General features: G+C 61.2%; 66 protein-coding genes and 1 tRNA gene (2 of these 67 cut by a window edge). 33 read left to right on the top strand and 34 right to left on the bottom strand.

Annotated features, from left to right (window positions below; all coding sequences use genetic code 11):
• A protein-coding gene (gene hrcA / locus LVY65_RS01720; RefSeq protein ID WP_235066284.1) for a heat-inducible transcriptional repressor HrcA crosses the window boundary here: on the bottom strand, positions 1-431 show its 5' end (the start). It extends 601 nt beyond the left edge of the window; only the first 431 of its 1,032 coding nucleotides appear in the window; the start codon lies at positions 429-431; the stop codon falls past the left edge of the window.
• A gap of 84 nt (positions 432-515) precedes the next feature.
• On the opposite strand from hrcA, the gene rph reads away from it, so the two are divergent.
• Positions 516-1,232 carry a ribonuclease PH gene (gene rph / locus LVY65_RS01715; RefSeq protein WP_235066283.1) on the top strand — a complete coding sequence of 239 codons (717 nt, stop codon included), beginning with the start codon at positions 516-518 and terminating at the stop codon, positions 1,230-1,232.
• Positions 1,229-1,837 carry an RdgB/HAM1 family non-canonical purine NTP pyrophosphatase gene (gene rdgB, locus LVY65_RS01710; RefSeq protein WP_235066282.1) on the top strand — a complete coding sequence of 203 codons (609 nt, stop codon included), beginning with the start codon at positions 1,229-1,231 and terminating at the stop codon, positions 1,835-1,837. Before rph ends, rdgB begins: the two co-directional genes overlap by 4 nt.
• Here rdgB and LVY65_RS01705 read toward each other — a convergent pair.
• Entirely contained in the window at positions 1,817-2,368 is a 552-nt protein-coding gene (locus tag LVY65_RS01705) for a CAP domain-containing protein (protein ID WP_235066281.1), read from the bottom strand. The two genes, rdgB and LVY65_RS01705, sit on opposite strands and share 21 nt — an antisense overlap.
• 55 nt (positions 2,369-2,423) lie before the next feature.
• Positions 2,424-2,978: a CAP domain-containing protein gene (locus tag LVY65_RS01700; protein ID WP_235066280.1), complete on the bottom strand. Its 555-nt coding sequence runs from the start codon at positions 2,976-2,978 to the stop codon at positions 2,424-2,426.
• Here LVY65_RS01700 and hemW point away from each other — a divergent pair.
• Positions 2,977-4,152 carry a radical SAM family heme chaperone HemW gene (gene hemW / locus LVY65_RS01695; RefSeq protein ID WP_235066279.1) on the top strand — a complete coding sequence of 392 codons (1,176 nt, stop codon included), beginning with the start codon at positions 2,977-2,979 and terminating at the stop codon, positions 4,150-4,152. The genes LVY65_RS01700 and hemW overlap by 2 nt on opposite strands.
• Here hemW and LVY65_RS01690 read toward each other — a convergent pair.
• Complete coding sequence (locus LVY65_RS01690; protein WP_235066278.1) at positions 4,149-5,291, bottom strand: penicillin-binding protein activator; 1,143 nt, start codon at positions 5,289-5,291, stop codon at positions 4,149-4,151. The genes hemW and LVY65_RS01690 overlap by 4 nt on opposite strands.
• Before the next feature lie 13 nt (positions 5,292-5,304).
• On the opposite strand from LVY65_RS01690, the gene rsmI reads away from it, so the two are divergent.
• Genes rsmI through LVY65_RS01665 form a run of 5 tightly spaced genes read left to right on the top strand, consistent with a single transcriptional unit; the run spans position 5,305 to position 8,473 of the window.
• Positions 5,305-6,138, top strand: coding sequence for a 16S rRNA (cytidine(1402)-2'-O)-methyltransferase (gene rsmI, locus LVY65_RS01685; protein WP_235066277.1), 834 nt, complete (start codon positions 5,305-5,307; stop codon positions 6,136-6,138).
• Positions 6,139-6,143: 5 nt separating this feature from the next.
• A complete protein-coding gene (locus LVY65_RS01680) occupies positions 6,144-6,509 on the top strand; it encodes a hypothetical protein (protein ID WP_235066276.1) in 366 nt (121 codons plus the stop codon).
• Entirely contained in the window at positions 6,506-6,856 is a 351-nt protein-coding gene (locus tag LVY65_RS01675; RefSeq protein ID WP_235067145.1) for a YraN family protein, read from the top strand. Before LVY65_RS01680 ends, LVY65_RS01675 begins: the two co-directional genes overlap by 4 nt.
• 31 nt (positions 6,857-6,887) lie before the next feature.
• Positions 6,888-7,838 (top strand): glutathione synthase, encoded by a 951-nt coding sequence (gene gshB, locus LVY65_RS01670; protein ID WP_235066275.1) that lies wholly within the window; start codon positions 6,888-6,890, stop codon positions 7,836-7,838.
• Positions 7,835-8,473, top strand: coding sequence for a DedA family protein (locus LVY65_RS01665; protein ID WP_235066274.1), 639 nt, complete (start codon positions 7,835-7,837; stop codon positions 8,471-8,473). Before gshB ends, LVY65_RS01665 begins: the two co-directional genes overlap by 4 nt.
• A gap of 205 nt (positions 8,474-8,678) precedes the next feature.
• On the opposite strand, the gene LVY65_RS01660 is transcribed toward LVY65_RS01665, so the two are convergent.
• From LVY65_RS01660 to fsa, 3 genes are all read right to left on the bottom strand, one after another.
• Positions 8,679-9,611 carry a tyrosine recombinase XerC gene (locus tag LVY65_RS01660; protein WP_235066273.1) on the bottom strand — a complete coding sequence of 311 codons (933 nt, stop codon included), beginning with the start codon at positions 9,609-9,611 and terminating at the stop codon, positions 8,679-8,681.
• Positions 9,593-10,156 (bottom strand): DUF484 family protein, encoded by a 564-nt coding sequence (locus LVY65_RS01655; RefSeq protein ID WP_235066272.1) that lies wholly within the window; start codon positions 10,154-10,156, stop codon positions 9,593-9,595. Before LVY65_RS01655 ends, LVY65_RS01660 begins: the two co-directional genes overlap by 19 nt.
• A 97-nt stretch (positions 10,157-10,253) precedes the next feature.
• A complete protein-coding gene (gene fsa, locus LVY65_RS01650) occupies positions 10,254-10,904 on the bottom strand; it encodes a fructose-6-phosphate aldolase (RefSeq protein ID WP_235066271.1) in 651 nt (216 codons plus the stop codon).
• 93 nt (positions 10,905-10,997) lie between these two features.
• Between fsa and LVY65_RS01645 the strand changes: the two genes are divergently transcribed.
• Complete coding sequence (locus LVY65_RS01645; RefSeq protein ID WP_235066270.1) at positions 10,998-11,774, top strand: enoyl-CoA hydratase-related protein; 777 nt, start codon at positions 10,998-11,000, stop codon at positions 11,772-11,774.
• Here the strand turns inward: LVY65_RS01645 and LVY65_RS01640 are convergent, their stop codons facing one another.
• The 3 genes from LVY65_RS01640 to LVY65_RS01630 are packed head-to-tail and all read right to left on the bottom strand — an operon-like array spanning position 11,775 to position 14,019.
• A complete protein-coding gene (locus LVY65_RS01640; protein ID WP_235066269.1) occupies positions 11,775-12,176 on the bottom strand; it encodes a TadE/TadG family type IV pilus assembly protein in 402 nt (133 codons plus the stop codon).
• Entirely contained in the window at positions 12,173-12,661 is a 489-nt protein-coding gene (locus LVY65_RS01635; RefSeq protein WP_235066268.1) for a TadE/TadG family type IV pilus assembly protein, read from the bottom strand. The genes LVY65_RS01640 and LVY65_RS01635 overlap by 4 nt, the downstream gene beginning before the upstream one ends.
• A complete protein-coding gene (locus tag LVY65_RS01630) occupies positions 12,658-14,019 on the bottom strand; it encodes a Tad domain-containing protein (protein ID WP_235066267.1) in 1,362 nt (453 codons plus the stop codon). Before LVY65_RS01630 ends, LVY65_RS01635 begins: the two co-directional genes overlap by 4 nt.
• 167 nt (positions 14,020-14,186) lie before the next feature.
• Here LVY65_RS01630 and LVY65_RS01625 point away from each other — a divergent pair, with 167 nt between their 5' ends.
• Together LVY65_RS01625 and LVY65_RS01620 are read left to right on the top strand one after the other, a co-directional pair.
• Positions 14,187-15,401, top strand: coding sequence for a toxic anion resistance protein (locus LVY65_RS01625; RefSeq protein ID WP_235066266.1), 1,215 nt, complete (start codon positions 14,187-14,189; stop codon positions 15,399-15,401).
• Positions 15,398-16,120 carry a hypothetical protein gene (locus LVY65_RS01620; protein WP_235066265.1) on the top strand — a complete coding sequence of 241 codons (723 nt, stop codon included), beginning with the start codon at positions 15,398-15,400 and terminating at the stop codon, positions 16,118-16,120. Before LVY65_RS01625 ends, LVY65_RS01620 begins: the two co-directional genes overlap by 4 nt.
• Here LVY65_RS01620 and LVY65_RS01615 read toward each other — a convergent pair.
• Genes LVY65_RS01615 through pgi form a run of 4 tightly spaced genes read right to left on the bottom strand, consistent with a single transcriptional unit; the run spans position 16,117 to position 21,765 of the window.
• The gene (locus LVY65_RS01615; protein WP_235066264.1) at positions 16,117-17,325 is read right to left on the bottom strand and encodes a CaiB/BaiF CoA transferase family protein; all 1,209 of its coding nucleotides are present in this window, start codon (positions 17,323-17,325) and stop codon (positions 16,117-16,119) included. The genes LVY65_RS01620 and LVY65_RS01615 overlap by 4 nt on opposite strands.
• Positions 17,322-18,917, bottom strand: coding sequence for a phytoene desaturase family protein (locus LVY65_RS01610; protein WP_235066263.1), 1,596 nt, complete (start codon positions 18,915-18,917; stop codon positions 17,322-17,324). The genes LVY65_RS01615 and LVY65_RS01610 overlap by 4 nt, the downstream gene beginning before the upstream one ends.
• Positions 18,917-20,257, bottom strand: a complete 1,341-nt coding sequence (gorA, locus tag LVY65_RS01605; protein ID WP_235066262.1) for a glutathione-disulfide reductase — start codon at positions 20,255-20,257, stop codon at positions 18,917-18,919. Before gorA ends, LVY65_RS01610 begins: the two co-directional genes overlap by 1 nt.
• Positions 20,254-21,765 (bottom strand): glucose-6-phosphate isomerase, encoded by a 1,512-nt coding sequence (gene pgi / locus LVY65_RS01600; protein ID WP_235066261.1) that lies wholly within the window; start codon positions 21,763-21,765, stop codon positions 20,254-20,256. Before pgi ends, gorA begins: the two co-directional genes overlap by 4 nt.
• 81 nt (positions 21,766-21,846) lie before the next feature.
• On the opposite strand from pgi, the gene lepB reads away from it, so the two are divergent.
• The 4 genes from lepB (at position 21,847) to LVY65_RS01580 (ending at position 25,339) form a co-directional block, all read left to right on the top strand.
• Positions 21,847-22,695 carry a signal peptidase I gene (lepB, locus tag LVY65_RS01595; RefSeq protein ID WP_235066260.1) on the top strand — a complete coding sequence of 283 codons (849 nt, stop codon included), beginning with the start codon at positions 21,847-21,849 and terminating at the stop codon, positions 22,693-22,695.
• On the top strand, positions 22,692-23,354 hold the full coding sequence (rnc, locus tag LVY65_RS01590) for a ribonuclease III (protein ID WP_235066259.1): 663 nt from the start codon (positions 22,692-22,694) through the stop codon (positions 23,352-23,354). The genes lepB and rnc overlap by 4 nt, the downstream gene beginning before the upstream one ends.
• Positions 23,351-24,244: a GTPase Era gene (gene era, locus LVY65_RS01585; protein WP_235066258.1), complete on the top strand. Its 894-nt coding sequence runs from the start codon at positions 23,351-23,353 to the stop codon at positions 24,242-24,244. The genes rnc and era overlap by 4 nt, the downstream gene beginning before the upstream one ends.
• A 75-nt stretch (positions 24,245-24,319) precedes the next feature.
• Complete coding sequence (locus LVY65_RS01580; RefSeq protein WP_235066257.1) at positions 24,320-25,339, top strand: alpha/beta hydrolase; 1,020 nt, start codon at positions 24,320-24,322, stop codon at positions 25,337-25,339.
• A 37-nt stretch (positions 25,340-25,376) separates the two neighbouring features.
• On the opposite strand, the gene LVY65_RS01575 is transcribed toward LVY65_RS01580, so the two are convergent.
• Complete coding sequence (locus LVY65_RS01575) at positions 25,377-26,087, bottom strand: NAD-dependent deacylase (protein WP_235066256.1); 711 nt, start codon at positions 26,085-26,087, stop codon at positions 25,377-25,379.
• A gap of 47 nt (positions 26,088-26,134) precedes the next feature.
• Here LVY65_RS01575 and LVY65_RS01570 point away from each other — a divergent pair, with 47 nt between their 5' ends.
• The 5 genes from LVY65_RS01570 (at position 26,135) to nth (ending at position 29,225) form a co-directional block, all read left to right on the top strand.
• Positions 26,135-26,527 carry an acyl-CoA thioesterase gene (locus tag LVY65_RS01570; RefSeq protein WP_328282466.1) on the top strand — a complete coding sequence of 131 codons (393 nt, stop codon included), beginning with the start codon at positions 26,135-26,137 and terminating at the stop codon, positions 26,525-26,527.
• 167 nt (positions 26,528-26,694) lie between these two features.
• On the top strand, positions 26,695-27,132 hold the full coding sequence (locus LVY65_RS01565) for a hypothetical protein (RefSeq protein WP_235066255.1): 438 nt from the start codon (positions 26,695-26,697) through the stop codon (positions 27,130-27,132).
• A gap of 56 nt (positions 27,133-27,188) precedes the next feature.
• Positions 27,189-27,686 (top strand): YybH family protein, encoded by a 498-nt coding sequence (locus LVY65_RS01560; protein ID WP_235066254.1) that lies wholly within the window; start codon positions 27,189-27,191, stop codon positions 27,684-27,686.
• 157 nt (positions 27,687-27,843) lie between these two features.
• Complete coding sequence (dapB, locus tag LVY65_RS01555) at positions 27,844-28,557, top strand: 4-hydroxy-tetrahydrodipicolinate reductase (RefSeq protein WP_408021971.1); 714 nt, start codon at positions 27,844-27,846, stop codon at positions 28,555-28,557.
• Positions 28,554-29,225, top strand: coding sequence for an endonuclease III (nth, locus tag LVY65_RS01550; RefSeq protein ID WP_235066252.1), 672 nt, complete (start codon positions 28,554-28,556; stop codon positions 29,223-29,225). The genes dapB and nth overlap by 4 nt, the downstream gene beginning before the upstream one ends.
• Here the strand turns inward: nth and alr are convergent.
• Genes alr through LVY65_RS01530 form a run of 4 tightly spaced genes read right to left on the bottom strand, consistent with a single transcriptional unit; the run spans position 29,194 to position 31,344 of the window.
• Complete coding sequence (gene alr, locus LVY65_RS01545; RefSeq protein ID WP_235066251.1) at positions 29,194-30,225, bottom strand: alanine racemase; 1,032 nt, start codon at positions 30,223-30,225, stop codon at positions 29,194-29,196. The genes nth and alr overlap by 32 nt on opposite strands.
• A gap of 45 nt (positions 30,226-30,270) precedes the next feature.
• Positions 30,271-30,612: a tRNA-binding protein gene (locus tag LVY65_RS01540; RefSeq protein ID WP_235066250.1), complete on the bottom strand. Its 342-nt coding sequence runs from the start codon at positions 30,610-30,612 to the stop codon at positions 30,271-30,273.
• Positions 30,612-30,989, bottom strand: coding sequence for a GFA family protein (locus LVY65_RS01535; RefSeq protein WP_235066249.1), 378 nt, complete (start codon positions 30,987-30,989; stop codon positions 30,612-30,614). Before LVY65_RS01535 ends, LVY65_RS01540 begins: the two co-directional genes overlap by 1 nt.
• 43 nt (positions 30,990-31,032) lie before the next feature.
• Positions 31,033-31,344: a UrcA family protein gene (locus LVY65_RS01530; RefSeq protein WP_235066248.1), complete on the bottom strand. Its 312-nt coding sequence runs from the start codon at positions 31,342-31,344 to the stop codon at positions 31,033-31,035.
• Positions 31,345-31,489: 145 nt separating this feature from the next.
• Here LVY65_RS01530 and LVY65_RS01525 point away from each other — a divergent pair, with 145 nt between their 5' ends.
• On the top strand, positions 31,490-32,398 hold the full coding sequence (locus LVY65_RS01525; RefSeq protein WP_235066247.1) for a LysR family transcriptional regulator: 909 nt from the start codon (positions 31,490-31,492) through the stop codon (positions 32,396-32,398).
• Here LVY65_RS01525 and LVY65_RS01520 read toward each other — a convergent pair.
• The 8 genes from LVY65_RS01520 to LVY65_RS01485 form a co-directional block, all read right to left on the bottom strand.
• Positions 32,395-33,120, bottom strand: coding sequence for an aspartate/glutamate racemase family protein (locus LVY65_RS01520; RefSeq protein WP_235066246.1), 726 nt, complete (start codon positions 33,118-33,120; stop codon positions 32,395-32,397). The two genes, LVY65_RS01525 and LVY65_RS01520, sit on opposite strands and share 4 nt — an antisense overlap.
• Positions 33,117-34,940 carry a glutamine--fructose-6-phosphate transaminase (isomerizing) gene (gene glmS / locus LVY65_RS01515; RefSeq protein WP_235066245.1) on the bottom strand — a complete coding sequence of 608 codons (1,824 nt, stop codon included), beginning with the start codon at positions 34,938-34,940 and terminating at the stop codon, positions 33,117-33,119. Before glmS ends, LVY65_RS01520 begins: the two co-directional genes overlap by 4 nt.
• Position 34,941: 1 nt before the next feature.
• Positions 34,942-36,297 carry a bifunctional UDP-N-acetylglucosamine diphosphorylase/glucosamine-1-phosphate N-acetyltransferase GlmU gene (gene glmU / locus LVY65_RS01510; protein WP_235066244.1) on the bottom strand — a complete coding sequence of 452 codons (1,356 nt, stop codon included), beginning with the start codon at positions 36,295-36,297 and terminating at the stop codon, positions 34,942-34,944.
• Between the two features lie 89 nt (positions 36,298-36,386).
• Positions 36,387-36,902 carry a hypothetical protein gene (locus tag LVY65_RS01505; RefSeq protein ID WP_235066243.1) on the bottom strand — a complete coding sequence of 172 codons (516 nt, stop codon included), beginning with the start codon at positions 36,900-36,902 and terminating at the stop codon, positions 36,387-36,389.
• A 305-nt stretch (positions 36,903-37,207) separates the two neighbouring features.
• Positions 37,208-37,630 carry a hypothetical protein gene (locus LVY65_RS01500; protein WP_235066242.1) on the bottom strand — a complete coding sequence of 141 codons (423 nt, stop codon included), beginning with the start codon at positions 37,628-37,630 and terminating at the stop codon, positions 37,208-37,210.
• Positions 37,627-38,157 (bottom strand): polyhydroxyalkanoate synthesis repressor PhaR, encoded by a 531-nt coding sequence (phaR, locus tag LVY65_RS01495; protein WP_408021956.1) that lies wholly within the window; start codon positions 38,155-38,157, stop codon positions 37,627-37,629. The genes LVY65_RS01500 and phaR overlap by 4 nt, the downstream gene beginning before the upstream one ends.
• A 103-nt stretch (positions 38,158-38,260) precedes the next feature.
• Positions 38,261-39,463 carry a hypothetical protein gene (locus LVY65_RS01490; RefSeq protein ID WP_235066240.1) on the bottom strand — a complete coding sequence of 401 codons (1,203 nt, stop codon included), beginning with the start codon at positions 39,461-39,463 and terminating at the stop codon, positions 38,261-38,263.
• The gene (locus LVY65_RS01485; protein WP_235066239.1) at positions 39,438-40,856 is read right to left on the bottom strand and encodes an MBOAT family O-acyltransferase; all 1,419 of its coding nucleotides are present in this window, start codon (positions 40,854-40,856) and stop codon (positions 39,438-39,440) included. Before LVY65_RS01485 ends, LVY65_RS01490 begins: the two co-directional genes overlap by 26 nt.
• A 196-nt stretch (positions 40,857-41,052) precedes the next feature.
• Here LVY65_RS01485 and LVY65_RS01480 point away from each other — a divergent pair.
• Positions 41,053-41,129 (top strand) — tRNA-Arg (locus LVY65_RS01480).
• Between the two features lie 85 nt (positions 41,130-41,214).
• On the opposite strand, the gene LVY65_RS01475 is transcribed toward LVY65_RS01480, so the two are convergent.
• Complete coding sequence (locus tag LVY65_RS01475; RefSeq protein WP_235066238.1) at positions 41,215-42,117, bottom strand: LysR family transcriptional regulator; 903 nt, start codon at positions 42,115-42,117, stop codon at positions 41,215-41,217.
• Between the two features lie 131 nt (positions 42,118-42,248).
• On the opposite strand from LVY65_RS01475, the gene LVY65_RS01470 reads away from it, so the two are divergent.
• From LVY65_RS01470 to LVY65_RS01430, 9 genes are all read left to right on the top strand, one after another.
• A complete protein-coding gene (locus LVY65_RS01470; protein WP_235066237.1) occupies positions 42,249-42,794 on the top strand; it encodes a carboxymuconolactone decarboxylase family protein in 546 nt (181 codons plus the stop codon).
• A gap of 54 nt (positions 42,795-42,848) precedes the next feature.
• Entirely contained in the window at positions 42,849-43,466 is a 618-nt protein-coding gene (locus tag LVY65_RS01465) for a pyridoxamine 5'-phosphate oxidase family protein (RefSeq protein WP_235067143.1), read from the top strand.
• Between the two features lie 221 nt (positions 43,467-43,687).
• Positions 43,688-44,593: a cytochrome b/b6 domain-containing protein gene (locus LVY65_RS01460; RefSeq protein ID WP_235066236.1), complete on the top strand. Its 906-nt coding sequence runs from the start codon at positions 43,688-43,690 to the stop codon at positions 44,591-44,593.
• Complete coding sequence (locus LVY65_RS01455) at positions 44,574-45,341, top strand: molybdopterin-dependent oxidoreductase (RefSeq protein WP_235066235.1); 768 nt, start codon at positions 44,574-44,576, stop codon at positions 45,339-45,341. The genes LVY65_RS01460 and LVY65_RS01455 overlap by 20 nt, the downstream gene beginning before the upstream one ends.
• A gap of 278 nt (positions 45,342-45,619) precedes the next feature.
• Positions 45,620-45,862, top strand: coding sequence for a MoaD/ThiS family protein (locus LVY65_RS01450; protein WP_235066234.1), 243 nt, complete (start codon positions 45,620-45,622; stop codon positions 45,860-45,862).
• A 1-nt stretch (position 45,863) separates the two neighbouring features.
• Positions 45,864-46,325, top strand: coding sequence for a molybdenum cofactor biosynthesis protein MoaE (locus LVY65_RS01445; RefSeq protein ID WP_235066233.1), 462 nt, complete (start codon positions 45,864-45,866; stop codon positions 46,323-46,325).
• Entirely contained in the window at positions 46,326-46,862 is a 537-nt protein-coding gene (gene moaB / locus LVY65_RS01440) for a molybdenum cofactor biosynthesis protein B (RefSeq protein ID WP_235066232.1), read from the top strand.
• On the top strand, positions 46,859-47,335 hold the full coding sequence (moaC, locus tag LVY65_RS01435) for a cyclic pyranopterin monophosphate synthase MoaC (RefSeq protein ID WP_235066231.1): 477 nt from the start codon (positions 46,859-46,861) through the stop codon (positions 47,333-47,335). The genes moaB and moaC overlap by 4 nt, the downstream gene beginning before the upstream one ends.
• Positions 47,332-48,519, top strand: coding sequence for a molybdopterin molybdotransferase MoeA (locus tag LVY65_RS01430; protein ID WP_235066230.1), 1,188 nt, complete (start codon positions 47,332-47,334; stop codon positions 48,517-48,519). The genes moaC and LVY65_RS01430 overlap by 4 nt, the downstream gene beginning before the upstream one ends.
• On the opposite strand, the gene mobA is transcribed toward LVY65_RS01430, so the two are convergent.
• Both mobA and LVY65_RS01420 read right to left on the bottom strand, forming a co-directional pair.
• A complete protein-coding gene (gene mobA / locus LVY65_RS01425) occupies positions 48,516-49,109 on the bottom strand; it encodes a molybdenum cofactor guanylyltransferase (RefSeq protein ID WP_235066229.1) in 594 nt (197 codons plus the stop codon). The two genes, LVY65_RS01430 and mobA, sit on opposite strands and share 4 nt — an antisense overlap.
• Positions 49,106-49,846 carry a sulfite exporter TauE/SafE family protein gene (locus LVY65_RS01420; protein WP_235066228.1) on the bottom strand — a complete coding sequence of 247 codons (741 nt, stop codon included), beginning with the start codon at positions 49,844-49,846 and terminating at the stop codon, positions 49,106-49,108. Before LVY65_RS01420 ends, mobA begins: the two co-directional genes overlap by 4 nt.
• 126 nt (positions 49,847-49,972) lie before the next feature.
• On the opposite strand from LVY65_RS01420, the gene LVY65_RS01415 reads away from it, so the two are divergent.
• Positions 49,973-51,217 (top strand): alginate export family protein, encoded by a 1,245-nt coding sequence (locus tag LVY65_RS01415; protein WP_235066227.1) that lies wholly within the window; start codon positions 49,973-49,975, stop codon positions 51,215-51,217.
• Positions 51,218-51,220: 3 nt separating this feature from the next.
• Here the strand turns inward: LVY65_RS01415 and LVY65_RS01410 are convergent, their stop codons facing one another.
• Positions 51,221-51,823: a helix-turn-helix domain-containing protein gene (locus LVY65_RS01410; protein WP_235066226.1), complete on the bottom strand. Its 603-nt coding sequence runs from the start codon at positions 51,821-51,823 to the stop codon at positions 51,221-51,223.
• A 240-nt stretch (positions 51,824-52,063) separates the two neighbouring features.
• On the opposite strand from LVY65_RS01410, the gene LVY65_RS01405 reads away from it, so the two are divergent.
• Entirely contained in the window at positions 52,064-52,567 is a 504-nt protein-coding gene (locus LVY65_RS01405; protein WP_235066225.1) for a hypothetical protein, read from the top strand.
• On the opposite strand, the gene LVY65_RS01400 is transcribed toward LVY65_RS01405, so the two are convergent.
• The 3 genes in view from LVY65_RS01400 to LVY65_RS01390 are tightly spaced (each overlapping or abutting the next) and all read right to left on the bottom strand, a layout consistent with a single transcriptional unit that may run on beyond the window.
• Positions 52,552-52,761, bottom strand: coding sequence for a hypothetical protein (locus LVY65_RS01400; RefSeq protein ID WP_235066224.1), 210 nt, complete (start codon positions 52,759-52,761; stop codon positions 52,552-52,554). The genes LVY65_RS01405 and LVY65_RS01400 overlap by 16 nt on opposite strands.
• Complete coding sequence (locus LVY65_RS01395) at positions 52,745-53,089, bottom strand: hypothetical protein (RefSeq protein ID WP_235066223.1); 345 nt, start codon at positions 53,087-53,089, stop codon at positions 52,745-52,747. The genes LVY65_RS01400 and LVY65_RS01395 overlap by 17 nt, the downstream gene beginning before the upstream one ends.
• Positions 53,089-53,433 carry the 3' portion of a peptidylprolyl isomerase gene (locus LVY65_RS01390; protein WP_235066222.1) on the bottom strand. Its footprint extends 567 nt past the window's final position, so only the last 345 of its 912 coding nucleotides appear in the window; the start codon falls outside the window, past its right edge; it ends in the stop codon at positions 53,089-53,091. The genes LVY65_RS01395 and LVY65_RS01390 overlap by 1 nt, the downstream gene beginning before the upstream one ends.

Genomic DNA, 53,433 nt, shown 5'->3' with positions numbered 1-53,433 from the left:
CCAAGCGGCAAAAAGCTCAATTGCTTAAGACGAAGCTCGGTTTTTGGAGCCAACACCACACCGGCACAGGCTGACAGACCCGACAGCGTTGCGGTCGCGGCGGCCAGTGCTTCCTCGACGGGGCGATCTTTGAGTTGAGCCTCAATCACCGCGCGCTCGCGTGCCAACGGTAGTGCGCTGTGCATGATCCCGTCCACGAACAGGCGCAGTCCTGTTTCGGTGGGAATTCGACCGGCAGATGTATGAGGATGAGTAAGGAGGCCACGCTCCTCCAGTTCTTGCATCACACCTCGGATGGACGCGGGAGAGAGGCTGACGGAGCCTGTAAGCGCCTTCGATCCGACCGGCTGGCCGCGGTCGAGATATGCCTCGACCACCAGCCGGAAAATGTCGCGCATGCGGTTGGTCAGGTCGCCGATCGGCTCGCTCATGCCGCCGCATGTAGGGCGAAGCCATTTGAAAGCCAACGATGGCCGGTCTAGGGCGGCATCCAACAGGGTAATCAGGAGACTTACATGCGCCCCAGTGGCCGCGCCCCCGACCAGATGCGCGCTTTGCAATTCGAGCCCGGCTTCACTCGACACGCCGAAGGGAGTTGCCTGGTCAGTTTCGGCGACACCCGGGTACTTGTCACCGCATCGGTCGAAGAGAAAGTACCGCCATTCCTTCGCGGCAAGGGCCAGGGTTGGGTCACCGCCGAATATGGCATGCTACCCCGCGCCACCCATACTCGCGGCAATCGCGAGGCGGCCAAGGGCAAACAATCGGGACGGACGCAGGAAATCCAGCGGCTGATCGGCCGTTCGCTTCGCGCGGTTGTCGATCTGCGCAAGCTCGGCGAGCGACAAATCGTTGTCGATTGCGATGTCATCCAGGCTGACGGCGGAACGCGAACTGCCGCAATCTCGGGCGCATGGGTCGCGCTGCGAATCGCTGTCGACAAGTTGCTTGCCGGCGGGCAGCTGTCCGAGGATCCCATCCGCACCCAGGTCGCGGCTGTCAGCTGTGGCTTCCACGACGGACAGGCGGTACTCGACCTCGATTATGACGAAGACAGCCAGGCAGGTTCGGACGGCAATTTCGTGCTGACCGGCGACAGTGCGATCGTTGAGGCTCAACTGACCGCCGAAGGCGAGACGTTCGACGAGGAAGGGCTGCTGCGCCTATTGCGCCTTGCCCGGATGGGCTGCACCGAGATTTTCCGGGAACAATTAAAGGCGGTGGGCAAATGAAGGCGATCGGATCCAAGCTCGTCATCGCGACCCACAATGCCGGCAAGCTCAAGGAAATCCAGGAGCTGCTGGCGCCTCATGGAATAGAATGCGTTGGTGCGGCCGAGTTGGGCCTGCCTGAACCGGACGAAATTGGAAACACGTTCATTGACAATGCCGAATTGAAGGCGCGCGAAGCGGCCGATCTAAGCGGACTACCGGCGTTGGCCGACGACAGCGGCCTGTCAGTCGACGCGCTGCACGGGCTACCCGGAATATTTTCCGCCCGCTGGGCCGAGGATGATGAAGGCAATCGCGACTTTAACCGGGCGATGGAGCGCGTCTGGCGTGAAGTCGAGGCGGCTGGTGACGAAGCTGGTCACGACGCCCATTTCGTTTGTGCTTTGGCGGTCGCCTGGCCGGACAACGGACAAGCTGAAAGCTTCGAAGGCCGCGTCTATGGGACGCTCGCCTGGCCGCCGCGCGGAAACAAGGGTTTCGGCTATGACCCGATGTTCGTGCCTGTCGGACAGGAGCGGACGTTCGGCGAATATGACCCTGAAGAAAAACATGCCGTCAGCCACCGGGCCGAGGCGTTCAAGCGATTAGTCGCGGCGCTCGGCTAACTGGTAGCCGTCCTTGTTGCCCGTCGGCGCGTAGCGGCAGACGAAATAATCGGTGGTGGCGCTGGATGCGAGCGCGCAGCCGACTTCGGTGGTCGTCGGCCAGACGATCTGAGTATAATGTGCAACTTTTGACCAATCGCCAGTTCGGCTGACGTTCGGAAAAACGCCGGGCCGAAAATGCTTGGCCTCGTCGACCATTACGCCGACCATCATGTCATACGAAAACACGCCTCTCTGACCCCGCCAAAGATTCTCACCGGCTTTCTTGCGGCGGCCCGGGGTCTGGTCGTGGCCGTAAATTCCGGTTTGCGCCATATGTTGGGCATGAAGCATTGCCTCGGAGGCCAGTTGCTCGCTCCAGGTTAGTGCCGGGACGCCAAACCGGCCGCGCGCCTGGTTATGGGCGCTCAGCACAGATTTGCGCAGCAGCGGCTCTCCCCGGTCGGCCGGCGCAGGCCAGTTGGGGCTCGGCAGCGTGGCCGCAGCCACTGGAGATGCCAGCAGCAGGACAAAGAAGAGCGCGCGCTTCATGGCGGGATTTTGACCCGCACCTGGTTAACAAGCTGCTGATTTGCCTTGGTTAAGGCTAGCGCAGCACTGTTCCGACCACATTGCCCGCAGGCAGGTAACGGCACACCAGATAGTCGTTGGCGCGATTGGATGCGGTGGCGCAGCCGACGCGCCGGGAAGCCGGCCAGATGATCTGGGTGTAATGGGCGACCTGAGACCAATCACCCGTCCGGCTGACGGCGGGAAAGCGTCCAGGCCGATAATAGCGCCGCTCGTCGACCAATAGTCCGATCATGTCGGAATAGCTGTAAGCGTCGCGTGTTCCCATGAACAGATTCTCGCCCTGCGGCGGGCGTCGGCCGCGTTGCGGATCATGTTCGAAGCGGCCAGTACGGGCGAGTTGCTGCGCATATACAGCCGCATCTCGAGCCAATCCGTCATCCCAGAACAGCGGCGCCACACCATATTGTCGCCTGGCTTCATTGTGCGCGGCGACCATCGTCGAGCGGAGGAGTTGGCTGCCTCGTGCAGCTGGTCGCTTGTCAGTCCAAGGAACGGTCGCGGTTTGCGGATTTGCAGTTGCCGCGACTGGCAACAGTAGGACAAGACCCGTAAGAAGTGCGCGCACCATGTCGACATTAGCTATCCGACCCGAGGTGAACGCTGCTCGAACGGGCGAAGCGATCGCGCTCTACGTTCACTGGCCGTTCTGTGTCAGCAAATGCCCCTATTGCGACTTCAACAGCCATGTTCGCGCGTCAGTCGACCAGGAAGAATGGCGCGACGCATTGCTGGCGGATCTCGCTCATGAAGCGGCGCTTCTGCCGGGCCGTCGGCTAACTTCCATCTTCTTCGGCGGCGGCACGCCATCGCTGATGGAACCCGCAACGGCCGAGGCGATCATTGCAGCGGCGCGCGATCATTGGCTGGTGGCTGACGATGTCGAGATCACACTCGAAGCCAATCCAAACAACGCCGAGGCGGCGCGCTTCGCTGACTTGGCGAGCGCCGGCGTCAACCGCATCAGTCTTGGTCTGCAGAGCTTCGACGACGCGTCGCTTGCATTCCTGGGTCGCGCCCATTCAGCGGATGAGGGAATGCGGGCGCTGGAAGCCGCTCAATTGGCGGTGGATCGTGTCAGCTTCGATCTGATCTATGCCTTGCCGGACGAAACCGAAGAATCGTGGCAGGTGGCATTAGCCAAAGCGCTCGGCCTCGGCACCGAACATGTCTCGCTCTACCAACTGACAATCGAGCCCGGCACTCGTTTCGCCACCATGGTTGCCAAGCACGATTTTGAGCCACTCGGCCCTGAGGCGTCCGCGGCACTGTTCGAGATGACGCAGGATCGCACTACAATGGCCGGCCTGCCCGCCTATGAAATATCCAATCACGCCCGTCCGGGCGCGGAAAGCCGCCACAACCTCGCCTACTGGCGCTACCACGAATATGCCGGTGTCGGCCCGGGCGCGCATGGGCGACGCCTCGGCATGCGCACCGTTCGCCACAGGAAACCTGAAAATTTCCTCTCGGCGGTAGCCCGGAACGGCCATGGCCTGATTGAAGAAGAACGGCTCACGGGAGACGAAGCCGCGAATGAGGCGCTGGTAATGGGCCTGCGGCTTGCCGAAGGAATCGAGCCCGCCGCACTGGCCGAGCGGTTGGGAGTCGAACGGCTCGTCAACGAGGATAGGGTCGGCCGGATGATCGGCCTCGGCTTCCTCGATCGTGATGAGACCATACTTAGGACAACCGCGTCCGGTCGCCTGCTCCTCGATTCCATCCTGGCCGAAATTGCCGCCTAAAAAGCGGTCGCTGCCGGGGAAATGACGATGGCTCCCGCTGGCGTCACCTGCCGAACTTCAAGCAGCCGCTCTGCGATCCCGTCACGAGAAAAGCGGAAATTGCCATCCACCCCGGCAAAGCCGTCCTTGTCGATCAGGCTCTTTGCAGGAAACAGCCTGCCGATCGGCCAATTGCGCGCACTCCTGACCGCCAGCAAGACAGAGTCATAACCAAGGCTAGCAAGGCGGTAAGGGGTTTTCCCGTATCGGGCACGATAACGTGTTACGAGCTTGTCGAACTGAGCGTCGGGCGCCGCCGCGAACCAGCCCCCGCGAAGTGATGCATTCGCTCCAATCGTACGGTCTGTAGCCCATAATTCCGTCCCAAGCCGGTAGGGACCAGCCTTCACCGCCGGAGCGCCGAGTGCGGCCATGCGGCTCGAATCCCCAAGCAACACGGCGTCAAAGTCGCCCTTGGCATTCAACCGCCGTGCGGCGGCTACGATGGAAGCCTTGCTACGGTCATAGGATTCGATCGCCGCTACTCGTCCGCCAGATTTGCGTACGGCGCCCAACAGCGCTTGTGCTGCCCGCTGGCCATACAGGCCAGTGGGAACCAGCGCGGCAAAGCTGCTAGTGCCCCTTGTGCGTGAATAGCTGACGATGCGGCTGATCGATTGGTCGGGGGTGAACCCCAATATGTAGACGCCATTTCCCGCAACGCCTTCATCGTTGGAAAAGGCGATCACCGGGACGTTGGCGGCCCTCGCGATGGGAGCGGCAGCACGAACATCCTCAGCCAAAAGCGGGCCCAGGATCAGCCGGCCACCTTCAGCAATTGCGCGCTGTGTCGCCGCGGCCGCTCCACCGGGACCGGCACTGTTGTAAACGGTGATGCGCAGCGACTTTTCGCCCGTGTCGAGCAGCGCGAGGTTGGCAGCATTGGCTATCGACGTCCCAACCGGACCATCGGGACCCGTAAGCGGAACGATCACCGCAACCTTGTTGACCACCGCTCCAGGGATGGGCGGCGGCTCGACCGGGCCCGTCTCGATTGGCTCGCGAGGTCCGGTTTGGCAGCCGGCCAGCAACAGCGTCGCGCCTGCAATCCCAAGCAGAAATGTGCGGCGCGCTTGCCGAGGAATGATGTTCAATGCCATGCCGCCCTTCCAAATGGACCAGTCGCTTCCCCCCGGACTCTATATCGTAGCAACGCCAATCGGCAATCTAGGTGACATAACGTCGCGTGCAGCCGAGACGTTGTGCCAAGTCGATTATATTCTGGCCGAGGACAAGCGAGTCAGCGCAAAGCTGCTTGCCCATGTGGGGGCAAAAGCGCCGATGACCGCCTATCACGACCATAGCGACGACAAATTACGCGAACGCATCCTGGGCGACCTTGGATCGAAGGCCGTGGCACTTATCAGTGATGCCGGAACGCCGCTGATTTCCGATCCCGGGTACAAGCTGGTCCGTGCGGCGCGACAAGCCGGGCATGCGGTGCACACGCTTCCCGGGCCATGTGCCGCCATCGCGGCGCTGACCCTTGCCGGTCTTCCGACCGACCGTTTTCTCTTCCTCGGTTTCCTTCCCGCCAAGGCCAAGGCGCGTGCCGACGTTATCGCCGAAATAGCATCGGTAAGGGCAACATTGGTCTTGTTCGAGAGCGGGCCGCGCCTCGGCGATACGTTGGGCGTGCTGGCCGCGACGTTGGGCGATCGCGAGGTTGCAGTCGTCCGCGAACTCACCAAGCTTCACGAAGAATGCGTGAATGGTACCTTGGCCGAGCTTGCCGTTCGATATGCCGATGTGACCCCGAAGGGCGAAATCGTGATTGTCGTTGCGCCGCCTCTGAAGTCGGAAGGGGCGTCGAGCGCCGAGATCGACGCTGCGCTCGACGAGGCGCTGACCCGTTTATCGCCTTCCCGCGCGGCAGCGGAGGTCGCCGAGCTGCTCGGACTGCCCCGCAAGCAGGTCTACGCCCTCGCCCTGGAGAAGGCCGGCTGAGGCCATTGGCCGCGGCGTTCCTGATTTTGCTCGCCGCTTGTGATGATGGGGACCATTACGCGTTGGAAGGCGAGTGGGACTGGGTGGATGAGCGCTCCAAATATCCGCAATCATGCAGATCTGCGGTTACCCTCAGATACTATTCGAATGGAAAATATTATTTGCTTGGCGAGGTCGAAACTTGGCGCCTGGAAGGGAACGTTTTAACAGCAGTGGCAACTGATTTCGTTCAGTTCGACGATAATTCCGAGCACGGTCAAGTCGGCGATACAATCGTGTCCACTCTGCGATGGATCGATGGAAATGCATTCGTGGCGCGCCATGCCGACGGCAAGGAAATCGAATACCGCCGCTGCCCCGAATGGAATTGAAGCGCCGGCTCGCTGAGGCACACGGGCGCAGGGCGGAGACGATTGCCGCCTGGTGGCTTCGGTTGCACGGCTGGCGGATTCTCGCTCGTAGAGCCCGCGTGCCTGGCGGCGAGGTGGACCTCGTCGCCCGCCGCGGCCGGGTGCTTGCCTTCATCGAAGTCAAACAGCGCCGCACTGCGGAGGCGGCCGCATGGTCGCTCGACGAATATCGCCTGCGCCGTGTCGCGGTCGCCGCCCAGAGCCTCACACCGCGCTTTGCTCGCGAGGGTAACGACGTCCGGATCGACGCACTATTCATCGTCCCTTGGCGCCTTCCCCGCCATCTTCCCAACGTCTGGCACGAGTGACAAGCGCCGTGCCATCGCTTAGGCGGCGGTCATGAGCCTGACCGTTGCCGTGCAAATGGACCCGCTGGAGAAGATCGGCATAGCCGGCGACTCCACCTTCGCGCTGATGCTGAAAGCGCAGGAGCGCGGCCACCGCCTGTTCCACTATCTGGCCGAGGATCTCGGTTACGAAGACGGGCAAGTCCGGGCCAAGGCGCGGCGGGTGTCGGTGCAACGGGTCGAAGGCGATCATTTCGCAGCCGGCGAACCGCAAAATCTCGACCTGGCAACCGAAATCGATGTCGTCCTGATGCGCCAGGATCCGCCGTTCGACATTGGCTATATTACTGCCACTTACCTGCTCGAGCGGATTGCGGAAGAAACGCTGGTCGTGAACGACCCTCGCGCGGTCCGCGACGCGCCCGAAAAATTGTTTGTGCTGGATTTCGCGCACTTCATGCCACCGACTTTGATCACGCGATCGCTGGCGGAGCTGAAGGCGTTTCACGCCAAACATGGCGAGGTCGTCTTGAAGCCGCTCCACGGCAACGCCGGCGCGGCGGTTTTCCGCATTGGCCGCGATGGCGCCAACCTTGCAGCCTTGGCCGAGTTGTTCGGTCATGTATGGCGCGAGCCCTATATTGCCCAAGCCTTTCTTCCTGCCGTGACCGAAGGCGACAAGCGCATCGTGCTTGTCGATGGCAAAATAGCGGGCGCAATCAACCGCAAGCCGGGCGCTGGCGAAATCCGTTCCAACCTCGCGGCCGGCGGTACCGCTCTCGCAACCGAACTCACCGAGCGTGAACTGGAGATTTGCGAGGCGATCGGGCCCGAGCTTAAAAGCCGGGGATTGCTGTTCGTCGGCATCGATGTGATCGGCGGCATGCTCACCGAGATCAACGTCACCTCGCCGACCGGGATCGTGGCAATCGATCGGTTCAACGGCACCGACACCCCGGCGCTCATCTGGGATGCGATCGAAACGAAGGTCGCCGCCAAATGAGTGACTGGATTGTGCGCCTGATCGAACAGTCAGGCTATCTTGGTGTCGGATTCCTGATGTTCCTGGAGACGGTTTTCCCGCCCATTCCGTCCGAAGTGATCATGTCGGTCGCCGGCGTTGCCGCCGGCCAGGGCAAGCTCGACTATGGGCTGGTGGTCGCATCCGGCACCGCTGGTGCGATGCTTGGCAACACTTTCTGGTATCTCGCCGCGAGGGCACTTGGAATCCAGCGCCTGGAGCCATTCATTCGCCGCTGGGGCCGCTGGATCACGATGAGCTGGGCCGAGGTGAAGCGCGCGGAGGTGTGGTTCGAGCTTCACGGCACATTCTTTGTCTTCCTCGGCCGATTGCTGCCGACGGTCCGGAGCCTGGTTTCGATACCGGCAGGCTTGCTCAAAATGAGCTTCCGCCGGTTCCTACTCGCATCAACATTGGGAACCGCAATCTGGACCGCCGTCCTCGCCGGAGCAGGCTATAAGCTTGGAGAGAATTTCACCGACATCGACAAGATTTTGGGCCCGGCGGCCAATGCGATCCTGGTCGTCCTGATCGCGGGGTATATTTATCGCGTTTGGACCCATCGTCACATGCCAGTGGGCGAAGATGCGCCCAAAGTGGACATGACTAGTCTCTGATTTCAACAAGATCTGCAGTTAGCGGATTGATCCGAAACGGTTATTTAGCTCCGTGTTAACCGGCTGCAGGCGACGGACGCCTGGTCGATCGCCGCGGTGCGCTTTCCCCACGCGGCGCATCACCGGCGATCGGATGTTTGAAGCGATCTGGTCATCGCATGCTTCATTCACCCGCCTCCGCCCTCTAGGTGGAGGCGGACATGGATCAGGCGCGGGGGTGGGCGTGGCGATAAACGTCGAGCAAGCGCGCCGCATCGACCTCCGTATAAATCTGCGTCGAAGACAGGCTGGCGTGACCAAGCAGTTCCTGCAGAGAGCGGAGGTCGGCGCCGCGCGCCAGAAGATGCGTTGCGAAGCTATGACGCAGGGCATGGGGCGTCAGGCTGTCCGGCAGGCCCAGCCGCGTCCTCGCGCCCCGCACCGCCCTTCGAACCAGGTCCGGATTTAGCGGCCCGCCCTTCGCGCCGACGAATAGTCGCCCTTCTCCGGCCAGCGGATAGGGACAAAGTGCGACATAGGCATTGATCGCTTCCCTGACGGCCGGAACCAGCGGCACGATCCGCGTCTTGCCCCGCTTGCCGGTGACCCGCATCGCCTGGCCCATGGGCAGTACGCGGGCAGTAAGTCCCATCGCTTCGGCGACCCGCAGGCCCGATCCGTAAAGCAGCAACAATATCGCGAGATCGCGGGCCCCGATCCAATCATTGGGCGCCGCGGCCCCGGCCTCTTCAGCCAACGCAATTGCGTCGGACGGGCTTGCCGGTCGTGGCAGTGTGCGCGGTCGCTTGGTAGCTCGCGTGCGAGGCAGTTGCGCGGGATTGCCCTCCTCCTCCGCGGCGAAAGTCAGGAACGCCCTCACTGCCGACATTTCCCGCGCAGCGGACGACGCGCCGAGCCCGGCACCACGCCGATCGGCAAGGAACGCCCGCAAATCGGTTGCGTGAAGGTTGAGCAAGGTGAATCGGCCAATCTCCTCGCCAAGATGGCGGCCGAGGAAGTCGATCAGTCGATGGGCGGTCGCGACATAGGCACGAACCGTGTGAGGAGAACGACGACGGCCGTGGGCAAGGTGACCCGACCAACGCGCCGCCAAAGCCCGCGCAGGATGTTCTCCATCCTCTAACTGTCGATCAGACACCGGCGGATCATAGCGGCAAGGCTCGATCCAAGGAATCCCAACAATTGTGCACCGTGACGGTTATCGAGACCGGCTGCGTCCTTCTGGCCAAGTAACAGCAGGCCGTAGGGCACGGGTGCCTCTGTGGAGAGCAAGATCAGTGCTTCCGACCGGATCTGGCCAACGGCCTGCCCGAACAATGGATGGCCGCAAGGGACGGTGCGCATCGTTACGGGGTCGAGTTGCTCAATCGTCCGATCCACGATTCGCTTGTCGACCGTGCCGACATGCATTGCATCCACCCTGAATCCCCGGTCGTCCGCAACAAGCGCCAGGGCAACGTGGTCCACTCCCAGCAAGCGCGGCCAGACCCTTGTCACAACGTCAAACAGCCCGTCGATAGTATCAGCCTCGATCGCCGCCAGAACCGCTGCATGGATTGCAGCGGTTGCGCCCGAATGGCCGCGTGCGAAGGCAATCAGATCCTCATTGGCGCTTTCCACCGCGCCGAGGCGATCACGCAGCCTGGCGACCGCTCGCTCTTCGAAAGAAATGACCGTGGCCATGCCGCGAAGATTACCGCGGCAGGGGTTAACAATCCTCCCAACACAGGCGGAAATCAGCCGCGAACGTCGCTTGCGGCCGTCCCCCCGACGCCCACGCTCAGATCTTCTGGCCGGTCGCTTCCCAGTCCTTGAGGAAGGCGGCGATGCCATTGTCGGTTAAAGGGTGCTTGAACATCTGCTTGATGACCGCCGCCGGCGCGGTCATCACATCGGCGCCCAGCTTCGCCGCATCATGGATGTGGATCGGGTTGCGCACGCTGGCGACCAGAATCTGGGTGGCAAAGTCATAATTGTCGTAGATCATCCGAATGTCGGCGATCAGCTCGATTCCCGGATGGCCGATATCGTCGAGCCGTCCAACAAACGGCGAAATGAAGGTCGCGCCGGCCTTAGCCGCCAGCAATGCCTGGTTGGCCGAAAAACACAGCGTCACATTGACCATGGTCCCGTCGCCGGTCAGCTTCTTGCAGGTCTTGAGGCCGTCGATCGTCAGCGGAACCTTGATCGCGATATTGTCAGCCAGTTTCCTGAGCGTTTCCGCCTCGCGCATCATCCCGTCATGATCGAGCGCGACCACCTCGGCCGAAACGGGGCCAGGGCAGATTGAAGCGATTTCCTTCACCACCTCGATGAAGTCGCGGCCCGATTTCTTGACCAAAGAAGGGTTTGTGGTGACGCCGTCGAGGAGCCCGGTGTCATTCAGCTCCTTGATTTCGGCGGTGTCGGCTGTGTCGACGAAGAATTTCATGGGTGCTGGTCCCTACGGCTTGGGGGAAATTTGCTTACCTCTAGCGGCTGCGCTCAAACAGGTCACCCGATTCGCATTAAAAAGGAAAGTCCGATGGGCGCCCATGTGCTGGTCGAACGAAAAGCCGAAGGCGTATTGTCGCTGATACTGGCGCGGCCGGAGCGCCGAAACGCGATCACGGTGGCCATGTATGCGGCGCTTGCCGATGCCATCGAAAGTGCGGAGGGCGACAGATCTATCCGCCTCATCACGATCGAGGGCCAGGGCGACGACTTCACCGCCGGCAATGATCTGGGCGATTTCCTGCAGGCGATGCCCGATCCGGAATCGGACCAGGACATACCGGTTTGGCGGCTACTCCGTGCCTTGGCGAAGAATCAGGTGCCGATCGTCGCCGCCGTACACGGCAACGCGGTTGGTATCGGCACGACGATGCTGTTCCACTGCGATTTCGTGTTGGCCGAAGACGGCTGCCGCTTTGTAATGCCGTTTGTGGACCTGGGGCTTGTGCCCGAGGCCGCAAGCTCGTTGATCATGCCCAGGCTGGCGGGCCGTCGCCGGGCTGCACGCTATATATTGCTCGGAGAGCCGTTTGGACCGTCCGAGGCGCAGGAAATGGGGCTGGCCAGCCATGTGGTCCCGCAAGGACAGTTGAAGCCGGCGCTGGCCGGGCTGGTAGCCGCCCTGATGGCTAAGCCGCCAGAGGCGCTGCGCCAAACCCAGGCACTCCTACGTCGCGAAGCAACGTCCGAAATCCTGGAGCGAATGGAATTGGAGAACGGTCATTTCGCCGAGCGGCTTCAGTCGGATGAAGTCAAACAGGCGATCGCCGCCTTTTTCGCGGCGCGGGCGAAGGCACCCGCCGCCTGATCAGCTGGCGATCCACACCCGCTTGGAACGAGTGACACTGATTGTCGGACCCGGCAGGAACAGAAGGTCGGTCGGCTGCGTGTAGGTGACCTTAAGGTCCAGATAAGTCGCTCCATCGGACGTTCCCGTCGTCGGCGTAGGGATTGCGAACGTTCCTGGGCCGATGCCGAACACTGCGTCCGTGATCTTCTGCTGGATTACCGTGTCGGAGGGCTTGGGATACAAGGTCGCCGTCCGCGCTCCTTCGCCCAGGCCATGCTGGATTCCCGACATGGCGCGGAAGACCAGCCCAAGCTGGACTAGCATCCACATCATCATGATTAGCGCCGGCAGCGCGAACGCCGTCTCGATAACCGCCGCCCCGCGATCGTTGCGGCGAAGCCTGGCAAGTAATCGCATCATTCGGTCCTCATCCCTGCAGTTGCCTGGAGGTGATATTTCCCATTGTTCGAGATCCCGGCGAAATGGATCGGGAACATCGGCTCATAGTCGTCCCAAATGGTCACTTGGATCCAGCGCGACTCGTCTTCGCCGACAGAGCAATCGTCCGCATTGGTGAGCACGCCGTTGCACTCCAAGCGGTGCGTCACCGTGACGTTGTCAGTCGTCATCGGGCTGGTTTTGCAGGTGCCGTCGTCGTTGGTGCCGTTATACTGGCACACTGCCTCGCTCGCGATCGTTTGCTCGACCGTGAGAACGCCGGTTGTCTGCATGATCTTTTCGATCGACCGCTGGGCGGCCTGCTCCAGCATCAATTTGCGGCCAAAGGCATTGGACATGTCGACCACCCCGATGGTCAGCAGCGCAAGCATCGGCGCGATGAATGCGAATTCGATGACCGCAGTACCGCGCTCGTCGCGGCGCAGAGATTGGAAGCGCCTAATCATGCGACCAGCCTCACCTTGAGCGGCGCGTTGATCGCCTGAATGCCGCTTCCCGGGCAATTCTTCGTGAAATTGTTGAGGCCCGAGTTGCCCGACCAATAGATTCGCTTGGCGACGAACTGGGTGCAGGTCGCGGTTCCCGTTCCGTTACCGTTGTAGGTGATCTGCTGGCTCGGGAAATAAATGACCCCTGTGATCTTGTTGGTCGAATCGCCGTTGATCTTGTTCGGGCTGTTAGAGCTGATCTGGCCCGTGGGCGCATTGTCTACTGCGCGGCGATCCTGGTAGATCGACATGCCCGCCCATTTGCCAGTGGTAGGTGCGGTCGCATTGATATGGCCCGTGGAATTCATGTCGATCGTGCCGATCGTCGCGTTCGCTGAGCTGCTCTTGTTGGTAAGGATCAGCGTCGCATTGGTCAGGTTCAACTTGCCCTGGATGTTCACGCTGCCGCCGTCGATGATGTAGGTGCCATCTTTTAACGTCGCAGTCCGGTTCGACTGGATGCTGAGCGACCCGTAGCAGGCGCCGCCGGTAGCAGTGTAGCCGTCGTTGCCGTTGTTGACGGTGAGACCCGGCGGATTGGCTGAACACTTATCGAAGTCACCGTCTGCGGCCGATGGATCTAGGCTCGCATAGGGATCTGCCAGCTGCGGCGAATAAGGCTGATAGCTGTCGACCGTCCAGTTGTTCGACTGCTGGATGCCGCCCGAAGCCGCAATGGTCGTCGCGGTGACGCTGGCACTGCCCTGGCCGGCAGCCGCATTGGTTGCGGTCGAGTTGGTCATCATTCCGCAGTCCATGGTGATGGATGCGTTGCCGGTGGCCTGAATCCCCGTCTTGCTGTTCTTCTGCAAGCTCAGCACGCAAAAGTCGCCGGATGTCGAAACACCTGCAGCTTGTGCGGTGGCGGTGATAACTGGCGCCTCGGTCAGGAACATCGAGCTAAATGACAGCGCTTTCTGGACGCCCAGCTGCACCCTGACCTGGTTTCGATTATTGCCGCTATTGGCCGGAAAGCTGATGGCCGGATAACCTGGCTGCAGCGCCATGCCGGTATGCTGGTTGAGAGAAAGGTCGTGATTGACTGCAACCACGGTATTGGTCGAGGCGCCGTCGTGCGCAAAGCGGTCGTAAACGCCGGCAATAGCAGCAGAGTCCGCAGCGCGCTGCAGCTCGCGTTTCCACAAGGCCCACTGGATCGTGTCCGTCGCAAGGCCGGCCGAGCCGACTAGCAAGGGCAGTGCCGCAGCGGCGAGGATCACCATATTTCCCCGGTCGTTGTTCCACAGCTTTTTGAATGCTTTGAGCATCTTCTTCTTCCCCGTCGGATTGACGCCTTTGGGCCGCTTTACGCTCATCAAGGTAAGCGAAGCGTTCCGACGCGTGGTTGACGAAACACTAACTACGTTTGCGGCTGAGAGCTTGAAGCGTCGCGTCTTACCCCTATAATACAGTCAATGCCTCTTGCGCCGGCCGGGCGGGCCGTCCACCCTCCAGCGCTACAGGGAAAGAAGGACGATTAGACATGGCCAGCGACCCGTCGACCGAGACCGCGACCGCCACCAAGATCAAGCTGGAGCCCCCCGAGGCGCTGCAGCCGATCGCTGTTCAGGAGGCTTCCGGCCTGGTTCCGCTGAAAAGCGAGGAGACCAGTGAGCTCGACCAGAAGGTCGCCAAATTCGTCGACGAGTTGGCCGCTTTGGACTCGAACAGCCCCGAGTTCGGCAAGAAGGTCGACGCGCTGACCGCGATGGGCCGCAAGGAGATCGCCGAGGCAGCCGGTGCGTCCAACCGCTTCCTCGATCGACCGGTGAAGGCGATCGACAGCGACACCGGCATCGGCGCCGACCTGACGGAGCTTCGCCGAACGGTCGAGGATCTGGACCCGAAGGAAAACAGCAAATCGCTTACGACGCGCAAGTTCCTGGGGATCATTCCCTTCGGCCGGCGGATCAACAATTATTTCGACAAATATCGCAGCTCGCAGACTCACATCTCGGCCATCCTGTCTCGCCTCGCCAACGGCAAGGACGAGCTGCTGATGGACAACGCCGCGATCGATACGGAGCGTGCCGGCCTCTGGAAGACGATGCATCGGCTCGAACAGATGATCCACATCAGCAAGAGCCTCGACAAGCAGCTCGAAGACAAGGCCAACGATCTCGACGCGACCGAGCCGGCCAAAGCCAAGGCGATCCGCGAGACGGCCTTATTCTATACGCGGCAGCGCACCACCGACCTGCTGACCCAGATGGCGGTCACGGTGCAGGGATATCTGGCGCTCGACCTCGTCAAGAAGAACAATGTCGAACTGGTGAAAGGCGTGGACCGTGCCTCAACGACCACCGTCTCGGCGCTCCGGACGGCGGTGACGGTCGCGCAGGCGATGTCGAACCAGAAACTGGTGCTCGAGCAGATCGGCGCGCTCAACACCACGACCGCTTCGATGATCGACACGACCGGCGAATTGCTTCGCACGCAGACAGGCGCGATCCATGAACAGGCCGCTTCGTCGACCATTCCGCTGGAGACGCTGCAGCGCGCCTTCCAGAACATCTATGACACGATGGACCAGATCGACCAGTTCAAGCTGACTGCATTGGCGAACATGAAACAAACGGTCGACACGCTCGGTAACGAGGTGGAGAAATCGAAGGGCTATATCGCCCGGGCCGAGGGCGTGGCCCAGGCCAAGCTTGAAAGTTCCGCCTCGCCGTTCACTCCGATCGAGCAGAAATGACCTCCGAGAAGACGGAACTCGCAATTGCTCGCGCTGACCGCGTCATGCGGTCGCTTAATGAACGTGATGGTGCCGTCCGGGATGCCGCGCGGCGCGAGCGGCAACGGCTGAATGCCGGGCTTGGGCGAACCCTGGCGCGGGTAGGAATCGCAGTTGGTACAATCAGCCTAGCAACGATCGTCATCGGGCTAATCATTCCGATCGGCATGTTCGGATTCCTGGCAGCCGTGGGTCTCGCGATTGGCGTCGCCGCTCTGTTGCTGGTGTCCGGGGGCAAGGATATTGCCGCTCCCAACGTCACATCCGACCTCCATAATGGCGAGATGGTGCAGCGTTTCGATTCCTACCTGTTTCGCACCCGCCGAGCCCTACCCGCCCCAGCTCAAGCCGAAATCGACCTTCTGTCGGCCCAGTTGCCACCACTCCGCCAGACTCTCGAACGAATTGCCGACCTTGATCCCAATGCCCAGGATGCGCGGCGCCTGATGTCGGTGCATTTGCCCAACCTGATCGACCGCTATCTCCATGTACCATCCGCGTATCGGGAGCAGCGCGATGGGGAAGGCGTCAGCGTGGACGAGCGGCTGGTAGAGGCGCTCGTCGCCGGCCGACAGGCACTGACGGAAATTTCGGAAAAGCTTGCCCGAGCAGACATGGCCGCGTTCGAAACGCAGGGCCGCTTCATCCAGTCGCGCTATCAGGAAAAGACGCTCGACTAGCCGACGATCCCCGCTTCTCGCAGGTGCCTCAGCTCCGCGGCGTCGACCCATTCGCTCAGCAAATCACGATGTTCACCAAGGGCTGGCGGTGGCAGAGGAGCATCGCTGCGCTCTCCGTCGAGGCGGATGGGGCTTCCGACCATCGGCACTTCGCCAAGTGCGCCACCACCAACCGAAAGCTGTGCGCCGCGATGGACCGCCTGGGGATCGGCAAGCGCCTGGCTGATCGTGTTGATTGGGCCCGCCGGAATTCCCGCTTCCTCAAGTTGTTCCAGCCATTCTGCTGCTGGTTTTGAGGCAATGATCTCGGCGATCATCGGGACAAGTGTTTCGCGCGCCGCGACCCGGGCGGCGTTGGTCGCATAGGCTGGATCCGACGCCCATTCGGCATGACCGACGATCGCAGCAAGCTTGGCAAACTGGCGATCATTGCCGACGGCGATGATGATCGGCTGGTCCGCGGCCTGGAACGGCTGGTAAGGGACGATGTTGGGATGGCCGGCACCCAGGCGCCGCGGGTCCTTGCCGCTTACGAGCGCGTTCGATGCCTGATTGGCAAGCATCGCCAACTGCGTATCGAACAGCGCCAGGTCGACCGTGGCGCCTTCGCCGGTCTGCTCCCTACGATAGAGCGCGGCCAGGATTGCACTTGCGGTGTACATGCCGGTGAACAAGTCGGCCACCGCAACCCCGACCTTCATGGGTCCGCCGCCCGGCTCCCCATCGGGTACACCGGTCAGGCTCATCAGCCCACCCATTCCCTGGATGATATAGTCGTACCCGGCGCGTGAAGCGTAGGGGCCGTCCTGCCCGAAGCCAGTGATCGAGGCGTAAATCAGTCGCGGATGGGCGGCCCGCAGACTTTCGGCATCCAAACCAAACTTCTTGAGGCCGCCAACCTTGAAGTTTTCGACCAGAACATCGGCGTCGGCTGCCATCCGGCGCACCAGTGCCGCACCCTCCTCGGTTGCGAAATCGATGGCAACCGACCGCTTGCCCCGATTGGCAGCGAAGAAATAGGCGGCGACCTTTTCGTCGCCATGCTCATGCCAAGGCGGCCCCCAATGACGAGTGTCGTCGCCTGCACCTGGCTTTTCGACCTTGATCACGTCGGCGCCGAGGTCTGCCAGCAACTGTGTCGCCCACGGCCCAGCCAAAACTCGGCTCAGGTCGAGGACCCTTACCCCCGCAAGCGGTCGGTTCACGCCGACCGCCGCTTGAGGAACCGCGGCCTTACGTCGGCTAGGATCGCCTGGGCGGCATTATGCCCCGGGGCGCCGGTGACCCCGCCGCCCGGATGCGCGCCCGATCCGCACAGGTATAGGCCCGGAAGCGGCATGCGGTAATCCGCAGCGCCGATCATCGGCCGAGCGCTGAACAGTTGATCAAGGCCCATCTTGCCGTGGAAGATATCGCCACCGATCAGGCCGAAGCGCCGCTCCAGGTCGAGCGGCGAGTGAATCTGCCGGGCAATAACGGACTTGGCGAAACCCGGGGCGTGGGAGTCAACCGTGGCGATGATCGTATCGGCGGCCTTCTCTCGCTCATCATCCCACGAGCGACCGCCGGACAGTTTGTAGCGGAAATGCTGGCAGAAAAGGCTCGCGACATGCTTGCCCTTGGGGGCGAGGCCTGGGTCAAGCGTCGACGGGATGAGCATCTCGATCACCGGCTGCGACGACCAGCCATTAAGCGCCGCTTCGGCATGGGCACGGTGCATATAGTCCATGCTTGGCGCCATGATGATGCCGGCGGTCAGGTGATCGCCTCGCCCCGGCTTGACGGTGAAGTTGGGCAGCTTGTCGAGCGCCACATTCATTCGGAATGTCGCGCTTTCGCAGCCCCAATGATTGAAATGCTCTTCGACCGGGCGGCTGACCGCCCCCTTGGGAACCAGCCGGTCGAACAATAGCTTGGGATTGACCCCGGCAACGATCGTCGGAGCGCGCCAGCTCTTGCCGCCCGACACCAGCCCTGAAGCGCGGCCTTTTTCGACGATGATCTCGCTGACCGGGGCGTTGAGGACGATATCGACCCCCGCCTCCCGACAGGCCTTCGCCATTGCCTGCGTGATCGCGCCCATTCCGCCGATGGCATGGCCCCATGCGCCCGGCACGCCCGCAGCCTCGCCGAACAGATGATGGAGCAGAACATAGGCCGTCCCCGGGGTGTAGGGAGACGCGAAATTGCCAACGATGCCGTCAAACGCGAACAGCGACTTGGTCAGATCCCCCTCGAAGAACCGGTCGAGGATGTCTCCCGCGCTCTTGGTCGCAAATTCGTGGACGGTGCGAATTTCATCGGTCGAAAGGCCGATAAGGTCGCGACCGAGGCTTGCGAGTTGGGGCAGGCCACGGATTCCAGCGCCGGCGCCCGGCGGCGTCTTAAGGATCCATTTGCGGATCAACGGGACGACCGTCTCCAGTTCTTCATTGTAGCGGTCATAGGCTGCGCCGTCGGCCGCCACATGCCGAGCGATTTCGGAGCGGGTCAGGCCGCCCCGGCCCGAAAGAAGATAGCTGCCATTGGGTCCGGGCAGGAAGTTGTCGGTCTTCCGCAGAACTACCTGCAGCCCATGCCGCTCCAGATCCATGTCCTTGATGACCTTGGGCTGCAGCAGGGATACCGTGTAGCTCGCCGCGCTGTTCTTGAATCCCGGGTGGAATTCGTCGGTTACGGCTGCTCCGCCAACTTTGTCGGCGGATTCGAGGATTGCGACCTTAAGGCCTTTCCTGGCGAGATAATGGGCGCAAGTCAGGCCGTTATGCCCCGCCCCGATGATCAAAATGTCATGCATCAGCGCATCAATACCAATTCTTCTGACATAGTTGGGTGAAGGGCGACGGTCGCATCGAAGTCGGCCTTCTTGAGGCCTGCCTTCACCGCCACGGCCGCCGCCTGGAGGATTTCGGGCGCGTCGGGCCCGATCATGTGAATTCCGACTACCTGGTCGGTCGCGCCGTCAACCACCAGTTTGTAGAGCGATCGTTCGTTGCGACCGGCAAGGACGTTCTTCATCGCGCGAAAATCGCTTGTGAAGGTCCGAACCTGCCCCAATCTATTGCGGGCCTGGCCCTCGGTCAGCCCGACGCTTGCGATCGGCGGATGGGAGAAAACCGCATGCGGCACGCAATCATAATCCACCGTCCAGGGTTCATCGCCAAACTCCCGATCGGCGAAGGAGTGGCCTTCACGGATCGCAACCGGGGTTAGTTGGATGCGGTCGGTGACATCGCCGACTGCGAAAATTGAAGGAATGTTGGTGCGGCTATTCTCGTCGACCTTGATCTGCCCTTTGTCGCCAAGCGCCACACCAACCTGTTCAAGGCCTAATCCTTCGACATTGGGAACTCGACCGGTGGCGAACAATAGTTGGTCGGCCTCCATGTCGTCGCAACCGTCCATCGAAAGGTGAAGCATTCCGTTGTCGCGTTTCTCTACCTTGGTGAAACTGGAATTGAAGCGAAACTCGATGCCTTTGGTCATGGAAATCTGAAGCAACCGATCGCGCAACTGCTCGTCATAGCCGCGCAGGATTACATCGCTTCGGTTTACCAGCGTTACGTGGCAGCCGAACTGATGGAAAATACCGGCGAATTCATTGGCGATATACCCGCCGCCAGCGATCACGATTCGCTTGGGAAGCTCTTCTAGGTGAAACACCTCGTTCGAACTGATCGCATGTTCGATACCCTCCATGTCAGGCATGAAGGGCCGAGCACCGGTGGCGATCAGTATCTTGCCCGCACTTATCGTTCGGCCACTGGCAAGCTTGACCTCATTAGGGCCCGTCAGTGTCGCTCGCTCGTGGAAAATCTCCACTTCATGGTTGCTTAAAGTCTGCGTGTAGAGGCCTTCAAGGCGTCCGACTTCCGCCAGCACATTGTCGCGCAGCACCGGCCAGTTGAACGCACATTTGGGCACGTCCCAGCCGTACATGGCCGCATCGTTCAAATCCTCGGCGAAATGGGCGCCGTAAACCAGCAGCTTTTTGGGCACGCATCCGCGGATGACGCAGGTCCCGCCGACCTTATGTTCCTCTGCCACTGCAACTTTGGCGCCATGGGCAGCCGCGATCCGCGCGGCGCGCACACCGCCCGATCCCGCACCAATCACGAATAAATCATAGTCGCTCAAAGCCCCGCCCTTTCGATGAGGTTGCGCGTCGACGGATCGAGCTTCTCTCGCCCTTTCGGGTCGTCGAGCGCGCGGGCCATTTCTTTCCCCAACTCGACTCCGAACTGGTCGAATGGGTTGATCCCCAGCAATACCGCATTGGCGAAGGTTCGATGCTCGTAAAAAGCAATCAATGCACCTAGCGACCGCGGGTCCAGGCGCTGAAGCAGGACCGTCGTCGAAGCCCTGTCACCTGGATAGGCGCGTGCCAAATCCTGCTGCTCGCGCCCCGCCATCAACGCCGCGCCCTGCGCGAAGCAATTGGCCAGCAGAAGCTGGTGATGGCGTGGATCGAGACTGTCCTCGTTTTCGATCACCGCGACGAATTCGACGGGAATCGCAGTGGTGCCTTGGTGGAGCAACTGGAAAACCGCATGCTGCGCATCCGTCCCGACCCCACCCCAGGTAACCGGAGCCGATGGCCGGCGGAGCGGCTTTCCCTCACCCGTCACTGACTTGCCATTTGATTCCATCTCCAGCTGCTGGAGATAATCGGGCAAAAGTCGCAGCCGCTCATCATAGGCGAATACGCCGCGGCTCTGGGAGCGGCGGTTTTGCGTATAGAATAGGTCGGCGAAGGCGGCGAGCAGCGCGACATTGGCCGCGCCATCGGTCAGCTTCACGTGGCGGTCCATTTCCGCAGCACCCTCGAGCAACTCCTCGAACGCGCCCCAGCCGAGAGCCAGCGCGATCGACAGACCGACTGAAGACCACAGCGAATAGCGTCCGCCGACGCCTTCGCCGAACGGAAGCACCCTCGTTTCGTCGATACCGTAAGCGACCGCTTTGTCCGGCGCGGCCGTGACCGCGATGACCTGCCCATGGGGATCGGCCACGCCCGCCTCACGCAGCCACTCCAGCGCTGCGTCGAGATTTGAGAGAGTCTCAGTAGTGGTGAATGTCTTGCTCACCGCGACAACCAGCGTCGAGGCGGGATCAAGCCCCCAGGTTGCCTCGTCGAAAGCCTCGCCGTCGATATTGGCGAGCACCCGAACCTCGAACCGGTCGGCGTCACGGCCAAGCGCATCGATCACCAGGTCGGGTCCCAGTGCGGAACCGCCAATCCCGATGTGCAGGATCGAATCGATCTCGCCAAACGCCCCGCCCTCAATCGCATCGACCAGGCTCCGCATCCGCGCATGGCGCTCGGCGGCAAGACGATTGTCCTCCGGCTTGCCCTGTCCTCGCTCGGCAACATGAGTAGCAGGGCGATTCTCGCTAAAGTTTACAATGTCTCCCGCGAACAGGCAGTCGCGGGCGCCATGATAGTCGGCCATGTAGGCCAGCCCCGCGAATGAGCCGAGCAGATCATCGTCCAAATGAGTCTTCGACCAGTCGAAATGAATCGCGGCGACGTCCCGGCTGAACCGGTTCACCCGCCCCCCGTCACCTTCGAACAACTCCGTCAGCCGCTTGGGCCGATAGGTTTCGATCGCCTTCCAGGCGGCCTTGCAGTCCAGAATCGCCATTGCGGAACCTCATAGTCGGGCAGCCGCCATTTGCCATCCCCGCTTGACCTTGGCCGCCCTTGCCTCAAAAGCGGCCCGACCATGGTCTTTCCCTTCTCCCGTCGCCCCCATTATGCCGACCCTTCTTCCGAAGCCGCGAAGGAAACGCCGGGCGGTTTCATCAAATCGTTGGCGATCCTCGCGATTCTCGCCTGGCTGCTGAGAAGCCTGATCGTCGCTCCGTTCAGCATACCGTCCGGATCGATGCTGCCGACGATGATGATCGGCGACTATCTGTTCGTGTCGAAATGGCCGTACGGCTACTCCAGCGCGAGCTTTCCGTTCGAATTCCCATCATTCAAGGGGCGAGTATTCGGCTCCACACCCGAGCGCGGCGATATTGTCGTCTTCGAAGGGCCTGAAGGCGCCGATGTGGTCAAACGGGTCATTGGCCTGCCAGGCGACACCGTCGCGGTTTCGGGCGGCCAACTTGCCCTCAATGGCAAACTCGTACAGCGGGTGCGAATCGAAGATTATTTGATGCCGGTTTCTCCCAACAGCCCGTGCCGCGTCGTGCCGCCGGCAGTCGCGATGACGCGGCCCATGGAGGATGGAAGCCAGGGTTGTGTCTACCCGGCATACCGCGAAACTCTGCCGGGCGGGCGGAGCTATGTGGTGCTCGATCAAACCGATGCCGGCCCGGCCGATAATTTCGAACCGGTGACAGTGCCGCAGGGCGCATTGTTCGTAATGGGAGACAATCGCGATGACAGTCTCGACAGCCGCTACCGTGTCGAAGCAGGCGGCATGGGCTTCGTGCCGATCGACCGCGTCGTAGGCCGGGCGGAACGGGCCTTCTGGTCAACCGACGGCGGCGCGTCCTGGTTCAACCCACTGAGCTGGTTCAGCGCATTGAGAACCGACCGGATCGCTACCGACTATCACCCATGAGTGAGCTTCCTCCCTTCATCGCGGAAGCGTTGGGCCGCGCGCCTCGCGAGGCCAGCCTGTTCGAGCGTGCGGTAACGCATGGCAGTCATGGCCGCGAGACCTATGAGCGGCTCGAATTCCTCGGCGACCGGGTGCTTGGCCTGGTGGTGGCAAGATGGCTCTACGAGCGCTTTCCAACGGAGCCCGAGGGCAAGATGAGCCGCCGTTATAATGCGCTCGTAGCGCGAGAGACCTGCGCCGAAGTCGGCCGGTCGCTTGGCTTGCCGCGCCACATCCGCCTCGGCAAACAAGCGCGGGAGGACAATGCCGGCCTGAGCGATAATGTCATCGGCGATGTCGTCGAGGCGATTATCGGCGCGATTTTCCTTGATGGTGGACTCGAACCTGCCGAAGCCTTTGTCCGGTCACAATGGTCACCGTTCCTCGACGGCCAGCAGCGCGCTCCTGTACATCCAAAATCAGGCCTCCAGGAGCGCGCAGCGGAGCGAAAGCTCGGCGTTCCTCTATATGAGCTGGTTTCGCGCTTCGGACCGCATCACTCGCCGCGGTTCCGGGTAAAGGTAAGCCTTGGCAAGCACGGCGAGGCTGAAGCCGAAGGTGACTCAAAGCAGGAAGCCGAAACCGCCGCCGCAGCCGCGCTTCTGGAGAAAATCAAATGACCTCTCGTTGCGGCCTGGTCGCGGTGCTTGGCGCCCCCAATGCGGGCAAGTCGACGCTGGTAAATGCGCTGGTCGGGCAGAAGGTCGCGATCGTCAGCCCCAAGGCGCAGACCACCCGCGCTCGCCTGATGGGTATCGCGATCGAGGGTGAATGCCAGATGTTGCTGGTCGACACGCCCGGCATCTTCAGTCCCAACCGACGGCTCGACCGGGCGATGGTCAAGGCAGCCTGGGAAGGCGCCGAGGACGCAGATCGGATTGTGCTGGTGGTCGACGCCGCGGCGAAGGTCGGCTCGCGCGTCGAAGACATGCTCCAGGGTGTCGAAAACCGACCAGAACCCAAAATTCTCGTCCTGAACAAGGTCGACATTGCGAAGAAGGAAGACTTGCTCGTTGTTGCCGCGAAGCTCGCCGAGCGGCTGAAGCCTGAGATGGTGTTCATGATCTCCGCCACAGCCGGCGATGGCGTTGCCGACCTTAAGCGCCACTTGGCTACAGCGATGCCCGAGGGCCCATGGCACTTTCCCGAGGATCAGCTGAGTGACGTCACCGACCGAATGGTCGCGGCCGAGCTAACCCGAGAGCAACTCTATCACCAACTCCACGCCGAACTCCCTTATTCGAGCGCCGTAACGACCGAGAAATGGGAGGATCGCAAGGACGGCTCGACCGTCATCCACCAGCAAATCCTGGTCGAGCGCGACAGCCAGAAGGCGATCGTGCTCGGCAAGGGGGGAACGCGATTGAAGTCGATTGGACAGGCGGCACGCGCCGAGATCGCGGAACATCTCGGCCGCAAGGTCCATCTGTTCCTGCACGTGAAGGTAAATCCCCGATGGGACGAGGATCGCTCACTCTATCAGGACATCGGGCTGGACTGGGCGGACTGAAATTGGCCAGTCCGTCGCTTTTGCCCTATACTTCCAAGGCTCGGACCATTCGTCGGATGCCTTGGGGGCGGAACGATGGACATTCGGGTCTTCTTTATAACCAATCGTGACTACAAGCCTGCCAATCAATCCCTGTTCGGATCGCATTTCAATCCGGATGGTGTGGGGGCAATTCGATTCGGTCACGCGCAGTTCGGAACAGGTTCCGGAAAGTTACAGCCCGGGCCCGTCAATGTTTATCCGGAAGTGCGAGGCGAAACTCCGGATGAAGGCTTCCAAAGAGCTGGGAGCGCAAGCTTTTTTGAAGATTTGCGACAGCAGATGCAAAATGGCTGCGCCGACACCGTCGTATTCATCCACGGTTTCAACGTTAGCTTCAGAGATGCACTGATGGCTGCGGCGCTTTTCTCGTCTCAGCTCATCGTCGGCGGCAAGCCAATCAACGTCGTGTTATTCAGTTGGCCTTCCGACGGCAAAGCTTACCCGTGGATGTCATATTATAGCGATCGCGAGGATGCCCGATCGTCGGGCGCCGCTGTGGCGCGGACGTTCCTCAAATTGCTGGACTTCCTTTTGTCCCTCAAGGACGACGAGCGCTGCGGCCGCTCGCTTCACCTGTTGGCGCACAGCATGGGCGCCTATGTGCTCAGGCAAGGGCTTCAAGCCCTGATTGCAAAAGATCCAAGGCAGCTCTTGCGAGTTTTCAATGAAATTATCCTAGCGGCACCCGACGAAGACGACGACGCGTTTGAGACCGAGGCCAAGCTCAGGCTCCTGCCGAAGCTTGGCATGCGGGTAACCGTCTATCACAATGAAAGCGATCGGGCGCTTTTCATCTCCGATCACACGAAGGCCAACCCCGACCGGCTCGGTGCCGAAGGACCGCGAATGCTCGACCTGCTGCCAAAGAAAGTGGTTACTGTGGATTGCGGCAAGGTGGCCAAGGCCGCGGATGCACTCTCCCACCATACGTTTTTCATCAATTGCCCGCCGGTTTCAGCGGACATCAAGGCAACCATCCAGGGAATGGACACTTCCGCTATTGGCAACCGTCAAGTTATTCGGCCGGAATTGGCGTATAGAATTCGCGGGTAACGCATGCGCGCCAACCGATCGAAACGCGCCACACCCTTCACTTGACGCCCTGCAATAACTGCTCGACCCATTCCGGCACCAGCGTCGCTGCTGGCCCGTATCGCCGTTCGTCGAAGAAAATGCTGCCCTGACTTGGTTCAAGGTTGATCTCGATCGTCCTCGCCCCGCAGTAGCGCGCTGTCTGCACGAAGCCTGCAGCCGGGTAGACCGCCCCCGACGTCCCGATCGACACGAAAAGGTCGGCGTTCATCAATGCCTCGTCGATCCGTTCCATTTCATATGGCATCTCACCGAACCAGACGATGTCGGGCCGCACCCGTCCCGCAACCTGGCAGACCGGGCAAGCCGACTCTTCTCCCATCGGCCCGTGCCAGCCGAACCGTTCGTCGCAGGCCTGGCACCAGCCGCTGTTCAGTTCGCCATGCATGTGCAGAAGCCGATTTGTCCCGGCTCGCTCGTGCAAATTGTCGACATTTTGGGTGACGATCAGCAGTCCGCCGGGCCATTCGGCATCGAGCCGTGCTAGCGCATTATGCGCGGCATTTGGCTCGACCTCATCCGCCCGCGCCCGCCGAGCGTCATAGAATGCGTAAACCAGCGCCGAATCCCGTACGAAAGCCTCCGGAGTCGCCACTTCCTCGACGCGATGCCCCTCCCAAAGTCCGTCAGGTCCGCGGAATGTCGCTAGCCCGCTCTCCGCGCTGATCCCCGCTCCAGTCAGGACGACGATATTGGGAACATCCGCCATTTCACCTCGTTGACACTTCTGTAAGTAAGTTGGATGATCCTGCCATTGTGAACCAAGCCTATCAGCACCCGATCGGGATATGTCCGTCCGACATTGATCACATGGGCCATGTGAACAACAGCGTTTACCTCAAATGGGTGCAGGAAGCGGTCGTTGATTTCTGGGAAAAGGTGGCGCCGCCGGAGGCTGTGGCGCAGCACCTGTGGATCGCGCTCAGCCATGAAATCAAATATCGGCGCCCAACCTTCCTCGACGACCTGGTCGTGGCGGATGTGATTGCGGAAAAGGTGGAGGGCGCCCGAGCCTTCTTCACCACCATAATCAAGCGTGGCGAAGAGGTGCTGGCCGAGGTTAAAAGCACATGGTGCTGCCTTGACGCGGTTTCGCGCAGGCCCGCGAGACTGGCTCACGACATAGCTCAGCGGTTTCTGGTGGACTGAGACCAAGCTTAATTCCTGTTAAATTTCCGTTAGGAGCGACTCGCTCCACTGTGGTTGGTGCGCCTCCGGAACGACGGGTTTCGTCAGGGAGTTCTCTGTCACCGAGAGTGAGCGCCGGTCCTTATGGCCGGTAAGCCGTCTAAGTGCGGCAGGAGCGGGAATATAACATGCGCAAACTTCTGATCGGCGCCGCGGCGCTGGCCATCTCCATGACCTCGACGCCGACAATTGCCCAGCAAAGTTCGATGAAGGCTGGTCCATTGTGGACTGCGGCCCGCATTAACGTCCTCGAGGGGCAGATGCAGAACTACATGGATTATCTGACCAAGACTTGGATGGCGAACCAGGACTTCGCCAAATCTCAGGGCTGGCTGCTCGAATATCACGTCCTGCAGAGCGTCAATCCGCGCGACGGCGAACCCAATATCATCCTTATTACGCGCTACAACGACTTCCCGTCGGCGGAGGAATCCGAACGGCGAAACGATATCATGAACAAGCGGATGAACCAGGACGCGCATAGCGCAGCGGCGTCTAGCGGTGCTCGCAACTCTATGCGCGAACTGATGGGAAGCGCCCTTTATCGCGAGATGCTGAAGCGCTGAACGCCGGGGCCGGTGCCCTGCGCATCGGCCTCATTCACTCATGAGAGGAAGAGATCATGAAAGGCACCTATCTGACGCTCGTGTTGATTTCAGTAGCACTTTCCGGCTGCGATACTGGGAAAAAGGCCGAAAAGGCTGCCGCCGTCGACACAAAGGCCATCGAGCAGGAACTGAAGTCGATCGAGACGGCGTGGGTCGCCGACTATAGCGCGCGCGACATCGACAAGCTTGCCGGTCACTATTCTGACGACGCCGCTATCGCGAATCCCGGATCGGCATTGGCAACGGACGACATGATGCGGCGAGCGGAAATCGGCAAATTCATAGCCGATCCGAGCCTCAAGCTCGATTTCGCCAGTGACAGGGTACAAGTAGCGCAGTCCGGCGACTTGGCCTCTACCCGAGGCCATTTTACGGCTGAGACGACCGATCCCGCGACGAAGAAGGTCAAGAAGGAAACGGGAAGCTACCTCACCGTCTGGGAAAAGCAGGCGGACGGCAGCTGGAAAGCGGTCGAGGACTTCGTCACGCCCGGACCGGCAGCAGCCCAATAGCATCCGGTCCGGCCGTTAGGTGTTGATGCGGGAATGACCGAACCAGCAATCCGCATCGGCATCGGCGGTTGGACCGATGATCCGTGGCGCTGCGGCGCTGGCATTGCAGGAACGACTGGGCATTGCGCCCGCTTTAGCCTTCCGCCATCACCCAGCCATGCGCACCGACCAGCAACCCGTCCGCATCGCCCTGTTCGCACCGGAGGGCCGCATGGGGCGCGCGATCCAGGCGGCAATCGCGGAGGATGCGGACTTCGAGTTGGCCAATGACAATGGCGAAGTCCTGGTCGATTTCTCTGCCCCGGATGCATTGCGAGCAAGTCTCGACCGTGCAGTTTCGGCAGGGGTTCCCCTATTGGTTGGAACGACCGGCCTGATCGACGAGCATGAACAGCTTATCGCCGATGCGGCTCGAACCATTCCAATTCTTCGCGCTCCCAATACGTCGCTGGGAGTTGCTTTGCTCGCCGACCTCACCGAACGCGCTGCACGCGTGCTTGGGCCGGATAAGTGGGACATTGAGATCGTCGAAGCGCACCACAATCGCAAGGCAGATGCCCCATCTGGTACGGCGCTCTATCTGGGCTCCGCAGCGGATCGAGGCCGTGGCGGTAATTCGACGGAAGAGCGCGGCCGAGATGGAACCGGCCTGAAGCGCCACCAGGGCGCGATCGGCTACGCCGCGATCCGGGGCGGCACGGTCGCCGGCGATCATGACGTGATGTTCCTCGGTCCGGACGAGCGTTTGATTCTGTCGCACCGGGCCGAAAGCCGCGCGATCTTTGCCCGCGGCGCGCTGGCTGCAGCCCGATTCCTGCGCGGCAAGCCGGCAGGCCTCTACTCAATGCGCGATGTAATTGACGCCGCATGAAGAAAGCCGACGTTTTCGAATTTTACCGGCGCCTCGCCGAGGCCAATCCGGCACCGGAGACCGAGCTCGAATATGTAAATCCCTATACGCTTCTGGTTGCCGTCGCGCTTTCGGCACAGGCGACAGACGTCGGTGTCAACAAGGCAACGCGTTCCCTGTTCGCCAAGGTCACGACGCCGCAACAAATGCTCGACCTGGGTGAGGATGGGCTGAAGCAACACATCAAGACGATTGGCCTGTTCAACACCAAGGCCAAAAACATCATTGCCGCGGCGCAAATCCTGGTCGATGATTTTGGCGGCGAAGTGCCTGAGGAGCGGGAGAAGCTGGAAACGCTCCCGGGGGTTGGCCGCAAGACCGCCAACGTCGTCCTGAACGTTGCCTATGGCCAGCCGACCATCGCCGTGGACACCCATATCTTTCGCGTCGCCAATCGCACCGGCCTGGCGCCCGGCAAGAACCCGCTCGAGGTCGAACTAACGTTGGCCAAGGTAACGCCCGATCCGTTCGTCACCCATGCACACCACTGGCTGATCCTGCATGGCCGCTACATCTGCAAGGCGCGGCTGCCCGAATGCTGGCGATGTCCGGTCGCGGACCTATGCGCCTATAAGCCCAAGACATCTGCGCCCAAGGCTAAATCCAGTAACGCTCCAGCCGCTCGCTGAGCCCGGTCAGCAGTTCATATTGCGATAGGCCCGACGCCTCGGCCGCAGTGGGCAGTTCGTAGTCCATCGTCACCCAATCACCTTCGGCAAGCTCTGGCGCGGCGGTGACATCCAGAGCGACGAGGTCCATCGAAACGCGCCCGATCAGCGGCAGCGTCCTGCCGTCGAAACTTGCCGAGCCCTTTCCGGCAAAGCAACGCAAATAGCCGTCGGCATAACCAATATTGACGATCGCCGCCTCGGTGTGGGCGTCAGCCCTCCAGGTCGCGCCATAGCCGATGGTCTCGCCCGCGCGAACAATGCGCCGCTGCATGATCTCTGCCTCTGGGAATGCAACCTGCGAAATATGGCCTGCCGCCTCGATGCGGGGCACGCCGCCGTAGAGCGCAAGACCGGGGCGCACGAGGTTGAACGCATAGTCGGTGCCAAGGCAGATTCCGGCGCTGTTAGCGAAGCTGTAACGGCGCGCCTTCACGGTCGCCGCGACTGCGGCGAAGCGGTCCCGCTGGACTGCATTCATCGCATTGTCCTCGTCGGCGCGGGCCAGATGACTGTGCAGGGTGTGGATGTCCAGTCCGTCGAGCAAGTCGATCTCGTCGGTACGGAGCCCCAGCCGATTCATGCCGGTGTCGATCATCACATCGCAGGGGCGATCCGAGGCCTCACTTTTCCACCGAGCGACCTGTTCGGGCGTGTTAAGCACTGGTCGGGCCCTGCTGCCGATCGCGGCGCCGATATCGTCCGGGCCCACGCCGTGCAGTACGCAGAGTTCGGCGCCTTCCGGCAGCGGCCCGAGCGCATGTGCTTCCGCCCAGGTCGACACGAAGAAATCGCGACAGCCGACCTCCGCAAGCAATCTCGTGACTTCGACCGCACCAAGGCCATAGCCGTCGGCCTTTATCGCCGCGCCGGCGGTGACACCGGCGGTGCGTTGCAGCCAACGCCAATTGTTCTGGAGCGCGAGCGAGTCGAGACGGAGGCGAAGGGCGTGGTGGGTCACGCGCCCTGCCCTAGCCACAGCTCTCGATGTCGTCGAGCCAGACGATCAAAACATGCGCGACCCGTTGGGTACGGGCCGTTCCGGCATCAGCAGGACGATGTCGTCATTGTCATCAGCGAACCCAAGGGTCAGCACTTCCGACATGAAAGGGCCAATCTGCCTCGGCGGGAAATTGACCACGCCAGCTACCTGCCGACCCACCAACTCATCGGGTCCATAATGAACGGTGATCTGTGCGGACGAGCGCTTGATCCCGATTTCGTCGCCGAAATCGATTTTCAGCTTATATGCAGGCTTGCGGGCCTCCGGAAATCGCACAGCCTCGATGACCGTGCCAATCCGGACATCGACTTTCAGGAAATCTTCAAAATTGATCGGTGAAGTCATCAGTCAGTCCGCTCCGAAGCTCCGATAGCCTGATCCCAATTGTGCCCGTCAAATTTCTCGACCGCCAGTTCAACCGGCTGGTCGAGGCAGTTTGCGTTAACGCTCCAGGCATTGGGATGACTGCGCGGCTGATAGAAACTCTTGACCCCGCACACTAAGCAAAACAGATGCTCGGCCGCGCCGGTGCCGAAGCGGTAGCTGGTGAGCTCGTCCGCACCCTGCTCGAGCCGAAATTCCTCATGCGGCACCATGACGTGCAGGAAGCCGGTCATAGAGCAGACCGAGCAATTGCAGTCGAGCGCGGGAACGGGGGGGTCGGGTAGCGACGCCCGGAATCGAACCGCGCCGCAATGGCATCCGCCTGATACGGTGATCATGGCGGATACCTATTGCGGCGCGGTGCCGGCGACAACCTAGGCTTTAGCGGGAGGCAACCTCGATTGGCTGGCTTGAAGCGGCGGCAATGCGCTGGTCGCGGTCGCTGGCAACACTTGCCAACGTCTCTGCGCGGCAGCGGCGAACATCATTCTTTCCCGCGACGTCGACGTCATACGCCGTCCCGCAAACCTCCTTGGCAGCGACCGACAGGCGATGGTCGAGTGCGCGCTGCCCGGCCTTGCTCGACAGGTCGAGGTCGGCGATGTGGACGGTGCTGGTGACGGTTACAGGCGGCTCGGCAAGCGCTGGAGAAGCAGTGAAGGCCAACAGAGTGGCGATGAAGATCTTGGTCATGTCGCATTCCCTTTTCTGGGGCCGGAATGTCCGGCGCGACCCTTCTATTAGTCCCGATTCGCAACCAATGTTAGAAACGATGTTGCGCAACCGTTCTGCAATAATGCAGAATGCAAATTGACCAGCTTGGCCGCATGAGGCGCCGATGCTCGATTGGAATGACCTTCGCTATTTCGTCGCCGTGGCTGAGCAGGGCAGCACGCTCAAGGCCGGCCGCGCGCTTCGTGTGAGCCAGACGACGGTAGCGCGCCGCATCTCCGCGTTGGAAGAATCGGTCGGCCTGATTCTGTTCGATCGACGGGCTGCCGGCTATGCAATGACTCCCGACGGCGAAGCACTTCTCCGGCATGCTCGCCAGGTCGCTGCTGCTGCAGAGCAATTCCAGACGATAGCGGCATCGCGCGGGCGCGATCTTAGCGGCGTGGTCCGGCTGACTACCCAGGAAATATTTGCTGTCACGCTGCTGGCACCGATGCTCAAGGAACTGCACGACCAACATCCCGAGATTGTGATCGAGCTCGACACCGAGCAGGAATTGCTCGACCTCGGCGAAGGCCAGGCAGACATTGCGCTCAGGAGCACTTCACAGGAATCGCCGGCCGGAGTCGTGGGGCGGCGCCTCTGCGTCGACGACTGGACGCTTTACTGCAGCCGCGAATATGCGGCAGCCCATGGCGTTCCGCGCAACCGGTCCCAGCTGAAGAAGCATGCCATTATTGGCGGCGGCGGCGGCAAGCTGTGGCTCCACTACGAGGCCTGGCTGCGTTCCCTGGGGTTGGAAAATCAGGTTGCGATGCATCATTCGTCATCGACGGGCTTGCTGTCCGGGGTGCGCTCGGGCTTCGGGCTGGCGGTGTTACCATGCGTTGTCGCTGACGCCGAACCGGATCTCATCCGCTGCTTGCCGCCTCGCGACGACCACGGCAGGAACATGTGGTTGCTAACCCATGAGCGCGTGCGCCACACCCCAAGGGTCAGGCTTGTAATCGATTTCCTCTACGAGCGACTGGCGAGGCACGTGCGCGCTTTAGAGGCGCAACGCGACGCCGCCTAGGCCACTCGGCCGCCACGCCACTCAGGCATTGGCCGCTCGCCAAGCGCCACCTCAACTGCCGCTGCCGATAGTAGACGGGTGGAATCGAGGATCGGCAACGGCGACACATCCCGGGTGATAAGCAGCGGTATTTCGGTGCAGACCAGCGCCACCGCGTCGCAGCCCTCGGCCTTCAGTTTTTCGATGATCCGAACATATTTGGTGCGCGCAACATCGGTGAACATGCCGAGGCAAAGCTCATCCATGATGATGTCGTGAACCTGCCGCCGATCCGCCTCGTCCGGAACGGCCCAGCCAATCCCCCGGCGGCCAAGCGCGCCCGGATAGACCGGACCGGTCATTGTCCAGTTGGTACCGAGGATGCCGACCTTGGTCCTCTCGTCGCGCCTTGCTTGCTCGGCCACGACTTCGCCGATGTGTAGGGCCGGGATTGGAAACGGGTCGCCCGGCGATTCCAGCGCGATATGGGCCGTGTTGTCGGGCAGCACGAAGAAATCGCAGCCCGCGGCCTCAAGCCTTCTTGCGTCTTCCATAAATGAGCCACGCAACTGCGCATTGTCGCCCCGTTCCCATGCTTCAACCATCAGTGCCATTGGGCTGCAGGTCATGGTGATTTCCGGGTGCATATGCGCGCCGAGCCGCTTCACGCCTTCGAGACATGCCGTCCGAAAACAAAGTGTCGCACCCTCGAAGCTGTGCGCCAGGATGCCGATGTGTTTCATTCCACTGTGACGCTCTTGGCAAGGTTGCGCGGCTGGTCGACGTCGGTGCCCTTGGCCACGGCGACGTGGTAGGCGAGCAGCTGCACAGGCACCGCGTAAACCAGCGGCGCGATCAGCGGGTGAACCTCAGGCATCTCGATTGTCGCGACGCACCCGTCGCCTGCCTCGGCCAGTCCCTTGGCATCCGAAATGAGGATGATCTTGCCGCCGCGGGCGCGGACCTCCTGCATATTGCTGACGGTCTTCTCGAACAGCGGACCCGACGGCGCCAGCACGATCACCGGCACCAGGTCGTCGATCAGCGCGATCGGTCCATGCTTCATTTCTCCGGCGGCATAGCCCTCGGCATGGATATAACTGATTTCCTTGAGCTTCAGCGCGCCTTCCAGCGCCATCGGATAGTCCGGCCCGCGGCCGAGATAGAGCACGTCACGCGCCGGCGCGACGAGGTGGGCGTGCTGGGCAATGTCATCGTCATGGCCGAGCGCCAGGTTCATCGCTTCCGGCGCTTCCTGCAGATGAGCGACGATCTCCCGCTCTTCCTCCTCGCTCATTCGACCTTTGGCGCGGGCCAGGTTGGCGGCAAGCGCGGCAAGCACTGCCAGCTGGCAGGTGAAGGCCTTGGTTGAGGCGACACCGATTTCCGGCCCCGCATGAGTCGGCAGCAGCAGGTCCGCCTCGCGCGCCATAGAACTGGTCGGGACATTGACCACAACAGCGATGACCTGGCCTTCCTCCCGGGCGTGACGCAGCGCAGCCAGTGTGTCCGCCGTCTCGCCCGACTGCGAAATAAACAGCGCAAGCCCGCCCGGCTCCAGTACCGGCTGGCGGTACCGAAATTCGCTCGCCACATCGATGTCGACCGGCACACGGGCGAATTGCTCGAACCAATATTTGGCGACCATGCCGGCGTAGAAACTGGTCCCGCAGGCGACGATCGTAACGCGGTTGACCGTGCTCAGGTCGAAATCGAAATCGGGTAGCGCGACCTTGCCCTCGAACGGGCGGACATAGCTTTGGAGAGTCTGGGCAACCACGATCGGCTGCTCGAAAATCTCCTTCTGCATATAGTGGCGATAATTACCCTTCTCGATCCGCGCCGACGATGCCCCGGACTCGACGATCACGCGGGTCACAGGCTGGTTCGCTCGGTCGTAGATCTGGATCCTGTCCCGCTCGACGACCGCCCAGTCGCCTTCCTCCAAGTAGGCAATCTTCTGGGTCAGAGGCGCCAGCGCCAGCGCATCGGAACCGAGGTAATTCTCACCCTGGCCATAACCGACGGTCAGTGGCGCACCCATGCGCGCGCCGATGATCTGGTCGGGATAGTCCTTGAACAGGAAGGCGATGGCGAATGCGCCATGTAGGCGCGGCAAGACGGTCGCGACGGCATCGGTCGGCGATGCGCCTCGCTCGATTTCACGCGCGACCAGATGCGCGACCACTTCGCTGTCGGTTTCGCTCAGGAATTTCCGGCCATCGGCCAACAACTCGTCGCGCAACGGCTTGAAATTCTCGATGATGCCATTGTGTACCAGCGCCACCGGTCCTGCGATGTGCGGGTGCGCATTGTCGACGGTCGGCGCGCCATGCGTCGCCCAGCGCGTGTGGGCAATGCCAACGTCCCCGTACAGCGGTTCGACGGTCAACTCACGAGCGAGATTCTCAAGCTTGCCTTCGGCACGGCGACGCTCGAACTCGCCATTTTGCACAGTACAGATACCGGCCGAGTCATAACCGCGATATTCGAGGCGCTTGAGACCGTCGAATAGGCGCTGCGCTACCGCTTCGCGACCAACGATCCCGACAATGCCGCACATATTATTTCTTGTCCTTCTTCGCCTGCTGGCTTTTGCGAAAGCGAGCTGCCCAGCCGGCAAATCCCTTCTGCTCGCCCCGCGCGATGACGAGTTCGTCGGCGGCTACATTCTTGGTCACAACCGAACCCGCTCCAACGATTGCACCCGCCCCTATGCTGACCGGCGCGACCAGTGCGCTGTTCGAACCGATGAAGGCTCCTGCGCCAATCTCGGTCTTGTACTTGCCGAACCCGTCGTAGTTGCAGGTGATCGTACCGGCGCCGATGTTGGCCTTTTCGCCCACCTCGGCATCACCGATGTAGGATAGGTGGTTGGCCTTGGCTCCCTTGCCAAGATTGGCCTTTTTCACCTCGACGAAATTACCGACCTTGGCCCCCTCGCCCAACAAAGCGCCAGGACGGAGTCGGGCGAACGGACCAACCTCGCAGCCGGTCGAAATGATCGCGCCCTCAATGTGCGAAAAGGCGCGGATGGTAGCGCCATCCGCGATCTTCACGCCTGGACCGAACACGACGTGAGGCTCGATCGTGCAGTCGCGGCCGAGTTCCGTGTCGGCCGAGAACCAAACGCTTTCGGGATCGATCAAAGTCGCACCTTGCTCGAGCGCTTCCTCGCGCCGCCGCCGCTGCCAGTCGAGCTCCAGATGCGCCAACTCTGCGCGACTGTTGACCCCCGCGGTTTCGAACGGCTCGCCCTCGATCGCCACGGGCGCCCGACCCTCTTCCTTTGCGATCATGACGATGTCGGGAAGGTAGTATTCGCCCGCTACATTATCGTTGCCGACCTTCGCCAGCCAGCGGAACAGGTTTTTCGAGCCCACCGCCATCATGCCGCTATTGCACAGCCTGACCGCGCGCTCGGCCTCGTCGGCGTCCTTATATTCGACCATCTTCGCGATGTGGTCGGCATCGCTCAGGATCACTCGGCCATAGGTCTTGCCGTCGTCTGGCGAGCTAGCCAGCACTACCACGCCGGGGTCGTCTGGCTGGGCGAGCCGATCGAGCATTCGCCCCAATGTCTCCGCGGTAACGAATGGCGTATCGCCATAAAGAACTAAGACGGGCCCATCGAAACCGGCAAGCGCCTCTTCAGCCATTTGCACCGCATGACCGGTGCCCTTCTGCTCGGCTTGCAGGGCGGTCGCTACGCCATGGCCGTGGAGCGCTGCCTCAAGCTGTTCGCGGCCCTTGCCGACGACGACGACACGTCGATCCGAACCCATCGCTTCCACGGTTGAAAGCAAATGGAGCAGCATCGGCTTGCCCGCGATCGGGTGTAGCACCTTATGGGTGTCGGAACGCATGCGCGTGCCCTGCCCAGCGGCAAGGATGACGACCGAAAATTTCGACTGATTCATGGCGTCGCCATTACACGCCCTTCACGCCTTTGCCATAGGAGAAGGGCCCCGGTTTCAAACCCGGAGCCCCTCGATCCTGATGAGCATGCTTAGCCCTTTGCCGGCGGGGTCGCCTTGGATTTGGCAGGTGCCCGCTTGCGAGCCGATGCGCTCGAGCGCCGCTTAGGCGCGGCCTTGCGCGCCGGTGCCTTGCGGGTCGCCGATTTGGCGGCGGCTGCCCGAGTGGAAGGAGCCTTGCGGGTCGCTCCAGTCTTACGCGGTGCAGCGCGCTTGGCGACCGGCTTCGAAGAGGCGGTGCCCGACGATCCCGAATCCTCATCGGCCCACTTGCCCGACAGCACGCGCTGGGCGGCGTCGGCAACTGCTTCGGCGATCAGCGAGCCCAGTTTCGATGCATTGCTCATCATCTGTGTCGCCGCGGCGCTGGCACTATCGGCCGCATCGAGGCCGGCCTCACGGATCGCTTTTCGCGCCTTTGGGCTGGCCGCGATCGCGGCCGCCGCAGCGGTCAATCCCGCCGCAAGCATTTCGCGACTCATCGCCGCCTTTGCGATCTTGTCCATTGTCGTTTTGCTGGAACCGCCGGTCTTCGAAGCTTTGGCCATCTGTGCCTCCCTTTTCGATCGTTACCGCACAAAGCGGTTCATCGCCGAAACGGTTCCGAAATAGTGCAGAAATGCCACAAGTAAAAGGGAGCTGTCGCACCACACGACAGCCCCCTTCAACATGGTCAGCGACCGGACGTTCAAGCCCGGAAGGCCAAGGTTGGCTGGTTAAGCCACCACCTTCCAAGCGAACAGAACCGACCTCCCTGCTGAACCATGAGACATCGGATCACCTCCTTTCGCTGCGTTGAAGCTGGACACAGCATGTTGTGGTTCGTGGTAATAAACAAGACTTGTATTAGTAGTCAGTTTCGGCAATCTTCAATGCTTCGCGCCGCTTCCGGCCAGGCCGGAATTGCCAGAATTGGCCCCGCGCCATCCGACATCAGAAACCTCCCGCGGCTGAACGCAATTGCGTCGAGCAGCGGATCATTGGCCAGCAAACGCCCGCCGAGGGGCAGCGTGCGGATGAGCGAGCTCGTCGCAAACGTCAGCGGACCGGTTGCCACGCCGGAACTAGGCCGGGTAATCGTTACCGTTCGGGTCGTCCGATCGCACCGTAGAGTGACGGCCGAACCGAATGACGCCAGCGATCCGCCCGCCGTGGGAATATATGACCATTGGCCGGGAGCTAGCGGAAGCGCCTTACCGGGTTCGAATGATAGTGGAGCAACTTGGGTGGCCGCCGGTGAAGCCGCGGCCAGCAGAACGACAGCAAGTCGAATCATTTGCCGAGCTTATCGACCTTGGCCTGGAGTGCAGCCAGCTCCTCTTTCAGCTTGGCCAGTTCTTCGGCCGATCCGTCGTCACTGGCTGCAGAGGACTTGGCCTTTTTGCCAGTCATAGCTTGGGCGGCTTCCTCGAACATTGCCATGTTGCGCTTGGCAAGGTCGGCAAACATGTTCGGGCCGAAGGCGCCAGCCATCGCCTTCTGATTCTTGTCGAACGCCTCCATAGCCGCTTCCAGATATGGTGGCACCGCGCCCTGCATCTGTCCCCCATAGAGGCCGATCAGTTGGCGCAGGAAATTGACCGGCAGCATCGTCGCGCCCCTCGACTCTTCGTCGACGATAATCTGGGTCAAAACCTGGTGGGTAATGTCCTCGCCGGACTTCGCATCGACAACTTCAAAGTCGCGGCCTTCGCGGATCATTGCCGCCAGCCGGTCGAGGGTGATGTAGCTGCTGCTTTCCGTGTCGTAGAGGCGCCGGTTCGCATATTTCTTGATAGTTACCTTGTCCGCCGGCTTGGCCATGCATCCGCTCCTGAATTTTGCCAAAGCCTAGTCCTGCCTCTTGCGCGCCGCAACAAACATGTCTTCTGCAGGTGCGAAGGCGATGCCGGAGCGGGGTCGAAACCTAGCGTGCCGCAACCTGGCGCGATGGAGGCGCAACGCAGTCTTTGCTGTTGAGCGGCGGCGGCGCATCCGGTCGCAATTTGATCCGTGACGTCTGTTCCGCCAGCCGGCGCACATAAGCATCCGTGAACACGGTCGCACACCGGCGTGTCAGGTGCGACCATTCGGGCAGGATGAGGTGCTGTGCCTGGGCTAGGTCGTCGATGTGGACTCCCACCGCGGAAGTTCCTTTCAGCAGCCTGTCCCATCCTCTCACTCGTGGAATGCGCTGTTCTTCGTTTACGCGCAGCTGCGACGATGACGGTGGGCGGACAAATACGACGTCGCCGCCACGGGCCCGAATTCGGCGGACTGCCTCTGCGCTTCGTGCAATCACCCATTCGCTGAGCCGCGGCGGCACCGGCGGGCCTTTGAAACCGTCCCAGGCGTGCCGTGCATGTCCGCGCAAATAGGGATCGGTCTCGATTCGATCCCACATGAAATATTGCCGCCCGTCGGACACCTCGGCCAATTTCCAGACGTCTTCATATGGACTGTCGGCGCCGTGGCGCCAGCCGGTGTCGACCTGCTTCACCTGGGTACTCAGCCGATATTCGGAATCGAGGAAGGCGATGTGGCGCTGCAGGAAGCGATCGATCCACAAACCGGTCAATTGCGACGGCTTCCCATTCTTGTGGAAGTTGTGCACCGCTTCGCCGCCAAGCCCGATTACCGGCATCCCGAAATACATTGTGTCGGCCAGGCCGACGATCAGCAGACCTTTGAACTTGGGGTCATTGGCGAAATGCTCGAGGAGCGGCCGGGCGTTCGTGCCGACGTGTGAAACCTGAACCGGACGGATCCCGGTGAGCTGTTCGAACCGATCAAGGTCGGTGTCGAACAGAATTCGACTGTCTCCGACAATCGCGATCGGCGCGGTGCTGGCGATCCGGCGTTGCTCGGCCCAGGACTGCGGACTGTCGTCGAGGTCGCCGGCGCGCAGGCCGATATTGGTGCGGGCATTCCATTCCCAGGCGCAAAGCAACAGCGTAACGATGCAAAAGGCGATCGCACCCATCCGCACCCAAGGCCGCGCGGGGATGTCGCGCACCGGTACCGGCTGCGCGACGCCAGGCCGGTCGGACGCCGTGAGCCGCAGCCCCTTGGCCAGCGCACCCTCGTGCCGCGTTGCGGCCGGGTCAGAAGGCGAAATAGATAAACGCACTGCCTTGTCCCTGTTCGATGACGACCGCGAACAGCATCAGCGTCCAGATGCTGCCCAGGACCACGGACGGAGTCCGCTCGATCACTGCCTCAAGCGTTGTTTCGCGCATCGCCCAGTGCGTGCCGAAGATTGCCGCGACGATGGTCAGCGCGATGATCATCGGACCAGCGGCGATCAGCGGGTCCGGCTTGGCTGCCAAGCCGGCCATGCCGGTCAGGATCGTACCCGCTTCGCCAAACGTCTTCGCCCGGAAGAAAACCCAGGTGACGTTGATCAGTACGAACGTGAGGATGGCGAGCGAGAATAGGGTGATGGCTCCGGGCTTGAAGCCGGCGAAGCGAGACCTCAGCCATCGCTCGGCCGACAGGTAGAGCCCGTGAAGGCCGCCCCAGACCACGAACGTCCAATTGGCGCCGTGCCATAAGCCGCCAAGCAGCATCGTCCCCATCAGCGCGGCATAGGTTCGCGCAGTCCCATGCCGATTGCCCCCCAACGGGATGTAGAGATAGTCGCGCAGCCAGCTCGACAAGGTGATGTGCCAGCGCCTCCAGAAGTCGGAGAAGCCGACCGCGCCATAGGGAAAGCGGAAATTGTCGGGCATGGCGAAACCCAGGCAAAGCGCGACCCCGATCGCTGACGTCGAGTAGCCGGCAAAATCGCAGAATATCTGTCCGGCGAATGCAAGCGTCGCGGTCCAGCTGTCGAGCATTCCTGGGACCTTGCCTTGCGCGTCGTAGACCGCCTCGACCACTGGAGCGAGGAAGCCGTCGGCGATCACCACCTTCTGGAAAAGGCCGAGTGTCAGCAGGGCGAGGCCAAAGAAGAGCTGATGGGCAGTTGCCCGGCGCGGCTCGTCGAACTGCGGCACAAGCTCGGTCGGCCGCATGATTGGACCCGCGACCAAATGCGGGAAGAATGTCACGAACAGCGCGTAATTGAGGAAGCTCCCCGCTGGTTTCGATCGGCGGAGATAGACGTCAAGCGTGTAGGACAGGGTGGCGAATGTGTAGAAACTGATCCCGACGGGAAGCACGATATCCCATGGCGGCGGTTGATAAATGACCCCGATCGACCCCATCACAGTGACGAAGTTCTGCATCAGGAAATCGCCATATTTGAAATAGCCGAGCATCCCGAGGTTCACGACCACGGAGATAAGCATCCACGCCTTTCGGGTACGCTCCCGTTTCGATCGCACCATCCATTGGGCTGCCCACCAATCGACCACCGTCGAAACCCACAGCAGGATGACGAACGGCGGGTTCCAGGCGGCGTAGAACAGGTAGGACGCAACCAGCAGGTTGATCTTCTTCTGGCGCCACGAAAACGGGCCGTTGTGCAAGGCGAGCACAATGACAAAGAAGACGATAAAGGTCAGCGAATTGAAGATCATGCGCCGCCGCGCCCTGCCGCGCGCCTGTCTCTGGCCATGCCCCTGCTCCCCCGCAACGGTGCACGCACAAGGGGCGAATCGGATAATGCCAAATTAACGCCCCAGCGCCTGACTGCCCTCCTTAAGCCGATGGTGCAAGCGGCCAGCCGCAGCCCCGCTTGCCCGAGCCGCCGCTCGCCGCTAGACGGACGGCAACGCACCCATAGCTCAGCTGGATAGAGCGCTGCCCTCCGAAGGCAGAGGCCAGAGGTTCGAATCCTCTTGGGTGCGCCATTCTCCCGCAAAAACTGGGCACTTCATTTCTGGCTCGCTGCCGCCGCGATCACGGCGCGCTACAATGCTTTGCGTGTTCCGCAGACTAGCCCGAAGCGACAACTGACCCTCCGGTTAGGTCCAGCCGGCCAAAATGAAGGCGCGCAGCGTCATTAAAGGCGCGGACGTTAACCGAGGTTCGACGATTGGCCTGATAGACCAGGTGGACAGGAATTGCAGGGGGCGCGAAGTCGTCGAGCAACGTCACGAGTTGCCCTGAGGAAATCGCGTCGAGAGCCTGGTACGAAAGCACATGCGCTATCCCAAGGCCGTCGACGGCCGCCGAAATGGCCGCATCGGCGGCATTTACGGTAAGCCGCGGCTCGACCCGTATCGCCGGCTTGCCGCTTGGACCGAACCGCCATTCCCGAGCGCGATCGAGCTCGTTGAACGAGATAAGCGAATGGTCATGCAGTCCTGCAACATTGGCAGGCCCTGGGTGCAATTTGAGATAGACCGGGCTGGCGACCAGGACACGGCGTACCTCAGCAACTTTGAGCGCGTACAGGGCACTATCCGATAAGTCGCCAATGCGAACCGCGACGTCGATCCCTTCATCAACCAGCCGGACCACCCGATCGACCAAAGTCAGCTCGACCCTGAGTGTGCTGTGAGCACGCAACAAGGCCGTCACGATCGGGACGATATGGAGCCGCCCGAACGTAACCGGCGCGGTGACGACCAGGGTTCCGCCCGGCGTCGCGGCTTCGCCGCGTAAGGTAAGCGCTGCTTCGTCGAGATCGGCGAGCGCCGCGCGGCAACGTTCTAGATAGGCTGCTCCCTCGGCGGTCATCCGGACTGAACGAGTTGTTCTACGAACCAGCATGGTGCCCAGCGAGGCTTCCAGCGCGGCGACCGCACGACTTGTAGCGGTCGGCGAGATCCGCAACCGCCGAGCTGCCTCAGCGAAGCTTGCGTGGTCCGCAACCGCCACGAAGGTCCGAAGCATATCCAGTCGGTCCACGATTATCCCGATTTCCGCAATAGTGAAGTGTATAGTTACTGGATTATCACAGAAATGGACAAGTGGCATCTCTGATGGAGCGGGCAGCATCCAGCGGCCTGCGCAGGAGAGACCCTATGTCCCGCATCGCCATCCCCACTCGTGAAAATGCTCCCGCCAAGTCACAGCCTTTGCTCGATGCAGTAGAAAAGCAGCTCGGCATCGTTCCCAATCTCTTCCGCCTCGTGGGGACCAGCCCCGCCGCGCTCGAAGGGTATCTCGGCCTCAATAGCGCGCTCGGCCGCACGCTCGATGCCAAGACTCGAGAGCGGATCGCGCTGGCGATCGCTCAGGCCAACGGATGTGATTATTGCCTGTCGGCTCACACATATCTGGGCCTCAACCTCGCCAAGATCGATGAAGCCGAGATCGCGCTCAATCGCGGCGGCCATTCGGGCGACGCCAAGGCTGATGCCGCGGTAACCTTCGCTCGGAAAGTGCTTGATGCCCGCGGCCACGTCGGCGGCGCCGACATCGCCGAAGTCCGGCTGGCCGGCTACAGCGAAGCCCAGGTGATTGAGATCGTTGCGAATGTTGCGCTGAACGTGCTCACCAACTACATCAACAATGTCGCTGAAACCGACATCGACTTTCCGGTTGTCTTGGCCTCGCAAGCCGCATGATGCTCCTGCCGTCGGCGCCCCCGCCGACGGCCCCATCCTTTGGGGAAGATGACTATGTCCAACGGCTTTCTCGACATCGCGACGACACCGAGCGTTCTCGCCGCGCAGGCTGCGAACGGAAGTGCTGGGCTCTACGACAAGGTTGTGGCCAAGCGATCTTCGAACCGCTTCAGCGAAACCGAGGCCGCGTTCATCGCGGCGCGCGATAGCTTTTATATGGCGAGCGTGTCCGAGAGTGGCTGGCCATATGTCCAGCATCGTGGCGGCCCGCCGGGATTCCTCAAGTTGATCGACGAGACAACGCTCGCCTTCCCCGATTTCCGCGGCAATCGCCAATATATCAGCCTGGGCAACGTCTCCGTCGAGAATCGCGTCGCGCTGATTCTTATGGACTATCCACGGCGCCGGCGACTGAAGCTCTACGCCCGGATTGAAGCGCGCGACCTTGTTGCCGACCCCATTCTCGCAGCGCAGATCGCACTTCCAGATTATCGGGGATTGGTCGAGCGGGCCTTTGTGCTTCGTCTCGAGGCGTTTGACTGGAACTGCCCACAACACATCACGCCACGCTTAACGGAAGCGGAAATCGCCGCGGCGAGTGCGAGGCTCACTGAACGCTTGGCAGAGCTTGAAGCCGAAAATAAAAGGCTTCGCGCGACGCTGAGCCAGTAGGATCCGACATGATTACGCAGCCCGAGATCCCCCGAGCGCAGCCTCGACGAATATGACGCTCCTGAGATGCGCTCGGATTGGCAGAAGTGTGGTGGGTACGGTGTAGGCGGCGTGATCGTTTCGATTACGTTGGTCGGCAATCAATGCTTCCACAACGGTAAAAGCCGAGATAACCCTATCGCGCGTCCGCCCGCAGTAATCGCGGGCAGAAGGAATCGACGATGGCCGCGCTTGATGGCGAGGAATCGAACTTGACTGCGACGATTGGTGGACCTGAACACCTTTCCGCCAAGAGTCATGTCGTTTTCCGTCATCGGATCTCCACTCGACTCTGGCACTGGGTAAATGTCGTCGCCTTTTTCATCATGGTGATGAGCGGACTGATGATTTTCAACGCCCATCCGCGGCTCTATTGGGGGCAATATGGGGCCAATTTCGATCATTCCTGGCTTGAGATTAGCGGAAAGGACCACAAAGGCCATCTGCGGATCGGATCGGTGACTGTCGAGACGACCGGGGTGCTTGGCAACTGGCGTGACAGCAACGGTGCCATCAACTCCCGGGCTTTTCCTGGCTGGGCGACGATTCCGTCGAACTACAGTCTCGCGGACGCTCGGTTATGGCACTTGTTCTTCGCCTGGGTGCTTGCGATCGGGCTATTCGCCTATTTGCTGACAAGCTTGTGGAATCGTCACATCCAGGATGAGATCGCACCAACATCGAATGAGTTGAAGACGTCGCACCTTTGGCGCGACATCAAGGACCATGCCCGACTACGCTTTCCTACCGGGGAGGCCGCCACCCGCTACAATATCTTGCAGAAGATGTCGTACGGGCTGGTCCTTCTAATCCTATTGCCGGTGATGGTGCTGACAGGATTGTCGATGTCGCCGGGGATCGACGCATTTGCAGGCGGCCTCGTCGAGTTATTCGGTGGGCGGGCGTCGGCGCGATCGATCCACTTCATTGTCATGTGGGCGCTATTGGGATTCTTCCTCGTCCATGTTGTGATGGTCATTCTCGCCGGCCCGATCAACGAGGTACGATCGATGATCACTGGCCGCTATGCAATCAAGCCCGACCGGCCCGTGATTGAGGAGAGCGACGATGCCGGACCTGCCGCCTGATCACACGCGCCGTCGCTTAATCGCCACCATCGGGGCAAGCGGCGCTGGACTTTTGGCCGGTTGCGATCGGGTCAACGCGTCGCCGACAATGCGGTCGTTCCTGTCACTGGGCGAGGATGCCAGTTACCGGGCGCACCGCTTGATCGGGGGCAAGGCGCTGGCGACCGAATTCGACGCCAGTCAGGTATCACCGCTCTTTCGCCCTAACGGAGCGACAATGCCGCAATCACCGCAGTATCAGCGGCACCTGGCTAGCGGCTTCGCCAAATGGCGGTTGCGGGTCGATGGGCTTGTTCGAAGGACGCTCGACCTGTCGCTCGATGCGATACGTTCGCTCCCCCAGCGGACCCAGATCACGCGCCACGATTGCGTCGAAGGATGGAGCGCGATTGGCCAGTGGACGGGCCCGCAGCTCAGCCATCTGCTGCGCGCGGCCCAACTAAGCGACCAGGCGCGGTACATCGTCTTCTATTGTGCCGATGAAGAAGGCGGACGGCCTTATTACGAATCGATTGACCTCAATGATGCGTATCATCCGCAAACCATTCTTGCCCATCGCCTCAATGGCCGGCCGCTGCCGGTGATGAACGGAGCTCCCGTACGCCTGCGAGTCGAGCGACAGCTCGGCTACAAGCACGCCAAGTTCGTGATGCGGATCGAAGCGCGCGCGCGTCTCGACGATCTGTTCGGCGGCAAGGGGGGAATGTGGGAAGATCGCTCCGGCTACCAATGGTATGCGGGCATCTAGGTGACGATCTCTGAGCCGGTGAGATTTGCGACGTCGACTCACCCGGACCGACTGAATGAATCCCGAGAAAATTCGAAGCTGCAGGCAAGTTCGAGGCGAATGACTTCTCATGACATTTGGTCCACATTGGACCCAAAATCAGCAAGCTGAATATGCACCTGCACTGGAAGCAGTTCGACCGTTGAAGCCTATTGCGCATGTCCCTGGTCATTCATTGATGTGGATCATCGGAACCCATACGGCGGCTCGGTAGCTGTGACCTCAAGGAGGATGGTTGCTTGAAGGTCAGGTTCTACGGAAGGCTCGGCGAGATGCTGGGAGCGGAGATCGACGTGGATCCCCCCGCGGGGACGGACACTGTGCTGAAGCTTCGGGAAGTCCTCGTCCAGACGTATCCGGATGCGTCGACCGATCTTCGCCAACGTTCGCGAGCTTGCATCGCGGACACGATGGTCAGTGAAGACCATAAGCTGCTCGGTACAGAGACGATCGAATTTTTCCCGCCGCTGTCGGGGGGCTAGAATGCAGTGCAAGACGCGCCTCGCAACTGAACGCTTCGACCCGAATGGCGAATATGCGACATTTCAATCGACCCTTGTCGATGAGGGTGCCATTGTAACTTTTGTCGGGGTCGCACGGCCACAATCTGCTGCCGGCGGAAAGGTCACGGGCCTCTTTCTCGACCATCATCCGCGACTAACGGAAGCGTCTCTTAACGAGATTGCCGTGGATGCCGGGCGACGGTTCGACGTTTCCGCAATCAGCGTTGTTCATCGCTGCGGCAATGTGTCGCCGGGCGAAGCGATCGTTTTCGTCGCCACGGCGGCCCTTCATCGCCGCGCTGCATTCGAAGCCGCGGAATATGCCATGGATCGACTGAAAACCGAGGCTGTCCTCTGGAAGAGGGAGGATGCGGTTGACGGTTCGCGCTGGATTGAGCCAACCATCACCGACCAGGTTGACCGGGCGCGCTGGAGCAAGTGAATGGCGGGAATTGACAAGAGCCTGGCATTCCACCCCTTGCGGATTGCCATTCTGACCATTTCCGACACGCGCACGGAGGAAACCGACACGTCCGGGGCCCTGCTGGTGAGCCGGCTGCAGGCAGCCGGCCATGATCTTTCAGCCAAGGCGATTGTGCCGGACGACATTGAGGCAATTCGCACAAAGGTCCGAAACTGGGTGGACGACGAAGGCATCGACCTGATCATCTCGACCGGCGGTACGGGTTTTACTCCGCGGGATGTGACACCAGAAGCAGTGAAACCGCTCTTCCGCCGCGAAATGGATGGGTTTTCCGTCGTTTTTCATCAGGCAAGCCTCGGAACCGTCGGCGTTTCCACGCTTCAATCACGCGCATTTGCGGGCCAGGTCGACGATACCTTCATTTTCTGCCTGCCAGGCTCGACCGGTGCTTGCCGCGACGGTTGGGATCTCGTGCTCGCGCTCGAACTCGATAGCCGGTACCGGCCCTGCTCGCTTGCCGGCCAGGTTCCCCGCCTGAGGCAAGTCTGCGCATGAGCGACCTAACGCATCTTGACGAAGCTGGGCGTGCCCGAATGGTCGACGTCAGCTCAAAGGAATCGACCGCGAGGATCGCGAGAGCGGAAGGGCAGCTGCGCTGCGACGGCACCACTCTCGAGTTGGTGCGGAAAGGGCAGACACCCAAAGGTTCGGTGGTGCAGACGGCCGAGCTTGCGGGCGTCATGGCAGCGAAGAAGACTGCTGACCTCGTGCCTTTATGTCATCCCCTTGCACTCACCAAAATCGACGTAACGATCGAGCTCGATGATGCCCTGCCCGGCTTCCGGGTGACCGCTGAGGCCCGCACTGTCGCCCAGACGGGCGTTGAAATGGAAGCGCTGACCGCCGTGTCCGTCGCCTGCCTGACCCTTTTCGACATGCTGAAGGCGGTCGACCGGACAATGGTGATCGAGCGCATACGGGTCACCGAAAAGTCGGGTGGCCGCTCGGGAAGCTGGTCTGCGGCGTGATCTCCTTCGACCAAGCCGCGGCAATCGTCAGTAACGCAGCACGGCCATTGGGTAATGAGCGCGTGCCCATCGGCGAAGTACATCGCCGCGTGCTTGCCGAGCCAGTCATCGCCCGCGTCAATTCGCCGCCCTCAGACGTATCGGCGATGGACGGTTATGCGGTGCGGGAGGAGGATCTCCGACAGTTGCCCGCACGGCTGCGGGTAATCGGCGAATCCTTTGCGGGTTCAGGCTTCGGCGGCGGTGTTTCGCCTGGATCCTGTGCCCGAATTTTTACCGGCGCTCCTGTTCCCAAGGGCGCCGATCGTGTTGTCATCCAGGAGGTTGTGCGGCGCGAAGATGACGTGGCAATCATTGGTGAGCATCCCGGCGCGGCGAAACACATCCGCGTCCGCGGTTCCGACTTCCAGAAGGGCGACTCACTCGTCGAAGCAGGAACGCGCCTGGGCTACCGCCAGCTTGTTGCGGCTGCGGGCGCCGATCTCTCCGATGTTGTCGTCCGGCGGCGTCCCACCGCATTGATCCTCGGCACGGGCGACGAACTCGCGGCGCCGGGCAGCGCCGCGGGAAAGCCGGGCGCCATTCCCGAAAGCGTGTCCTTCGGAGTGGCTGCCTTGGCGGAAGACTGGGGAGCCTTGGTCAACGAACGGATTCACCTGCCCGATGATCTCAAGGCAATGGAATTGGCCGCGGCGCGCGCACTTAAACTGGCCGACCTGATCGTCGTGACGGGTGGTGCATCGGTCGGCGAAAAGGATTTCGCCAAGGCAATGTTCGAAAACCAGGGGCTCGAACTCTTGTTTTCCAAGGTAGCGATCAAACCGGGCAAGCCGGTCTGGCTTGGGCGGGTCAAGGGCAAGCTGGTGATGGGCCTGCCAGGTAACCCGACTTCGGCACTTGTGACTGCCAGGCTGTTGCTAGCGCCGTTGGTTGCAGGCCTGTCGGGACTCGACCCTCAATCGGCGCTCCGCTGGCGCAAGGCCCCCCTGCTGGCATCGTTGCCCGCATGCGGAGACCGCGAGACCTTTGTGCGCGCACGAGCAGTTCACGAAAGCGTCGAGCCGACGGCGAGCCAGGATTCAAGCGCACAGAAGACATTGGTTGAAGCGAACTTGCTGGTGAGACGCCGGCCCGGCGCCCCCTCTGCCGAGACTGGGGAGGCGGTATGGGTGCTCGACTTTTAGCGACCGAGCATCTCCTCTGCGACAACAAGGTCCGCCGGACTATTGATGTTAAAGAAGGGGTCGCGAGAACTGGCGGGCCACTCTACATGGACGAAGCCTAGCTTTTGGGCGAAGCCTCTAAGTGAACGCCGCCCCGAAGCGCAATAGTCTGGAATCGAGTCCACGGCCGCTGTTCGCCAGAGCCCGCAAACCGGGTGCAGGTTGCCGCTGCTCGATGCAATTGCGGCGCCGAAACCGCCAATCTGCTCTTGCAACCGATCGGGAAGATCCTTGGGCAAGAAGGGCATGTCGCATGGAATGGTCATCAGGAGGTCCATGTCCTGTTCTCGAGCCCAGGCTAGACCCGCGTAGAGCCCGGCCAACGGTCCGGCGATGCCTGGCGCGTCGGCGATCCACGGGAGTTGATGACTTCCAATCTGATCTTTCGATCGCAACACGACGACAGCCAAATTCGACCAACTGTTGGCGAGCTCGAACGCCTGTTCGACGAGCGTGGTGCCACCCAGCCTGATCAACGGCTTGCCGCCGCCGATACGGCTCCCCTCGCCTCCTGCAAGAACGGCAACCGCGGCTTTGGACGAAACTGTCATGTGAAGATGAGCTTGGCGCCGGCAATTACCAACACCAGCCCAAGACCCTGCAAAAGGCGTGGCTTTGGCAACCGACCAATTCCAAGCCAGGTTCCGGCGAGCGCGCCCAGCACGACTGCACCCGCGAAGAATGGCAGTTCCGCCGGCAGTGAGCGCACCGACGCGACATTTCCAGCGAGCCCTGCGATCGAATTGACGAAAATGAAACCTGCCACGACGCCAGAAGTTCGCCGGGCATCTTCCCATCCAAACAGGATGATTAGCGGGCTGAGAAAAATTCCACCCCCTGTCCCGGTCAATCCCGCAAGCAGGCCAAGGAGCGCCCCGACTGGCAATGCGACTGTCGCGGAAACCGGCCGTATCTCCCGCTGCGCAAGCTCCGAAGGCTGCCAGAACAAGCGTAGCGCTGCCGCCCAAAGCAGCGCACCTACGAGCGGCCTGTAGATTTCCGGCGCAATCATGATCCCGCCGCCGATGAAAGCGGCCGGAACCGCCGTCGCGGCGAACAGCAGGAGTAGCTTCATATTGGTTTGCCCGGCCCGCCAGTAACGCCAGCTGCCTAGTCCCGCGACGATCAAATTAAGTGCCAACGCGGTCGGGCGCATTGTTTCCGGCGCCACGGCGAAGATCGCCATGATCGCAAGATAGGCCGAAGCGCCGCCATGCCCCACGGTCGAATATAAGGCGGCGGCGAGGCCCATCAGCACGGCGATCGTCACGATGGTTGTTGCGTCCATACTCCCCGCTTCCGCGATTTTCGCCGGATTGGCATTGGTAACGGCGAAGAGATTTGACGCAAATCATCTGTTTGACCTGAAAGGCCTGCTAGTTTTTGCTTCGCGCGATGCAGCGATGTCGACACAGTGAAAGACGAAGCAGTGGCTCTCAAACTGACAAAAGCCGTTCTTGGCGCATTCCTTGTGGCGGGGTGGAGCGGTAATGCGCTGGCGGCGGATCAGCCGTCCGAAGACAAGCTTCAGGTCCAGCCTCTGCTCGATCTCAGGCTTCGCTATGAAAATGTCGATCAACCGACGCTGGATGCAAATGGATTGACGCTTCGGCTTCGCGCTGGCGCCGAAGCGAAGCTGGGCCATTTTTCGTTTCTCGCAGAGGTCGAAGGCACAGCCGCCCTGGTCAACAATTACAACGCCTTTCCCTTCCCGCTTCCAGGGGAAGACCAGTGGCGCCCGCAATATTCTGTGATCGCCGATCCTGAAAATGCCGAGCTCAACCGACTGCAGCTTCAATACAAGACTGGCAGCAATAGCGTGACCTTAGGCCGCCAGCGGATCAACCTCGATGACCAGCGATGGGTTGGCTCGGTTGGCTGGCGTCAGAATGAGCAAACGTTCGACGCGGTTCGCGGCGAAGCCAAGCTGGGACCGGTCGCCGCCGATCTTACTTATGCAATCAAACAACGCACCATCTTCGGCGCCGACGCCGGTCCACGCACTGCCTTCGACGGCCATTTCATATTCGCCGGACTTTCATCGAAAGTCGGGCCGATCCAGGGCAAGCTGTTCGCCTACCTGCTCGACTATGATGAGGATTTCTTCCTTGCCAATAGCAGCCAGAGCTATGGGCTAACCCTGAGCACGGCCGTCCCGATAACCGGCAAGACCAAGCTTTCGCTGCGGGCAAGCTACGCCCGCCAGTCCGACTATGCCCAAAATCCGTTCGACTATGCGACGGATTACTGGTCGCTGGAGGCGGGAACGGCATTGGCCGGTTTCGCCGTCGCCGGGGGTTGGGAAAAGCTGGGTAGCGACAAAGGGCGCGGACTCCAGACCCCGATGGCGACATTGCATAAGTTCAACGGCTGGGCCGACCTGTTCCTGACGACTCCGACCAACGGGCTCGAAGACGCCTATGTTTCGGTCAGTCGCAAATTCGATGGGGTAAAGTTCTTACCCGGGCTGAATGCGACCGTGGTTTTCCATCAATTCGACAGCGATGTCGGCAACATCGAATATGGGACTGAATGGGATGCCTCGCTGGGCTTCAAGATCAGCCGCGTCGCGATTCTCGCCAAATATGCCGATTACGGGGCCAAGGGCTTCGGGGTCGATACCCGCAAATTCTGGCTCCAGGCCGAATGGGCGTTTTGATATTCAGCCGCCGAACCCAGCCGCCATTTCGTGAAGTCCGTCCCGGTCGAGTATCTCGATCCGATCCTGGCTCACCAGGCGAACGAGCTTCCTGTCCCTGAGTTGGGCCAGCATCCTGCTCACGGTTTCCTTGGTCAGGCCCAGATAGTCGGCAATATCCAGACGGCTCATAGGCAAATCAAACTGGGCTAGACTGCGACCTGCCACAAGTTCCTGACGCTCGACCAACGAAAGGAAGAAACTTGCCAGGCGCTCGGCGGCGGTCTTTCGGCCCAGCAAAACCATTTGAGAATGGGCGGCCGCCAATTCATGCGCGGCAAGGCGATATAATTCCCGCTCGACCTTTGGGTTTGCTTCGACAAAACGGTCAAAGGCCTCACGCGTGAACCACCACAATTCACTGTGGACCAACGCTTCGGCGGTAAAGGCATATTCCTCATCGACCGACACGCCAAGGAAGTCGCCGGGAAACATGAAACCGGTGATTTGCCGCCGCCCATCGGCAAGCAGCGAATAAATCTTCAACGACCCGCTGGCGAGCATGAAGACCCTCCTGACGGCGTCTCCTTCGTGGAAGATCGGCCGACCCGCCTGTAGGCGTTGCATGGAGCCAAGCGCCCGCAAATTGGCGAGAGTCACGGCATCCAGCCGCCGGCAAATGGTAATGGGCCGAATCTGGCAATCCTCGCAGGGATGGCCGACAGGTAGATCAGATAAGGGCCCCTTGGCTTGATACGGCAATTGGCTGTTTCCGGCCTCGAATATTCGCAGTGGCCATTGATTTGGCTCAATGCGCCATAGCGTTCCTCGCCTAGCCTTCAAACTCCCATATTACGCGAGGGGCGCATGCCCAGACTCTTGGTGAGGAAGCTCGAGCCCGACCGCATGGCGGATGCTTACCCGTTGATCCGCCATTTGGCTTGGGTTGGGAATGCCCAATGGGAAATGTTCGCGAGGCAACTTGCCGACAAGGGTGGCGGAGTATTGGCCGTCGAAGCCGAAGATGGGCATATTCATGGCGTCGCGACCTATCTGCCCGTAACCAGCCTCAGGCATGGCAAGGCGCTCCGTGTGGAGGCAATAGCTGCCTTCGAACTTGGCCATGCTTCGCCGGTCCGAAATCTCCTATCGGCCGCGCTCGATGAACTTGCCAGAAGCGAGGGATGCTCGGCGGTCGTGGTGAGCCTTGATAGCAAGGGTATGTTGAGCCCGCATTCCAGGAGGCGCTGCAGTTGGGAATCTCTCGGGCTGACAGCGGAAATCGTCGAATTCGTGCGGTGCCTCGATGGCGTCGCAAATTCGAACCAAGGCGCTCACATTGCCGACGAAGTCGGTCAGGACATGAGGTAGATCGCCAGCGCAACACCAGCCACGGTAACGATCAGCCACGCAATCGGCCAACCTTCCCCTTCGCCTTCGCGCGCTGATGTCGTGTCGATCGGGGGCGGCGACGGATGCTTCGTGTCATAAACCGTCTCGGTGGTGCTTTTCAGCGCCGGATTGAGCGGGCCTTCCTTAGGCTGATCTCTAGTCGGATCGCTCATCGGCCGCTCCTCCGTCCTGATTGTGCTGGTGGGAATGTTGCGGACAAGCCTTGGCGGTCAAGCGCCAATCGACCATCGCGATCAGGCAGGCAGTACCCGGATCCTCGCTGCGCTTGAGCGTCGAGGTCAAAGTTGCCCAGTCCTCTTCGCTTGCGAAGCGGGAAAAATCGGAGATCGCAGCTCGCACGTAGGACGTCGGTGTCAAAGCCTCGTCACTCGCAGCCGTTTCAACGGCTGCGGCGAGTTCAGGATTGGCGACCTTCAGCCAAGGCTGGAAATTGCCAGCCCCGTCTCGCGCCGCGGCGAGCAGATCGCCGAGCATTGCCATCAGCGACCGGCGCCTTCGATCAATATGCCCTCAAACGTTCCGCGGGCCGCAAGGCCCGCGACGTAGCGAGCCGCTTCGCAAGACCAGCTGCGGGCCTCGAGAGTATCGGCGATCTTGCTCCTTGCCATGTCGAATGGAATTGTGCGGCCAGGAATGCGTCGTTGATGCCGAAGGACATGCCACCCGAAGCGAGACCGCACCGGCTCACGGCCCGTCTCACCGTCGCCAAGCGATTCAAGTCCTCGCTGGATCGACTCCACCAACTCGCCGCGGCGAATCTGGCCAAGCGAGCCATCCTGTTGCGCCGAAGCACATCCCGAACAGTTGCGGGCGGCGGCGGCAAA

Origin of the sequence: Sphingomonas cremea, assembly GCF_021502585.1 — a bacterium.
In the GTDB taxonomy this organism is placed as follows: domain Bacteria; phylum Pseudomonadota; class Alphaproteobacteria; order Sphingomonadales; family Sphingomonadaceae; genus Sphingomicrobium; species Sphingomicrobium cremea.
Note: the sequence above shows the minus strand (reverse complement) of the source record. Positions and strands in the feature narration are given on the sequence as shown.

Bases quoted from the DNA above. Each gene is read 5' to 3' on its own strand.
- LVY65_RS01625 (WP_235066266.1), top strand. From the start codon at position 14,187: ATGGCCAGCGACCCGTCGACCGAGACCGCGACCGCCACCAAGATCAAG.
- LVY65_RS01635 (WP_235066268.1), bottom strand. From the start codon at position 12,661: ATGATTAGGCGCTTCCAATCTCTGCGCCGCGACGAGCGCGGTACTGCG.
- LVY65_RS01485 (WP_235066239.1), bottom strand. From the start codon at position 40,856: ATGATCTTCAATTCGCTGACCTTTATCGTCTTCTTTGTCATTGTGCTC.
- LVY65_RS01500 (WP_235066242.1), bottom strand. From the start codon at position 37,630: ATGATTCGACTTGCTGTCGTTCTGCTGGCCGCGGCTTCACCGGCGGCC.
- LVY65_RS01395 (WP_235066223.1), bottom strand. From the start codon at position 53,089: ATGGCAATGCTCGGCGATCTGCTCGCCGCGGCGCGAGACGGGGCTGGC.
- LVY65_RS01520 (WP_235066246.1), bottom strand. From the start codon at position 33,120: ATGAAACACATCGGCATCCTGGCGCACAGCTTCGAGGGTGCGACACTT.
- rdgB (WP_235066282.1), top strand. From the start codon at position 1,229: ATGAAGGCGATCGGATCCAAGCTCGTCATCGCGACCCACAATGCCGGC.
- LVY65_RS01705 (WP_235066281.1), bottom strand. From the start codon at position 2,368: ATGAAGCGCGCGCTCTTCTTTGTCCTGCTGCTGGCATCTCCAGTGGCT.
- LVY65_RS01565 (WP_235066255.1), top strand. From the start codon at position 26,695: ATGCGCAAACTTCTGATCGGCGCCGCGGCGCTGGCCATCTCCATGACC.
- LVY65_RS01400 (WP_235066224.1), bottom strand. From the start codon at position 52,761: ATGAGCGATCCGACTAGAGATCAGCCTAAGGAAGGCCCGCTCAATCCG.
- nth (WP_235066252.1), top strand. From the start codon at position 28,554: ATGAAGAAAGCCGACGTTTTCGAATTTTACCGGCGCCTCGCCGAGGCC.
- LVY65_RS01700 (WP_235066280.1), bottom strand. From the start codon at position 2,978: ATGGTGCGCGCACTTCTTACGGGTCTTGTCCTACTGTTGCCAGTCGCG.
- LVY65_RS01560 (WP_235066254.1), top strand. From the start codon at position 27,189: ATGAAAGGCACCTATCTGACGCTCGTGTTGATTTCAGTAGCACTTTCC.
- LVY65_RS01410 (WP_235066226.1), bottom strand. From the start codon at position 51,823: ATGCAACGCCTACAGGCGGGTCGGCCGATCTTCCACGAAGGAGACGCC.
- LVY65_RS01525 (WP_235066247.1), top strand. From the start codon at position 31,490: ATGCTCGATTGGAATGACCTTCGCTATTTCGTCGCCGTGGCTGAGCAG.
- fsa (WP_235066271.1), bottom strand. From the start codon at position 10,904: ATGAAATTCTTCGTCGACACAGCCGACACCGCCGAAATCAAGGAGCTG.
- LVY65_RS01405 (WP_235066225.1), top strand. From the start codon at position 52,064: ATGCCCAGACTCTTGGTGAGGAAGCTCGAGCCCGACCGCATGGCGGAT.
- rsmI (WP_235066277.1), top strand. From the start codon at position 5,305: ATGGACCAGTCGCTTCCCCCCGGACTCTATATCGTAGCAACGCCAATC.
- LVY65_RS01470 (WP_235066237.1), top strand. From the start codon at position 42,249: ATGTCCCGCATCGCCATCCCCACTCGTGAAAATGCTCCCGCCAAGTCA.
- era (WP_235066258.1), top strand. From the start codon at position 23,351: ATGACCTCTCGTTGCGGCCTGGTCGCGGTGCTTGGCGCCCCCAATGCG.
- glmU (WP_235066244.1), bottom strand. From the start codon at position 36,297: ATGAATCAGTCGAAATTTTCGGTCGTCATCCTTGCCGCTGGGCAGGGC.
- lepB (WP_235066260.1), top strand. From the start codon at position 21,847: ATGGTCTTTCCCTTCTCCCGTCGCCCCCATTATGCCGACCCTTCTTCC.
- LVY65_RS01540 (WP_235066250.1), bottom strand. From the start codon at position 30,612: ATGACTTCACCGATCAATTTTGAAGATTTCCTGAAAGTCGATGTCCGG.
- LVY65_RS01460 (WP_235066236.1), top strand. From the start codon at position 43,688: ATGGCCGCGCTTGATGGCGAGGAATCGAACTTGACTGCGACGATTGGT.
- LVY65_RS01580 (WP_235066257.1), top strand. From the start codon at position 24,320: ATGGACATTCGGGTCTTCTTTATAACCAATCGTGACTACAAGCCTGCC.
- LVY65_RS01530 (WP_235066248.1), bottom strand. From the start codon at position 31,344: ATGACCAAGATCTTCATCGCCACTCTGTTGGCCTTCACTGCTTCTCCA.
- LVY65_RS01535 (WP_235066249.1), bottom strand. From the start codon at position 30,989: ATGATCACCGTATCAGGCGGATGCCATTGCGGCGCGGTTCGATTCCGG.
- moaB (WP_235066232.1), top strand. From the start codon at position 46,326: ATGGCGGGAATTGACAAGAGCCTGGCATTCCACCCCTTGCGGATTGCC.
- moaC (WP_235066231.1), top strand. From the start codon at position 46,859: ATGAGCGACCTAACGCATCTTGACGAAGCTGGGCGTGCCCGAATGGTC.
- LVY65_RS01645 (WP_235066270.1), top strand. From the start codon at position 10,998: ATGGGCGCCCATGTGCTGGTCGAACGAAAAGCCGAAGGCGTATTGTCG.
- LVY65_RS01665 (WP_235066274.1), top strand. From the start codon at position 7,835: ATGAGTGACTGGATTGTGCGCCTGATCGAACAGTCAGGCTATCTTGGT.
- rph (WP_235066283.1), top strand. From the start codon at position 516: ATGCGCCCCAGTGGCCGCGCCCCCGACCAGATGCGCGCTTTGCAATTC.
- mobA (WP_235066229.1), bottom strand. From the start codon at position 49,109: ATGACAGTTTCGTCCAAAGCCGCGGTTGCCGTTCTTGCAGGAGGCGAG.
- LVY65_RS01455 (WP_235066235.1), top strand. From the start codon at position 44,574: ATGCCGGACCTGCCGCCTGATCACACGCGCCGTCGCTTAATCGCCACC.
- dapB (WP_408021971.1), top strand. From the start codon at position 27,844: ATGCGCACCGACCAGCAACCCGTCCGCATCGCCCTGTTCGCACCGGAG.
- glmS (WP_235066245.1), bottom strand. From the start codon at position 34,940: ATGTGCGGCATTGTCGGGATCGTTGGTCGCGAAGCGGTAGCGCAGCGC.
- LVY65_RS01620 (WP_235066265.1), top strand. From the start codon at position 15,398: ATGACCTCCGAGAAGACGGAACTCGCAATTGCTCGCGCTGACCGCGTC.
- LVY65_RS01475 (WP_235066238.1), bottom strand. From the start codon at position 42,117: ATGCTTCGGACCTTCGTGGCGGTTGCGGACCACGCAAGCTTCGCTGAG.
- LVY65_RS01655 (WP_235066272.1), bottom strand. From the start codon at position 10,156: ATGGCCACGGTCATTTCTTTCGAAGAGCGAGCGGTCGCCAGGCTGCGT.
- hemW (WP_235066279.1), top strand. From the start codon at position 2,977: ATGTCGACATTAGCTATCCGACCCGAGGTGAACGCTGCTCGAACGGGC.
- LVY65_RS01575 (WP_235066256.1), bottom strand. From the start codon at position 26,087: ATGGCGGATGTTCCCAATATCGTCGTCCTGACTGGAGCGGGGATCAGC.
- LVY65_RS01465 (WP_235067143.1), top strand. From the start codon at position 42,849: ATGTCCAACGGCTTTCTCGACATCGCGACGACACCGAGCGTTCTCGCC.
- LVY65_RS01630 (WP_235066267.1), bottom strand. From the start codon at position 14,019: ATGAGCGTAAAGCGGCCCAAAGGCGTCAATCCGACGGGGAAGAAGAAG.
- LVY65_RS01610 (WP_235066263.1), bottom strand. From the start codon at position 18,917: ATGCATGACATTTTGATCATCGGGGCGGGGCATAACGGCCTGACTTGC.
- pgi (WP_235066261.1), bottom strand. From the start codon at position 21,765: ATGGCGATTCTGGACTGCAAGGCCGCCTGGAAGGCGATCGAAACCTAT.
- LVY65_RS01690 (WP_235066278.1), bottom strand. From the start codon at position 5,291: ATGGCATTGAACATCATTCCTCGGCAAGCGCGCCGCACATTTCTGCTT.
- LVY65_RS01505 (WP_235066243.1), bottom strand. From the start codon at position 36,902: ATGGCCAAAGCTTCGAAGACCGGCGGTTCCAGCAAAACGACAATGGAC.
- LVY65_RS01640 (WP_235066269.1), bottom strand. From the start codon at position 12,176: ATGATGCGATTACTTGCCAGGCTTCGCCGCAACGATCGCGGGGCGGCG.
- phaR (WP_408021956.1), bottom strand. From the start codon at position 38,157: ATGGCCAAGCCGGCGGACAAGGTAACTATCAAGAAATATGCGAACCGG.
- LVY65_RS01445 (WP_235066233.1), top strand. From the start codon at position 45,864: ATGCAGTGCAAGACGCGCCTCGCAACTGAACGCTTCGACCCGAATGGC.
- LVY65_RS01420 (WP_235066228.1), bottom strand. From the start codon at position 49,846: ATGGACGCAACAACCATCGTGACGATCGCCGTGCTGATGGGCCTCGCC.
- gshB (WP_235066275.1), top strand. From the start codon at position 6,888: ATGAGCCTGACCGTTGCCGTGCAAATGGACCCGCTGGAGAAGATCGGC.
- rnc (WP_235066259.1), top strand. From the start codon at position 22,692: ATGAGTGAGCTTCCTCCCTTCATCGCGGAAGCGTTGGGCCGCGCGCCT.